General features: G+C 63.5%; 50 protein-coding genes. 20 read left to right on the top strand and 30 right to left on the bottom strand.

Annotated elements, in window-relative coordinates; all coding sequences use genetic code 11:
* Positions 1-43 precede the first annotated feature (43 nt).
* A complete protein-coding gene (locus C5N93_RS01115) occupies positions 44-724 on the bottom strand; it encodes a LuxR C-terminal-related transcriptional regulator (protein WP_242557976.1) in 681 nt (226 codons plus the stop codon).
* A 313-nt stretch (positions 725-1,037) separates the two neighbouring features.
* On the opposite strand from C5N93_RS01115, the gene C5N93_RS01110 reads away from it, so the two are divergent.
* Positions 1,038-2,891 (top strand): amidohydrolase, encoded by a 1,854-nt coding sequence (locus C5N93_RS01110; RefSeq protein ID WP_242557975.1) that lies wholly within the window; start codon positions 1,038-1,040, stop codon positions 2,889-2,891.
* Between the two features lie 34 nt (positions 2,892-2,925).
* The gene (locus tag C5N93_RS01105) at positions 2,926-3,213 is read left to right on the top strand and encodes a XapX domain-containing protein (RefSeq protein ID WP_242557974.1); all 288 of its coding nucleotides are present in this window, start codon (positions 2,926-2,928) and stop codon (positions 3,211-3,213) included.
* Positions 3,214-3,274: 61 nt separating this feature from the next.
* On the opposite strand, the gene C5N93_RS01100 is transcribed toward C5N93_RS01105, so the two are convergent.
* The 11 genes from C5N93_RS01100 to C5N93_RS01050 all read right to left on the bottom strand — a co-directional run bounded on the left by C5N93_RS01100 (position 3,275) and on the right by C5N93_RS01050 (position 15,160).
* Positions 3,275-4,348: a hypothetical protein gene (locus C5N93_RS01100; protein WP_242557973.1), complete on the bottom strand. Its 1,074-nt coding sequence runs from the start codon at positions 4,346-4,348 to the stop codon at positions 3,275-3,277.
* 210 nt (positions 4,349-4,558) lie between these two features.
* Entirely contained in the window at positions 4,559-4,933 is a 375-nt protein-coding gene (locus C5N93_RS01095) for a carboxymuconolactone decarboxylase family protein (RefSeq protein WP_242557972.1), read from the bottom strand.
* Positions 4,934-4,950: 17 nt separating this feature from the next.
* Positions 4,951-5,973 (bottom strand): glycine betaine/L-proline ABC transporter substrate-binding protein ProX, encoded by a 1,023-nt coding sequence (gene proX, locus C5N93_RS01090; RefSeq protein WP_242557971.1) that lies wholly within the window; start codon positions 5,971-5,973, stop codon positions 4,951-4,953.
* A gap of 203 nt (positions 5,974-6,176) precedes the next feature.
* Positions 6,177-7,133 carry a proline/glycine betaine ABC transporter permease gene (locus C5N93_RS01085; protein ID WP_242557970.1) on the bottom strand — a complete coding sequence of 319 codons (957 nt, stop codon included), beginning with the start codon at positions 7,131-7,133 and terminating at the stop codon, positions 6,177-6,179.
* Positions 7,126-8,193, bottom strand: a complete 1,068-nt coding sequence (locus C5N93_RS01080; RefSeq protein WP_242557969.1) for a betaine/proline/choline family ABC transporter ATP-binding protein — start codon at positions 8,191-8,193, stop codon at positions 7,126-7,128. Before C5N93_RS01080 ends, C5N93_RS01085 begins: the two co-directional genes overlap by 8 nt.
* The gene (locus C5N93_RS01075; RefSeq protein ID WP_150723353.1) at positions 8,186-8,572 is read right to left on the bottom strand and encodes an NIPSNAP family protein; all 387 of its coding nucleotides are present in this window, start codon (positions 8,570-8,572) and stop codon (positions 8,186-8,188) included. The genes C5N93_RS01080 and C5N93_RS01075 overlap by 8 nt, the downstream gene beginning before the upstream one ends.
* Positions 8,569-9,429, bottom strand: a complete 861-nt coding sequence (locus tag C5N93_RS01070; RefSeq protein ID WP_242557968.1) for an alpha/beta fold hydrolase — start codon at positions 9,427-9,429, stop codon at positions 8,569-8,571. Before C5N93_RS01070 ends, C5N93_RS01075 begins: the two co-directional genes overlap by 4 nt.
* Positions 9,430-9,447: 18 nt before the next feature.
* A complete protein-coding gene (locus C5N93_RS01065; RefSeq protein ID WP_069341370.1) occupies positions 9,448-10,575 on the bottom strand; it encodes an LLM class flavin-dependent oxidoreductase in 1,128 nt (375 codons plus the stop codon).
* A 59-nt stretch (positions 10,576-10,634) separates the two neighbouring features.
* Positions 10,635-12,146 carry an aldehyde dehydrogenase gene (locus tag C5N93_RS01060; RefSeq protein ID WP_069341371.1) on the bottom strand — a complete coding sequence of 504 codons (1,512 nt, stop codon included), beginning with the start codon at positions 12,144-12,146 and terminating at the stop codon, positions 10,635-10,637.
* A gap of 15 nt (positions 12,147-12,161) precedes the next feature.
* Positions 12,162-13,196: a flavin reductase gene (locus tag C5N93_RS01055; RefSeq protein ID WP_277990163.1), complete on the bottom strand. Its 1,035-nt coding sequence runs from the start codon at positions 13,194-13,196 to the stop codon at positions 12,162-12,164.
* A 119-nt stretch (positions 13,197-13,315) separates the two neighbouring features.
* Complete coding sequence (locus C5N93_RS01050) at positions 13,316-15,160, bottom strand: helix-turn-helix domain-containing protein (RefSeq protein ID WP_242557967.1); 1,845 nt, start codon at positions 15,158-15,160, stop codon at positions 13,316-13,318.
* Between the two features lie 274 nt (positions 15,161-15,434).
* Between C5N93_RS01050 and C5N93_RS01045 the strand changes: the two genes are divergently transcribed.
* From C5N93_RS01045 to C5N93_RS01010, 8 genes are all read left to right on the top strand, one after another.
* Positions 15,435-16,034, top strand: coding sequence for an amino acid synthesis family protein (locus tag C5N93_RS01045; RefSeq protein WP_242557966.1), 600 nt, complete (start codon positions 15,435-15,437; stop codon positions 16,032-16,034).
* Positions 16,035-16,046: 12 nt separating this feature from the next.
* On the top strand, positions 16,047-16,991 hold the full coding sequence (locus C5N93_RS01040) for a glyoxylate/hydroxypyruvate reductase A (RefSeq protein ID WP_242557965.1): 945 nt from the start codon (positions 16,047-16,049) through the stop codon (positions 16,989-16,991).
* Positions 16,992-16,993: 2 nt separating this feature from the next.
* The gene (gene doeB / locus C5N93_RS01035) at positions 16,994-18,082 is read left to right on the top strand and encodes a N(2)-acetyl-L-2,4-diaminobutanoate deacetylase DoeB (protein WP_242557964.1); all 1,089 of its coding nucleotides are present in this window, start codon (positions 16,994-16,996) and stop codon (positions 18,080-18,082) included.
* Positions 18,083-18,183: 101 nt separating this feature from the next.
* Positions 18,184-18,663, top strand: coding sequence for an Lrp/AsnC family transcriptional regulator (locus C5N93_RS01030; protein WP_150723360.1), 480 nt, complete (start codon positions 18,184-18,186; stop codon positions 18,661-18,663).
* Positions 18,664-18,806: 143 nt separating this feature from the next.
* The gene (locus tag C5N93_RS01025) at positions 18,807-20,282 is read left to right on the top strand and encodes an NAD-dependent succinate-semialdehyde dehydrogenase (RefSeq protein ID WP_242557963.1); all 1,476 of its coding nucleotides are present in this window, start codon (positions 18,807-18,809) and stop codon (positions 20,280-20,282) included.
* Between the two features lie 71 nt (positions 20,283-20,353).
* A complete protein-coding gene (locus C5N93_RS01020; RefSeq protein WP_242557962.1) occupies positions 20,354-21,739 on the top strand; it encodes an aspartate aminotransferase family protein in 1,386 nt (461 codons plus the stop codon).
* A 178-nt stretch (positions 21,740-21,917) separates the two neighbouring features.
* Entirely contained in the window at positions 21,918-23,297 is a 1,380-nt protein-coding gene (locus C5N93_RS01015) for an aspartate aminotransferase family protein (RefSeq protein WP_242557961.1), read from the top strand.
* Between the two features lie 49 nt (positions 23,298-23,346).
* Positions 23,347-24,819 carry an NAD-dependent succinate-semialdehyde dehydrogenase gene (locus C5N93_RS01010; protein ID WP_242557960.1) on the top strand — a complete coding sequence of 491 codons (1,473 nt, stop codon included), beginning with the start codon at positions 23,347-23,349 and terminating at the stop codon, positions 24,817-24,819.
* 39 nt (positions 24,820-24,858) lie between these two features.
* Here the strand turns inward: C5N93_RS01010 and C5N93_RS01005 are convergent, their stop codons facing one another.
* On the bottom strand, positions 24,859-25,842 hold the full coding sequence (locus tag C5N93_RS01005; RefSeq protein WP_242557959.1) for a LysR family transcriptional regulator: 984 nt from the start codon (positions 25,840-25,842) through the stop codon (positions 24,859-24,861).
* A gap of 127 nt (positions 25,843-25,969) precedes the next feature.
* Between C5N93_RS01005 and C5N93_RS01000 the strand changes: the two genes are divergently transcribed.
* Positions 25,970-27,391 carry an aldehyde dehydrogenase family protein gene (locus C5N93_RS01000; RefSeq protein WP_242557958.1) on the top strand — a complete coding sequence of 474 codons (1,422 nt, stop codon included), beginning with the start codon at positions 25,970-25,972 and terminating at the stop codon, positions 27,389-27,391.
* A 157-nt stretch (positions 27,392-27,548) separates the two neighbouring features.
* Here C5N93_RS01000 and C5N93_RS00995 read toward each other — a convergent pair whose 3' ends face one another.
* The 3 genes from C5N93_RS00995 to C5N93_RS00985 form a co-directional block, all read right to left on the bottom strand.
* Positions 27,549-27,995, bottom strand: a complete 447-nt coding sequence (locus C5N93_RS00995; RefSeq protein WP_242557957.1) for a hypothetical protein — start codon at positions 27,993-27,995, stop codon at positions 27,549-27,551.
* Positions 27,996-28,262: 267 nt separating this feature from the next.
* Positions 28,263-29,432, bottom strand: a complete 1,170-nt coding sequence (locus C5N93_RS00990) for an AAA family ATPase (protein WP_242557956.1) — start codon at positions 29,430-29,432, stop codon at positions 28,263-28,265.
* 118 nt (positions 29,433-29,550) lie between these two features.
* Entirely contained in the window at positions 29,551-30,162 is a 612-nt protein-coding gene (locus tag C5N93_RS00985) for a hypothetical protein (RefSeq protein ID WP_242557955.1), read from the bottom strand.
* A gap of 211 nt (positions 30,163-30,373) precedes the next feature.
* On the opposite strand from C5N93_RS00985, the gene C5N93_RS00980 reads away from it, so the two are divergent.
* Positions 30,374-31,132 (top strand): IclR family transcriptional regulator, encoded by a 759-nt coding sequence (locus tag C5N93_RS00980; protein ID WP_069341450.1) that lies wholly within the window; start codon positions 30,374-30,376, stop codon positions 31,130-31,132.
* A gap of 36 nt (positions 31,133-31,168) precedes the next feature.
* On the opposite strand, the gene C5N93_RS00975 is transcribed toward C5N93_RS00980, so the two are convergent.
* The 5 genes from C5N93_RS00975 to C5N93_RS00955 all read right to left on the bottom strand — a co-directional run bounded on the left by C5N93_RS00975 (position 31,169) and on the right by C5N93_RS00955 (position 40,051).
* Entirely contained in the window at positions 31,169-32,005 is an 837-nt protein-coding gene (locus C5N93_RS00975) for a citryl-CoA lyase (RefSeq protein ID WP_242557954.1), read from the bottom strand.
* Between the two features lie 89 nt (positions 32,006-32,094).
* Positions 32,095-33,294, bottom strand: a complete 1,200-nt coding sequence (locus C5N93_RS00970) for a CoA transferase (protein WP_242557953.1) — start codon at positions 33,292-33,294, stop codon at positions 32,095-32,097.
* Between the two features lie 86 nt (positions 33,295-33,380).
* Positions 33,381-34,814 (bottom strand): MFS transporter, encoded by a 1,434-nt coding sequence (locus C5N93_RS00965; protein ID WP_242557952.1) that lies wholly within the window; start codon positions 34,812-34,814, stop codon positions 33,381-33,383.
* 126 nt (positions 34,815-34,940) lie between these two features.
* Complete coding sequence (gene putA, locus C5N93_RS00960; RefSeq protein WP_242557951.1) at positions 34,941-38,891, bottom strand: trifunctional transcriptional regulator/proline dehydrogenase/L-glutamate gamma-semialdehyde dehydrogenase; 3,951 nt, start codon at positions 38,889-38,891, stop codon at positions 34,941-34,943.
* 152 nt (positions 38,892-39,043) lie between these two features.
* Positions 39,044-40,051, bottom strand: coding sequence for a 2-oxoglutarate and iron-dependent oxygenase domain-containing protein (locus tag C5N93_RS00955; RefSeq protein WP_242557950.1), 1,008 nt, complete (start codon positions 40,049-40,051; stop codon positions 39,044-39,046).
* A gap of 264 nt (positions 40,052-40,315) precedes the next feature.
* On the opposite strand from C5N93_RS00955, the gene C5N93_RS00950 reads away from it, so the two are divergent.
* From C5N93_RS00950 to C5N93_RS00925, 6 genes are all read left to right on the top strand, one after another.
* Positions 40,316-41,167: a transporter substrate-binding domain-containing protein gene (locus C5N93_RS00950; protein ID WP_069341388.1), complete on the top strand. Its 852-nt coding sequence runs from the start codon at positions 40,316-40,318 to the stop codon at positions 41,165-41,167.
* A 9-nt stretch (positions 41,168-41,176) separates the two neighbouring features.
* Positions 41,177-41,845: an amino acid ABC transporter permease gene (locus C5N93_RS00945; protein WP_069341389.1), complete on the top strand. Its 669-nt coding sequence runs from the start codon at positions 41,177-41,179 to the stop codon at positions 41,843-41,845.
* Positions 41,842-42,618, top strand: coding sequence for an amino acid ABC transporter ATP-binding protein (locus tag C5N93_RS00940; RefSeq protein ID WP_277990162.1), 777 nt, complete (start codon positions 41,842-41,844; stop codon positions 42,616-42,618). The genes C5N93_RS00945 and C5N93_RS00940 overlap by 4 nt, the downstream gene beginning before the upstream one ends.
* Positions 42,619-42,705: 87 nt before the next feature.
* A complete protein-coding gene (locus tag C5N93_RS00935; RefSeq protein ID WP_242557949.1) occupies positions 42,706-43,794 on the top strand; it encodes a porin in 1,089 nt (362 codons plus the stop codon).
* Between the two features lie 95 nt (positions 43,795-43,889).
* A complete protein-coding gene (locus C5N93_RS00930) occupies positions 43,890-45,161 on the top strand; it encodes an FAD-dependent oxidoreductase (protein WP_242557948.1) in 1,272 nt (423 codons plus the stop codon).
* Positions 45,162-45,197: 36 nt separating this feature from the next.
* Complete coding sequence (locus tag C5N93_RS00925) at positions 45,198-46,028, top strand: aspartate dehydrogenase domain-containing protein (protein WP_242557947.1); 831 nt, start codon at positions 45,198-45,200, stop codon at positions 46,026-46,028.
* Between the two features lie 11 nt (positions 46,029-46,039).
* Here C5N93_RS00925 and C5N93_RS00920 read toward each other — a convergent pair whose 3' ends face one another.
* Positions 46,040-46,480, bottom strand: a complete 441-nt coding sequence (locus C5N93_RS00920; protein ID WP_242557946.1) for a nuclear transport factor 2 family protein — start codon at positions 46,478-46,480, stop codon at positions 46,040-46,042.
* Positions 46,481-46,492: 12 nt separating this feature from the next.
* Positions 46,493-46,957, bottom strand: coding sequence for a nuclear transport factor 2 family protein (locus tag C5N93_RS00915; RefSeq protein ID WP_242557945.1), 465 nt, complete (start codon positions 46,955-46,957; stop codon positions 46,493-46,495).
* A 458-nt stretch (positions 46,958-47,415) separates the two neighbouring features.
* Between C5N93_RS00915 and C5N93_RS00910 the strand changes: the two genes are divergently transcribed.
* Positions 47,416-48,126 (top strand): cysteine hydrolase, encoded by a 711-nt coding sequence (locus C5N93_RS00910; protein WP_242557944.1) that lies wholly within the window; start codon positions 47,416-47,418, stop codon positions 48,124-48,126.
* Here the strand turns inward: C5N93_RS00910 and C5N93_RS00905 are convergent.
* The 6 genes from C5N93_RS00905 to C5N93_RS00880 form a co-directional block, all read right to left on the bottom strand.
* Complete coding sequence (locus C5N93_RS00905; protein ID WP_242557943.1) at positions 48,073-50,832, bottom strand: LuxR C-terminal-related transcriptional regulator; 2,760 nt, start codon at positions 50,830-50,832, stop codon at positions 48,073-48,075. The genes C5N93_RS00910 and C5N93_RS00905 overlap by 54 nt on opposite strands.
* Complete coding sequence (locus C5N93_RS00900; protein WP_242557942.1) at positions 50,832-52,217, bottom strand: cytosine permease; 1,386 nt, start codon at positions 52,215-52,217, stop codon at positions 50,832-50,834. The genes C5N93_RS00905 and C5N93_RS00900 overlap by 1 nt, the downstream gene beginning before the upstream one ends.
* A 77-nt stretch (positions 52,218-52,294) precedes the next feature.
* Positions 52,295-53,260 (bottom strand): transporter, encoded by a 966-nt coding sequence (locus tag C5N93_RS00895; protein WP_242557941.1) that lies wholly within the window; start codon positions 53,258-53,260, stop codon positions 52,295-52,297.
* A 349-nt stretch (positions 53,261-53,609) separates the two neighbouring features.
* Positions 53,610-54,554 carry a transcriptional regulator GcvA gene (gene gcvA, locus C5N93_RS00890; protein ID WP_242557940.1) on the bottom strand — a complete coding sequence of 315 codons (945 nt, stop codon included), beginning with the start codon at positions 54,552-54,554 and terminating at the stop codon, positions 53,610-53,612.
* A 127-nt stretch (positions 54,555-54,681) separates the two neighbouring features.
* Positions 54,682-55,428: an SDR family oxidoreductase gene (locus C5N93_RS00885; protein WP_242557939.1), complete on the bottom strand. Its 747-nt coding sequence runs from the start codon at positions 55,426-55,428 to the stop codon at positions 54,682-54,684.
* 253 nt (positions 55,429-55,681) lie between these two features.
* Positions 55,682-56,092 carry a hypothetical protein gene (locus C5N93_RS00880; RefSeq protein ID WP_242557938.1) on the bottom strand — a complete coding sequence of 137 codons (411 nt, stop codon included), beginning with the start codon at positions 56,090-56,092 and terminating at the stop codon, positions 55,682-55,684.
* 643 nt (positions 56,093-56,735) lie between these two features.
* Between C5N93_RS00880 and C5N93_RS00875 the strand changes: the two genes are divergently transcribed.
* Positions 56,736-57,440, top strand: coding sequence for a DUF4102 domain-containing protein (locus tag C5N93_RS00875; protein WP_242557937.1), 705 nt, complete (start codon positions 56,736-56,738; stop codon positions 57,438-57,440).
* Between the two features lie 44 nt (positions 57,441-57,484).
* Here C5N93_RS00875 and C5N93_RS00870 read toward each other — a convergent pair.
* A partial coding sequence (locus C5N93_RS00870) for a transposase (protein WP_242557936.1) occupies positions 57,485-57,671 on the bottom strand: 187 nt, incomplete at its 5' end.

The following is a 57,671-nucleotide window of genomic DNA, read 5'->3' as shown; positions in this document are numbered from 1 at the left end:
ATCGAAAGATCGATGGCGTTTTGGTCGAGGTATCGACGAAGGGCTACAGGCTGTCGCGCCGATGCCGGCCGATTGCGCCGTGATAAAGCGCCGGCGAGGTCATGCCGAGTTTGTGGGCCATGATGACGAGGTCCGCGAACGATCGCGCTTCCATCTTGCGCATCGCGTTACCGCGATGGATCTTCACGGTGACTTCGCTGATGCCGAGTTCGTCGGCGATATGCTTGTTCATGCGTCCCGCCGCAACCAGCGCCATGACCTCCCGCTCACGCTGGGACAGCCGCTGCGCCCGCTCGATCATGTCGGTGCTGACGCGCTCGCGCCCCAGCCGCTGACGGTCTTTCGCAAGCGCGTTACCGACGGCGTCGAGCAACACCACGTTGGGAAATGGCTTGGTGAGGAAGTCGATTGCGCCCGCCTTCATCCCCCGCACACCGGCGCTCACGTCGGCGCGACCGGTAATGAGCACGACGGGAATCGGGTCGCGCACGGCCGCGAGCGTGTCTTGCAGCGCCAGGCCGCCGCCAGGGGTGCCCAGATCGGCGTCCACCACGAGGCAACCCGGCCCAGCGCTACGCTCGCCCGCAAGGAACGACGCCGCACATGGGAACCCTCGGGCGCGCAATCCGGCGTCGATCAGCGACGTACAGAGCGTCTGGTTCTCTGCCGGGTCGTGGTCGACGACGTAGACGGTAGCAATGTCGCTGTCCGCAAGCGCGTTCATGCCTGTGCGATATAGGGAGTCGGTGAGCCAGAGTATACGTCAGTCATGTGACGTTCAATCTTCGAAAAAGCACGACCGTGCCTGCAAATTCAGCACAGGCCCCGTGTCATGCGTCGCGCGAGCCATGCCCGGCAAGGGTTTCCGGCGCTAATACGAAAAGACGATAGTGAGTGTGCGGCGAACGACATACGCTCTTCGTTTGTTGTCGGCGACGCCGAAACCGCCTCATCGAAGCCCCCGAAGCCCCCGAAGCGACCGAAGTGACCGCTGTGCCCACCATGCCTACCGTGCCCGCCACCCTCCGGAGCCACCCATGACACACCCTGACCTGATTCTGATCAACGGCAAGTTCACCACGCTCGACCGCGCCAACCCGCAGGCCGACGCCGTCGCGCTCACTGGCGGCACGTTCACCGCCGTCGGCACCCGCGAGGACGTGATGCGTCTGGCCGGCAAGGACACGCGGGTCATCGACCTGAAAGGCCGTCGCGCCATTCCGGGGCTGATCGACAGCCACATGCACATCATTCGCGGCGGCCTGAACTACAACATGGAGCTGCGCTGGGACGGCGTGCGCTCGCTGGCGGACGCGATGCGCATGCTGGGGGCACAGGTCGATCGCACACCGGCCCCGCAGTGGGTCCGCGTCGTCGGGGGCTTCACCGAGCATCAGTTCGCCGAGAAGCGTCTGCCGACCATCGACGAACTGAACGCCATTGCGCCCGATACGCCGGTGTTCATCCTGCACCTCTACGACCGCGCGATCCTCAACGGCGCCGCGTTGCGCACCGTCGGCTACACCAAAGACACGCCGAACCCGCCGGGCGGCGAGATCGTGCGCGATGCCGCGGGCAATCCGACCGGCCTGCTGCTCGCCAAGCCGAACGCGACCATTCTCTATGCCACGCTTGCCAAGGGGCCTAAGCTGCCGCCGGAGTACCAGAAGAACTCGACGCGTCATTTCATGCGCGAAGTGAACCGGCTCGGCGTGACCGGGGTCATCGACGCGGGCGGTGGTTTCCAGAACTACCCCGAGGACTACAGCATCATCGAGGAACTGCACCGCGAGGGGCAACTGACGGTGCGTCTCGCCTACAACCTCTTCACGCAAAAGCCGAAAGCCGAACTCGCGGATTTCAGCCAGTGGGTCGGGCAAGTCAGCCCCGCTCAGGGCGACGATCTCTATCGTCATAACGGCGCAGGCGAAATGCTCGTCTATTCGGCGGCGGACTTCGAAGATTTCCGCGTCGAGCGTCCCGAAATGCCGCCGTCGATGGAAAACGATCTGGAACCCGTCGTGCGACTGCTGGCGGAGAATCGCTGGCCGTGGCGTCTGCACGCGACTTATGACGAAACCATTTCCCGCGCGCTCGACGTCTACGAAAAGGTCGCGAAGGACGTGCCGTTCGACGGCCTGCACTGGTTCTTCGATCACGCCGAGACCATCAGCGACCGCAACATCGACCGTATCGCAGCGCTGGGCGGCGGCATTGCCGTGCAGCATCGCATGGCGTATCAGGGCGAGTACTTCGTGGAGCGCTACGGCGCGAAGGCGGCCGAGGCCACGCCGCCGGTGCGACGCATGCTGGAGCGCGGCGTGAAGGTCGGCGCAGGCACGGACGCCACGCGCGTCGCCTCGTACAACCCGTGGGTCTCGCTGTACTGGCTGGTGACGGGCAAGACGGTCGGCGGACTGCGCATGGCGGCGCCGGGCAGCCTGCTCGACCGCGACGAAGCCCTGCGTCTGTGGACGGAAGCGAATACGTGGTTCTCGTCCGAAGTCGGCAAGAAGGGACAGATCAAGGTCGGCCAGCTCGCGGATCTGGCGGTCCTCTCGGCGGATTACTTCAGCGTGCCGGAAGACGAGATTCAGGACATCACGTCGGTGCTCACCCTGCTTGGCGGCAAAGTCGTGTACGGCGACGGCGATTTCGGCAGTCACGCGCCGGCGTTGCCGCCTGCGATGCCGGACTGGTCCCCCACGCGTCACAGCGTGGGATACCACCCGCGCGGCGCGCAGGTGCTCAACGTCAGCGTGAATTGTGCCTGCGCGACGGCGTGCGGCGTTCATGGCCACGGACATGCGAAAGCCTGGGCATCGAACGTGCCGGCCGCTGACGAGAGCGGCTTCTGGGGTGCACTCGGCTGCTCGTGCTGGGCGTTCTGATCACGCGTGCAAATCAGAGACTCGGAGACTTGCGATGAAACTCTATCTCGTATCGCTGGCCGTGGGCGTGCTCGTCGGCATCATTTACGGCGGTCTCGGCGTGCGCTCGCCCGCGCCCCCGGCCGTCGCCCTGATCGGCCTGCTCGGCATGCTGATCGGCGAGCAGGTCGTGCCGCCAGTGAAGCGTCTGCTCGCAGGCGAGCCGGTCAATCTCGTGTGGTTCCATCGCGAGTGCGTACCGAAGATCACCGGCCTGCCGGGGCCTGTGGCGAAGGCGGAGACAGACGATCCGTTGAAGCGGTCGGATACGCCGCAAGGCTGACGACCAGGACGCTAAAAAACGAGCGGGGCTTGCATCACGTCTGCAAGCCCCGCCACGCGCCCTAGCGAAGCTGAATAATGCCGTGTTTGTAGTAGAGATCCAGCGCTGCCGCGCGATCCGCGACCGCAAAGACTTCGACCGTTTCCAGTCCCCTATCGCTCACGACCGACTTGATTGCTGCCACTCCCAACCCGCTTTTGTCTTCGAGAATGTACTGCATCCCCGTAAAGCGCCGATCTTCAGGCAAGCGGTGAATATTTTTAGCGAGAGTCGCCAGCAGCGTCTGAAGATCCTCGCCGCCGAAGAATACGGTGCCCCCCTCCGTCAGGAACCTGCCCCACCCATCCGGTTCCCCCTGCGAATCGATGGCCTCACCCCATGCCTTGACGAACGTCTCCACAAGGTCGCCGTCGGTAAGCACTGGTGTCACGGACAGACTGCGTGCTCCCCGCACCCCCTGGTTCGCTATCGTTGCCATACCGGCCCCGGCCGACTGCGCGATATCGTGCTCGCGCAGCAAAGCCGTTACGCTGCCCCTGTCCGTCTCGGGAAACTGTGAAATACCGATCTTGGTCCAGGCTTTTCGCATCACGCCGACGCCACCGTCCTGCATCAGAATCGACCGGAAAGCGGCCAGTTTGTCGTGGTCGGGGAGATCAACGATTCTTTGCGCGAATTGGTCCAGCACCACATCTCTGATCTGTGGCCGAATCGGTATCATCCGCGCGTCAATGAAGGCTTCGTAGAACAGCCGGCCTGATTCGTCGCCGTCGGCGATCGCACTTTGCCACTGCGGCACGGCTTTGTCGAAAACGTTGGCAGGCTTGACGCCAGCATTGGCCGCACAGACGACCCCGGCACGCACTTGGTGCCCATCAGACGGCGGGGTTTGGGCAATACGGTCGCGCGTAAGCGCCTCGCCGACAGTCAATGTCCCGGCTTGAGGTTGCCGAATTTCGATCGTCATTTGACTGAAACCCGTGGCTATTCCGGCACCCTGCGCCCCGTGCATCTGCGCAGCGCGATGGAGATCCTGCGCCATCTCCGGTGGTGGCCGATCATCGGAGAGATTGTCGGCTGGCGACGGCAATCCCGCTATCGGTGCGGTCGATGCGTTGGCATTCGTGGAAATCATGAGCGTTCTCCATCAGTTGGGGGGAGAACTCACTTTGGCACCGATGAAGCACACCACTTTGCGATACCGTCACTCGCCTTCGGTTCTTGTGATGTTCGCAAACGAAAGCGAGCGTTCGCCCACCGGAATACGTGTGCAAACGCTCGCCTTGACATGCATTGCGAGATGACGGACGCCTCACGCCCCCGCCCCTCGCAAGGGGTACCGCGCTCAGGGCTGCGCGTCGAACACCTCTCTCGCCACCCGGAAGCTGTCGATCGCTGCGGGCACCCCGGCATAGATCGCCGCTTGCAGGAACACCTCGGCGATCTCCTCCTTCGTCACGCCGTTGGTCAGCGCGCCCCGCACGTGCAGCTTCAACTCGTGGGGGCGGTTCATCACGGTGAGCATGCCCAGATTGAGCAGGCTTCGTGTGCGACGGTCCAGCCCCGGACGATTCCATATCTCGCCCCAGCAATACTCGGTCACGAGTTCCTGCATGGGCCGGTTGAAGGCATCCGCAGACGCAATCGACTTGTCCACATATTCGCTGCCCAACACTTCACGGCGTGTCTTCAGCCCTTTCTCGAACAATTCCGGATTCATTGCGCGCTCTCCGTCAGTCACTTCGCCTTGGCCGCCGTCGCTACCCATTGATCCATCTGCGCCTTGTTGGCGGCGATCCATTCGTCCGACAGCTTCGTGATCAGCGCGGGCGAGCCGCCCTCCTTGCTGATCGTCGCTTCCCACTGCGACCACGTCTTGCCGGGGAAGCGGATCTGTTCGATCAACGCCTTGATCGCCGGATTTGCCGCAATGAACTGCTTGTTCGCCACCGATCCCCAGTTCCACGACGCCATCGCCATACGGCAAGGATTGGCGCCGCCCGCACACCCCTCGACGTTGTTCACGAGCGCCGAGCCCTTGTTCGGGACGTTCGGCGGCAACGCGTCGGCGGGCGTCGGTAGCCACACCACGTCCACACCGGGTACCAGCGCGTTGGTCACCCACGACGGGCTCCACGCGTAGAAGAACGCCGGCTTGCCCTGCTTGACCTTCGTCACCGCTTCGACCATGAGCGCTTCATACTTGCCGCGCACCGCCTTGACCGTCTGCTTCAGACCGAACTTGTCGATCTGATAGTCCACTACGTCGCCGCAGCTCCAGCCCGGGTCGCAACTGATCAGTTCGGCCTTGCCGTCCTTGCCGAAGAGACCCGCGATCTTCGGGTCCTTCATCTGTTCGAGGCTGGTGATGTGATACTGCTGCGCGGTCTTCTTGTCGATCAGATAGCCGTTGATGCCATCGCCCGAGATCAGCCCCGTACCGACGATCATCGCCTGCGACGCGACGGCGCGAAAACCCGGTTCGCGCTGCGGGAAGTTCACATCGGTGGCGATGTCGATATCGCCTTGCGCTACGGCCTGGAAGAACAGCGTGGTGTTCATCGTGCTGAGCTTGACGTCGTAGCCCAGCCCCTTGAATGCCTTCGACACGATCTGGGCGACGACGTAGTTACCGCCGAAGCTGTCGCTCTGCGCATAGTGAATCGTCTTTCCCGTGCCCGGAAGCGTCTGCGCGTGCAACGCGCCTGCCGCCACCAGCGAAAGCGTGAACGAGGCAACCGCCTTTGCCAATCCTTTCATTGCTGCTCTCCAAGACTTGTTCGATCTTTCCGATCGTCGAGTTATCGGCCCGCCGGGGATACCGGAGTTTTGCCTGCGGGCACGGGTGCCGGTCTGCGACGTCGCCGTCGTGACCGGTGCTGCGGTGTTACGAAACGCGGTACTGCGAAAACCTGCGGTACATCGATATCAGGCGGCGACGGTGCCCCATCGCCGCATCGACATCAGGGCGCATCCGCCGCACGTGCCGTCGGCGGCACATTGCTGCCGACATCGCCCCCTACCTGACGCTCCCCACGAAACAACCGGGAGATGACGGCACGGAACGTCTGCTGATCGCGCGGCTTGGTGCGGGCGAGCTTCTGCGTGAACCGGTCGAGCATCATCGCGAGCAGCACGATGGCGATGCCACCGACGGCCGCGCGCCCCACATCGAGACGGCCCAGCCCCTGCAACACCACCAGCCCGAGACCTTCGGCGCCGATCATCGCGACCACGACCGACATCACCATCGCCGTGAGCACCGTCTGGTTCAGGCCGCCGAGGATGGTCGGCACGGCCAGCGGCAATTGCACTTCCCACAGCAACTGACGCCTGTCCGCGCCGAACGCAAGACCCGCTTCGACGATCTCGTGCTCGACCATGCGAATGCCCAGATGCGTGAAGCGGATGAGCGGCGGCATCGCGGCAGTGACCACCGCCACTTCGCCCGGCACGTTGCCCACGCCGAAAAGCATGACCACCGGCACCAGATACACGAACGTCGGCGTCGTCTGCATGATGTCGAGCACCGGACGCACCACGAGCCACACCCGCTCGCTACGCGCACTCCAGATGCCGATCGGTATGCCGATGAGCGCACAGAAGAGAATGGCGGTCATGATCAGCGAGAGCGTCGTCATCGCTTCGCTCCACACCCCGAGCATCGCAATCGCCACGAACACCACGGCGCTGAAGACCGCGACGCTCAGACTCGCCAGCCGCCAGCACAACAGAAACGCGATCACGACCATCACCGGGAACGGTGCGGCGTGAAAAACGCTGTCGTTGAAGGTCAGCAAACGCTCGACCGGCCATTTGATGACGAGGAACAGCGGACGCATGTGCAGCGCCATCCACTGCACGCCCTCCTGAATCCACTGATCGAAGGGAAAAATCGCAAGTTGGTCTGCATTAAGCATGATGTTCTCCTACGCCGGCCACAGCACCCGCCGTGCCGGTAGTTCCGATACGCGCCAGCAACTGCCCCACGTCCAGCACGCCGATCAGCTTGCCGTCGTCATCCGTCACGCCCATGGTTTCCTCCGCAGTGAAGCGCGCCGCCACGTCCACCAGTCGCATGCCCGCAGGCACGCACGGCAGACGGTGGTCGCATTGCGCAAGCACTGCGGGCACGGGCGCCATCACCGAGCGGGCGTCGAACAAACGGGCACGGTCGACGTCGCGGGTGAACGCTGCCACGTAGTCGCTGCCGGGTTCGAGCACGATTTGCTGCGGCGTGCCTTCGCGCACGAGGCGTCCATCCGCCATGATCGCGATACGCGTGCCTAGCTTCAGCGCTTCCTGGAAGTCGTGCGTGATGAACAGAATGGTCTTGTTGAGCGTGTGTTGCAGACGCAGCAGCTCGTCCTGCATTTCCGTACGGATCAGCGGATCGAGCGCGCTGAAGGCTTCGTCCATGATGAGAACGTCGGCCTCCGTGGCCAGCGCGCGCGCCAGTCCCACGCGCTGACGCATGCCGCCGCTCAGTTCGTGGGGCATGTGATACGCCCAGCGCGCGAGCCCGACCACACTCAGCACCTCCTCGGCGCGCCGCCGACGCTCCGCCGCCGGCATGCCGCGCAGCTTCAGCCCGAACTCCACGTTTTCGATCACGCGGCGGTTCGGCAGCAGCGCGAAGTGCTGAAACACCATCGAGATGCGGTTGCGGCGCACGTCGCGAAGCCGCCGCTCGTCGAGCGCGCAGATGTCGTCGCCGTCGAGCAGAATGCGGCCGTCCGACGGTTCGTTCAGCCGGTTGATGCAACGCGCGAGCGTCGATTTCCCGGAGCCGGAGAGCCCCATGATCATGTAGATGGCGCCCGACGGCACCGTCAGCGAGACGTCGTCGAGGCCCACCACCTGGCCCAGCGTCTCGAGCACGTCGGACTTGCGCTTGCCATCGCGCAACATGGCCAGCGCTCGCGCCGGCTTGTCCGCGAACACCTTGTACAGGTTTTCGATTCTCAGTCGGTCAGTCACGGCGAATCTCCTTGAAATCGCGGGAATCCAGTGAGGCATTTCCCTGCGTCGCCTGTGCGGTGAACGCCGCGAGCGGGGAAAAATCGGTCGGAACCAGAATGCGGTTCTCGGCCGTTTCGATCAATTCGGACAGACGCGGAATGAACGCCTGCCAACGCTTGTCCTGTGCGAGTTGCGCACGACGACGGGTGCGCTCGTCCAGACTCGGATATGCCCACAGGTGAGTCACCTGACTGAGCACGCCGATCTCCGTCGTGAAATACCCCACGAGATGCCCGAGAATCGGCTGCTGGATCGCCAGTCCCTCGGTCCGCACGAGATTCAGATACTGGCTCATGCAGCCGTTGCGAATGCGGTAGATGCGCTCCTCGACGATCATGCTGCGCTCCCCTTGCCGCCCTGCACGCGCGGTGAATCGCCAGGCTCCCCGGCCATGAACTCGCGCAGCAGTCCGGCGACCTGCGTCGCCGCTTCCACCAGAATCGAATGCCGCATGCCCGGCAGGATCTCCAGCCGCGAGCCGACGATGCACTCATGCATAAAGTGCGCCATGCGCGGGTTCGACCCCTGATCGTCTTCGCCGGTGACAATCAGCGTCGGCATGCGAATCTGATCGATGAAGCCGCCGAAGTCCGTCTCCGCCAGCACGCGGTAGGCCGACGCATAACAATCCGGGTCGTTCTGGGCGTTGCGCTCACGCAGGTAGGTGATGCGCTCCGGATGCTTCGCCTGAAAGTCTTCCGTCAGCCAACGTGAGAGCGAGGCGTCGTAATGCGCGCCACGCTCGCCGCCCTGCAACGCCGCCAGCCGCGCCAGCACGCGCTCGCGCTCCTCTTTGGTGCGGCCCGACACCGTCGCGAGCAGCGCGAGGCGCCGCAGCCGTGCCGGATGCGACAGCGCGAGTCGCTGCGCGATCAGCCCGCCCAGCGAAAACCCCGCCAGATCGAACGTGGTGAAGCCCACGTGATCCGCCAGCGCCAGGGCGTCGGCGACGAAATCGTCGATCTCGTAGCGCCCCCTGACCCGCGACGAGCGGCCATGACCGCGCAGATCGAAGGTGAGGATGCGAAAGTCGTCGGCCAGCAAGGCGGCCACGTCATCCCATGCCTCCTGATACGACCCCACGCCGTGAATGCAGACGAGCGGCCGGGTGCCGTGCCCGAGCAGGCGATAGGCCAGTGTGACATCGCCCACTTGCAGCGTCTGCTCGCGCGGGGCGTCGGGCGGTTCAGTCATAGCGTGCGCACCCATGGGTCAGCGGCCCGCCGAGGCCAGCGCCGCCGGGCGCTCTGCCGTCTGCGCCACGGCAGCCGACTGGGCTTCGCGAGCCCGGCGCGCCTCACGCGCAGCGAAATGCGGCATCACTTCGTCGATGAACAGACGCAGCGTCTTCACTTGCAGCTCGAACGGCAGGTTGAACGACAGGCCGAGACAGAATTGGTCGACGCCCTGCGCTTCGTACACTTCCAGCTTACGCACGATCTCGTCGGGCGTGCCGAACATCAGGTTCTCGCGAATCGCAGCCGGGTCGTAGTTGGCGCGTCCGACGACCGCCTCGTAGGGCACGGCTTCCGGGAACCCGTTGGTCACGGTGCCGATGTTCTGCATCAGATTCTCGAACGTACGGCCGAAGTCCACGCTGTGGCGCACGGCGACTTCCCAATCCTGCGGGCGGTCGTACACGCACGTGCGGCGCAGCATCATGAAACGCGGGCGCGGACGCTCCGGATGGTCCGCCACGGCCTTGCGGAATTTCTCGCCCAGCACCGCCACTTCGGACACGGGGGCGGCGAGCGGCGTCGACAGAATGTTCGCGCCCACACCGACAGCCCAGTCGAAGCTGCCCGGGTCACGCGTTGCCACCCAGATCGGCGGATGCGGCTGTTGCAGCGGCTTGGGCACCGACGTGGCGAGCGGGAATTTCCAGTAATGCCCGTCATGGGCATAGTCGCCCTCCCACAGTTTCTTCACTGCGGGCACCAGTTCCTTCATGTATGCCACGCCTTCCTGCTGGGGGATGCCGCCGGCCATGCGGTCGAACTCGTACTGGTATGCACCGCGTGCGATGCCGAATTCGAGACGTCCGCCCGTGAGGTGGTCGCACATCGCGGCTTCCCCCGCGAGACGGATCGGCGACCAGTACGGCGCGACGATGGTCGCCGTGCCCAGACGAATCTGCTCGGTGTGCTGCGACAGCCACGTGAGCGTGATGAACGGGTTGGGCGAGATGGTGCATTCGATGGTGTGGTGCTCGGCGGTCCACAGCGTCTCGAAGCCGCCTTCGTCTGCAATGCGCGCGAGGTGCAGCATGTTGCGCACGGCATCGGTCATCGTGTCCTGCGGCGAGAAGCGCTCCATGCTGAGCGATACGGAGAATTTCATGGGTAGATCTCCCGTGATTTATTCGTGTGAGTTGGGGGTAGCGGTTGACGTCGAATCCATCAGCGCAGGCGAATCACGAACGGGTCCTGCATTGCCCCCGAGTAATCGATCACGACGTTCTTCAGACGCGAGAACTCCCGCATCACTTCGAAGCCGCCGCGTCGGCCGTAGCCGCTATGTTTGGTGCCGCCGTTGGCCGACATGTACGCCGCCGAGCGGTAGGTGTTGATCCAGACCGTGCCGGCTTCCACGTCGCGGGCGAAGCGCATGGCGCGGTCGATGTCCCGCGTCCAGATACCGGCGGCCAGACCGTACTCGGTCGCGTTCGCCAGCTGGATCAGTTCGGCTTCGTCGGAGAACGGCATCACGCCGACCACCGGCCCGAAAATCTCCTCCTGCATGAAGCGCATTTCGTTGCGCGCCTGCGTCATCACGGTCGGCTCGTAATACCAGCCGCCCGCCAGATCGTCGCGCGCCGGGCGCTGTCCACCGGCGGCCACGCGCGCCCCTTCCTGAAGGCCCGACGCCACATAGCCCTCGACCTTGTCCAGTTGGGAGGCCAGCGCCAGCGGACCGATGTCGGTGTCTTCATGCGTGGGATGCCCGACGCGCACACGACGCGTACGCTCGACCAGCGCCTCGACGAAGCGGTCGTACACCGACGCCTCCACGAAGCAGCGCGAACCTGCCACGCATGTCTGCCCGGCGGCAGCGAACACGCCGGAGACCACGCCGTTCACGGCGCGCTCGATGTCCACGTCGCCGAACACCACGTGCGGCGACTTGCCGCCCAGTTCCATCTGACACGGCACGAGGTTCTGCGCGGCGTTACCTGCGATCTTGCGACCCGTAACGGTGCTGCCCGTGAACACATATTTGGCGATGCCGGGGTGGCGCGTCAGCGCGTCGCCGGTCGTGATGCCGTCGCCCGTCACCACGTTGACGACGCCCGGCGGAATCCCGGCTTCGATCACCAGTTCAGCGAGCGCGAGCGTGGAGGCCGTGGCGTGCTCGGACGGCTTCACCACGATGGTGTTGCCGATCGCCAGGCAAGGCGCGAGCGTGCCGGTGAGCATCATCAGCGGCGAATTCCACGGGATGATCATGCCGACCACGCCGATGGGCTCGCGGGTGTTGAAGTTCAGCGTATCGAGCTTGTTGACGGGGATGGTGTCGCCTTGCAGCTTGTCGGCCATGCCGGCGAAATACGCATACGAGTCGGGAATCGCGCGCATCTGCGCCCGCATTTCCTTGAGCAGCTTGCCGTTGTCACGGCACTCGATGGCGGCGAGCGCGTCGGCGTTGGCGAGCACGAGTTCGCCGAGCTTGCGCACGAGCTTGCCCCGCTCGGTCTGCGTCATGCGTCGCCACGCGGGGTTGACCAGCGCCGCCTGCGCCGAGCGCACGGCACGGTCGACATCGGTCGCGTCAGCCTGCGCGAATTCGTACCATGCACGGCCGGTCGTCGGGTCGTAGCTCGGCACGTACTCGTTGCTGTGCGGCGCGGTGAACTGCCCGTCAATAAACAACTGCTGGCGAGATCCCTCCAGCGTTTGCATCGTCGTTTGCATCGATTGACTCCAGAATCAGACTTGCGAGAGTTGTGTCCACGGCTGCGCGTCGCTCACCATCGCGATACGGCCGCCGTCGTGGGAATCCATGTAGATGCCGAAGTGGCCGCCTGCGGTTTCGCGCACGTAGCGGCGCACCATCGAACGGATCTCGCGCGAGGCGATGTCGTCGAAGGGCAACTGGTCGAACGGGAAGAAGCGGAAGTTCGGCGGCAAATCGTCCGGCGAGAACGGCTCGGCCAGACGTGCGCGATACATCAGATAGCCGGGGTCGCTCTCCGCCGTGTCGAACACCGAGTAGAGGAACGTGTCGTGCGGCACCAGCGCCAGCTCACCGCCACCGGCGAGCGGCAGACGCCCCTTCGCCAGACGACGCGGCGCGCTGGGCAGCACCCAGCCGCCCTTGCCGTCCTGTGCGAGCAGCAGGCTGCCGTTCGCATCGATCAGGTAGCCAACGATCATGTCGTGCGACGACAGCCAGCCCGGAGGCAGCGGGTCTTTCACGTGGGCATAGCGGCCCCGGCAGAAGCCCAGCGGCGCGGCCGGACTCGTGCCGAACGCCTGAATCTGACCGATCAGCACGACGTGATCGCCCGCGTCGACGCGGTTGTGCACGGTGCAGTCGAACCACGTCAGGCAGTCGGTCAGGACCGGCGCGCCGGTGTGGACGATGTCATGCCCCACGGTCGTGAATTTTTCCGCCGACTTCGACGCGAACAGATTCGACACGTCGGTCTGCCCGTCGTGCAGCAAATTGACGGCGAAGTGCTCCGTGCTCTGGAACGCCGGATAGCTCGCGGCACTCTTGCCGATGCACACCAGCAGCAGCGGCGGATCCAGCGAGACGGACGTGAAGGAGTTGGCGGTCATGCCGCGCGGGCGGCCTTCGTCGTCGAGCGTCGTGACGACGGTCACGCCCGTCACGAACGTGCCGAGCGCGCGGCGCAGGGCTACCGGGTCGATGCTCGAGAGCGCGGGAGCGCCGGGATCGGTCGCCGGGTGCTGCGGGTGCTTCGGATCCTGCGGGCTCTGTTGGGCGACAGCTTGCATGTCGTTCACCTCGAAACGTCATTACGTTGAGGTCAACGATATGCGAGGACTTTTTTGTCAGCTTCCGTCGATTCGCAGGAGAAGCGCGATCATTTACTCTCGATTGCGCGGCAGGGTTTTCATGGATGCCCGCCCCGCGCGCCGCCATTCGTCAGCGTATGCAGATGAATGGCAAGCTCCGCCGCGAAGCGACGCTCCGGCGTCTCCACGTCGATACCGAACAACTCCTGGATGCGCGCCAGCCGGTAGCGCAGCGTGGTGACGTGCAGCCCCATCGCATCGGCGCACGGCTGGCTGCGGCAACCGGAGCGCAGGTATTCCGCGAGCGTCTCGAGATAAGGCGACCCCGATTGCCGGTCGTGCTCAACGAGCTTGCCGATCGTGCCGTCGACGAAGCCGTGAACGTCTGACGAATCGGCCGCGCCCATGAGCATCGGCAACGGCCCGAGGCCCGGCATGTCGAGCGGCCCGCTACGACCGAACTTGCGCGCCACGCGAATCATGCGCCAGCAGCGCTCCCACTCCCGCGCCAGCGGCTCCAGTCCTTCGCACACGTCGCTCATCACGACGATCGGCTCGCGTCCGAGCGAGCGGGCGAGCGCGTCGCTCATGCGCCGGGCCAGACGGGCAAGGGCCGCGTCGTCGGTCGAGCCGTCCTGCGGCACCAGACAGACCAGGCCGCCGCCGACCGTCACGATATGCATCGGCACGTTCAACTGCCGCGCCAGCAATTCGACGGTGCTGTGGCTCTCCAGCGAGAGATGTCCTGCGGCACGCCCTGTTTCGGCAGCATCGCCCCTCGCCCGTTGATCGGGATAGTCGACGACCATCATGCGCAGCGGCGCATCGAGCGCGACGCCCAGACGCCGGGCGCGGCCAAGCACGTCGTCCTCGTCGCGCCAGCGGCGCTCGACGATCTCGAAAAACAGTTCGGTCAGCGTGCGCGTCTCGAAGCGAAAACGCACCACGCTGCGCATCAGTTGCACGCTCAACGCAAAGCGAGCGCTCTCCAGCAGCAGTTGCTGAAGGTCGCTCAGCGCATCTGCGCCGAACGTGAGCAGCGCGCCGACGAGGTCGTCATCGACCGTGAGCGGTTCGATGGCCGCGCTCACCGTGGCTTGTCCCGACTGGCGTCCCGGCGGCAGGAGCGGCACGTCCAGACGTGTCTGGCGGTAGCGTTGCAGCGCGTCGCGCACCGTGCCGCCGAGTTCGCGTCCCTGCGCGCCGGACAGCCATCGGGTCCATGCGGCGGCGTCCATCTGCGCAGGCACGGGCGACGACGAGGCGTGCCACTGATTCGCGAGGAAATCGATGACGAGCACCGGGCGGCCGATCAGCTCGCCCAGCGACGTCGTCAACTGATCGAGCGAGCCGCCGGCGAGCACGTCGGCCAGCAGTGCGCGTTGTGCTTCGAGCGTGCGTTGCAGCCGCTCGTGCGCCATGACCTGCGCACGCTGACGATGCGCGCGCTCGACGGCAATCGCGCCGAGATGCACGACCGTCGACATGAACGTCAGGTCGTCTTCGCCAACGTCACGCACCTTGCGCGACGCGACCGTCAGTACCATCGGCCGGCCTTCCGTGTCGCGCGACGCCATCGGCAACACCAGCACCGTGCGATAGCCGCGCTCATGCGCCTCACGTCGATAGCCGGGGAATTGCGTGCTCTCGAGGGCGTCGCGGATATAGACGGGTTCGTTGGTCTGCAACGCAATGAGCGACGGACTGGTGGCCAGCTCCCAGCGGTCTTCGACGTGCTGCGGCAGCATGCTCGTCTCGAAGCGCGTGATCACGAGTCCATAGCCGTGCGCGAGATCGATGCTCATGACCGATCCGAGGTCCCAGCCGCCATGCTGCACTGCGCCACGCACAAGGTCGCGGAACAGGGCTTCGATGTCTTCGTCGTTGCTGATCTGACTGGCGACATGGCGCAGGGCCATGAGCCGTTGATGATGTTCCGGCATTGCTTGTCTCCTTGCCTGCCCAAAAAATCTACACCAAAGCGTCGGAAGAAAAAAAAGATCTTCCGACGTTCCGACGGAAGACCTGCCCAATCTGTCGCAATAGCATGGGTCTCATCGGCAAGCCGTCGACGTTTTCCCCGACCGTTGTCACGTTTTCCCTAGGTGCCGCGTCATGTCGCGGCACCCGTCCGTGAGGCCACCAAGCCGCCGCGTCGCTTCTTCGACATCGCCGAACGGCGACGGCATCGCTATTGCAGTGCAACAGGAGACACCCGTGAAACAAGAGCTTCGCAAGATCGCAACGTACGTCGAGACCACCTATCGCGAAGGCGGCAAGGCGGCGGACAAACCGGTGACGACGGTCGTCGTTGCCGCCGTGATCCGCAATCCGTGGGCCGGTCAGGGCTTCGTGGAAAACCTTCGCCCCGAGATCCTTCGCCTCGCGCCCGAACTCGGCGCGCTGATGACGCAACGTCTGGTCGAGGTCATGCCCGGCGAGCGCGTGGAGGCCTACGGCAAGGCCGCGGTCGTGGGGACAAACGGCGAAATCGAACACGCGTCGGCGATCATCCACACGCTGCGCTTCGGCAACCTGTTCCGCACGGCCGTGAACGGCACGGCGTTCCTGCCGTTCACCAACACGCGCGTCGGCCCCGGCACGCTCGTCTCGGTGCCGATGATCCACAAGTCGGAGACGGGCAAGCGCTCGCACTTCATCACGGCGACGTTCCAGATGACCGATGCCCCCGCGCCGGACGAGATCCTGCTGGCCATCGGCGCATCGGACGGCGGGCGCATCCACCCGCGTATCGCCGATCGCTTCCAGGACATGGAAGAGATGGCGAGCGACGCCGCCTCCACTGCCACCGCCTGATCGAGCGTGACGATGCCGTCCGTCATTGCCTTCCTGAGCCGGATGCCTGCGGACTACCAGCGTCCGTACCTCGACGCGCTGCGTGCCGCGCTACCCGACGACATCGTCGCGCCGCTCGCGGCGTTGTCCCCGTCGCAACGCGCGCAGGCGCCGATCGCCATCGTCGCGAATCCGGACCCGGCGGACGTCGCGGCGCTGCCCGGCCTGCTGTGGATCCAGAGCCTGTGGGCCGGGGTCGAGTCGCTGGTCGCGGCGCTCCCGGCCCACAGCCCGCCGATCATGCGTCTGGTCGATCCGGAAATGTCGCGCACCATGGCCGAGGCGGTGCTCGCCTGGACCTATTACCTGCAACGCGACATGCCTCGTTACGCGCGTCAGCAGACGCAGCGCGTGTGGGTGCAGCAGACGTATCGCAAACCGTCGCAGACGACCGTCGGCCTGCTCGGCCTCGGCGAACTCGGGCAAGCGGCAGCGGCGCGTCTGCGCGACGCGGGCTTCGTCGTGCGGGGGTGGAGCCGGTCGCCGAAGACACTCGACGGCATCGAGACGCTCTCCGGCGACGACGGGCTGGACGCGATGCTCGCGACGGCCGACATCGTCGTCAGCCTGATTCCGCTGACCGCGCAGACGCGCGGCATGCTTGACGCTACGCGCCTCGGCCGCATGAAGCCGGGCGCTGCGCTCATCAACTTCTCGCGCGGTCCGGTCGTGGTCACGCAGGCGTTGCTCGATGCCCTCGACCGGGGTCATCTCTCGCACGCCGTACTCGACGTGTTCGATGTCGAGCCGCTGCCCATCGATTCCTCCCTGTGGGATCACCCGCGTGTGACGTTATTGCCGCATATCTCGGCACCGACCGATCATGAAACGGCAGCACAGGTAATCGCGGGCAACATCCGCGATTTCCGGGCCACGGGACGCATTCCGGGCAACGTCGATATGACGCGGGGATACTGAGCATGCGTCGCGATCACGCCGCCCTTCCTCTCCCCGGCGCCCACGATGACCCCACGCTCCCGCCACGCGTGTACCCGACGGTCGACTTTCAGCGCGACGGCATTCAGCACGGCTTTCTGAAAGTCCCGCACTCGAACGATGTCAGCGCATGGGGCGCCGTGATGGTGCCGATCACCGTCATTCGTCGTGGCGACGGCCCCGTCGCGTTGCTCACCGGGGGCAATCATGGCGACGAATACGAAGGCCCCATCGTGCTGTCGCGACTGGCGAACACACTGAAGACGCGCGATGTGAGCGGGACCGTCATCATCATCCCCTTCATGAACGCCCCGGCCGTGCAGGCGGGCAAGCGCACGTCGCCCCTCGACGGCGGCAACCTCAACCGCGCCTTCCCGGGACGCCCCGACGGCACGGTGACCGAGCGCATCGCCGATTACTTCTCTCGCTGTCTGCTGCCGAAGGCGGATGTCGTGCTCGACATCCACTCCGGGGGCCGTACGCTCGACTTCGTACCGTTTGCCGCCATCCACGAACTGGACAACGCCGAACAGCAGGCCCGATGCGACGCCGCCATGCGCGCGTTCGGTGCGCCGTATGCGCTGCGCATGCGCGACCCCGATTCGCACGGCCTTTACGACAATGCGGCGGAAGCCCAGGGCAAGGTGTTCGTGACGACCGAACTTGGCGGTGGCGGAACGGCGAGCGCACGCAACGTCGCCATTGCGCATCGCGGTGTGTACGGCGTGCTGGTGCAGGCGGGTATCGTGCCGCCGGACGTTGCGTGGCGCGACGGTGCGGAGCCGTCGGACGCACACGCGTCGGTGCAACTCACGATGCCCGACGACGATTGCTACGTGGCGAGCGAGCATGACGGCCTGCTCGAAATGCTGCATGACCTCGGCACGATGGTGAAGCGCTGCGACGTCGTCGCGCGCATCCACGACATCACCCGCACGGGGACGCCGCCGGTCGAGTATCGGGCGAAGCGCGATGGTATGCTGATCGGCCGACACTTTCCGGGGCGCATCGGCATTGGCGACACGCTGTGTGTGCTGGCGGACGTTCCATCGGGCGTTCAATCGGACGCTTGATCGCACGCTCAGCCGGCGCATTGCGCAAACGCTGTCGTTACGGGGCCGTATCTGCGGCCCCTTGGCGTCTCTTTTGCGCCCCCTACTGAAGCGCTCCGCCTATGGTGAAACTCGACCGTTTCGACATCGCAATCCTCCGCGTGCTCGCGCGTGAGGGCCGCATCACGAAGTCCCGTCTGGCCGAACTCATCCATTTGTCCGTCTCTCCCACGTGGGAGCGCGTGCAACGTCTGGAGGCGGCGGGCGTCATTCGCGGCTATCGCGCCGACGTCGACTGGAGCGGCGTGGTGCAGGTCAGCCGCATCATCGTGGAAATCACACTCTCACGGCACACCGCCCACGACATGAACCGTTTCGAGGCGCGGCTGCGCGACGCCCCGGAAGTCGTGCAGTGCCACGCCACCGGCGGCGGGGTGGACTACATCGTGCATGTGCTCACGCGAGACATCGATCACTACCAGCGTTTCATCGACGATCTGCTCATGGCCGACTATGGCATCGAGCGCTACTTCACTTACATCGTCACCAAGGTCGTAAAGGACTCGACGGACACGATGCCCGCCTGGGTCGACGCGGACTGAGCGTCGTCCGGCAAACGCTTTCGGCAGCACGCCGGTAAATCAGAAGAAAAGCGAAGTCCGCACCGTCCGAACAGAAAAAACACCGGCGCGATGCCCCCGACAATCTCTGCATGACGAACGAACGCCATGTCAGGAGATTGCCGATGTTGCTCGACCACCCGGTGCTGTTCAAATCGCTGTGTTACATCGATGGACGCTGGACGCATAGCGACGATGCCGCATCCATCGCCGTCGTCGATCCCGCCGACCAGTCGACGCTGGGGCACGTACCGCTGCTCACGCGCGATCAGATCCGCAGCGCCATCGATGCCGCCGAGCGGGCTTTCGCCGAATGGCGCTGGACATCCGCCAACACGCGCGCCGCTGCGCTACTGCGCTGGCATGCACTGATCCGGCAGCACGCCGAAGACCTCGCCGTCCTGCTCTCGCACGAGCAAGGCAAACCGCTGCACGAAGCGCGCGGCGAGATCGGCTACGGCGCCTCGTTCATCGAGTGGTATGCCCATGAGGCCCGTCGCCTCGACGGACGCAGCATCACCTCGCATATCGATGGCGCGCAACTGGGCACGGTGCGCGAGCCGGTCGGCGTCGCCGCGCTCATCACGCCGTGGAACTTCCCCTTCGCGATGATCACGCGCAAGGCAGCCGCCGCGCTCGCCGCCGGGTGTACGGTCGTCGTGAAGCCCGCGCACGAGACCCCGTTCAGCGCACTGGCGCTCGCGCAACTGGCCGACGAAGCGGGCCTGCCGCCGGGGGTATTCAACGTGGTGCTGGGCGAGCCGGACATGGCCATGCGCACCCTCGTGGGCGACGCGCGCGTGCGGGCCGTCAGCTTCACGGGATCGACGCGCGTGGGCCAACTGGTCGCACAGGCCGCGGCGGCCAGCGGCGTGAAGAAGCTCGCGCTGGAACTCGGCGGCAACGCCCCATTCATCGTGCTCGACGACGTGGATCTCGACGAGGCCGTGCGCATCGCCGTCGCAGCGAAGTTCCAGACGTCCGGACAGGATTGCTGCGCAGCGAACCGGATCTTCGTTGCCCGCGCCCGCTATGGCGCATTCGTCGATCGCTACACGCAGGCGGTTGCGCGGTTGCGTGTCGGCCCGGCGTTCTCCGGCGAGGCCGACGTCGGTCCGCTCATGCATCAGGCCGTGTTCGATGCGACAGCCGCCCGCGTGGAAGACGCGCGCCGTCAGGGCGCGCAGATCACCGTCGGCGGCGAGCCGCATCCGCTGGGCGGCTGGTTCTACCGTCCGACCGTCGTCGCCGACGCCGCCCCCGGCATGCGCATCTACGACGAAGAGAATTTCGGCCCGATCTCGGCCGTGTGCGCCTTCGACTCGCTCGATGAAGTCGTCGCCCGCGCCAACGACACCGAGTACGGCCTGGCCGCTTATGTCTGCGGACGACGCGTCGACGAGATCTTCACGCTGATCCGTCGGCTCGACTTCGCGATGGTCAGCGTCAACGGCGTGAAGTTCACCGGCGCGCCGGTGCCGTTCGGCGGCATGAAGGCCTCCGGCCTCGGCCGCGAAGGCAGCACCGACGGGTTCGAGCCCTTCACCGAAACCAAGTACTTCTGCCTCGGCAACCTCGGCATTCCCGTTCACCACGGCTGATGGGATTGCCGACCCGCCGCTTTCCTTTTTTTCCCTTTCGCCTCACCTCACCGATATCCAGGAGACGCCTCATGACCGCCTCGACCGAGCAACGGTTCGCGCAGGACCGCGCGCACTTCATGCATCCGTCCACGCACGCCGCCGATCACGCGAGCGGCACGCTGCCCGGCAAGATCATCCGCACCGCGCAAGGCCTGCACATCGAAGACCACGAGGGGCGTCGCTATCTCGACGCCTTCGCCGGCTTGTACTGCGTGAACATCGGCTATGGCCGCACGGAAGTGGCGGACGCCATTCACAAGCAGGCCTCGTCGCTCGCCTATTACCACACGTATGTCGGCCATTCGACCGACGCCATCATCGAGCTATCGAAGCGCATCATCGACTGGTCGCCCGCCGGCATGAAGAAGGTCTACTACGGCTTGTCCGGTTCGGACGCCAACGAAACGCAGATCAAGATCGTCTGGTACTACAACAACGTGCTCGGCCGTCCGCAAAAGAAGAAGATCATCTCGCGCGATCGCGGGTATCACGGCTCCGGCATCGTCACCGGCAGCCTGACGGGCCTGCCGAGTTTCCATCAGCACTTCGACCTGCCGGTCGAGCGCGTGCATCACACCGTCTGCCCGCATTGGTACCGCAAGGCGCCGGCAGGCATGAGCGAGTCGGCGTTCGTCGCCCATTGCGTCGAGGAACTGGAGAAGCTCATCGCGCGCGAAGGCGCGGACACGATCGCCGCCTTCATCGGCGAGCCGGTCATGGGCACGGGCGGGATCATCGCGCCGCCGGCCGGCTACTGGGATGCGATTCAGGCCGTGCTGCGCCGCTACGACATTCTGCTGATCGCCGACGAAGTGGTCTGCGGCTTCGGACGTCTGGGCTCGCCCATGGGGTCGCAGCACTACGGCATGACGCCCGACCTCATCACCATCGCCAAGGGGCTGACGAGCGCGTACGCGCCGCTCTCGGGGGTGATCGTCGGCGAGCGCGTGTGGGACGTGATCGAACGCGGCTCGCGCGAAAACGGCCCGATGGGGCACGGCTGGACGTATTCCGGGCACCCGATCTGCGCGGCCGCCGCGCTCGCCAACCTCGACATTCTCGAGCGCGAGAACCTCACGCAGAACGCGGCTGACGTCGGCAAGTACTTCGGCGAGAAGCTGCATGCGGCATTCGATGCGCATCCGCTCGTGGGCGAAGTGCGTAACGTCGGCATGCTGGCGGCGGTGGAATTCATGGCCGATGGTGCGGCGCGTCAGCCGTTCGACGCCGCCATGAAGGTCGGCCCGCGCGTGTCGGCCGCAGCCCTCGCACGCGGCATGATTGCGCGCGCCATGCCGCACGGCGACATTCTCGGCTTCGCGCCGCCGCTGATCGCCACGCGCGCCGACGTCGACGAGATGGTCAGCATCGCGCGGGCCGCGGTGGACGACGTCGCCACTCAGGTACTGCGCTAACGCTGTTGTGGCATGACGGCGCGCATCCCCACGGGAAGCAGCACGTTGCGCCCGCCGTCTCCATCGGTTCGTAGGATGACCGCGAATTTCGGCGCGTCTTTAATGGGATGACATGGTGGTCCGCACCACAGACGTTGCGGACCGCCCCTCCCTTCCCCTACCGCCCGAGGTGCCGCGCATGTCCAACGAATCGCTGATCGAGGCCGATCGCCAGTTCCTGATCCATCCCGTAGCCGACTACCGCGCACACGAAGCGCAGGGGGCGACGATCCTCACCAGCGGTAATGGCGCATGGCTGCACGACGCCGACGGCAACGCCCTGCTCGACGGCTTCGCCGGGCTGTGGTGCGTGAATACCGGGTACGGACAGGCGTCTATCGTGAAAGCGGCGACCGAGCAGTTGAATCGTCTCCCGTACGCCACCGGCTACTTCGGTTTCGCGTCGGCACCGGCCATCACGCTGGCGCAAAAGCTCGTGGCGCTGGCACCTCCGTCGTTGCAGCACGTGTACTTCACGCTCGGCGGATCGGACGCCGTCGACGCCGCCGTGCGCTTCATCACCCACTACTACAACGCCATCGGCAAGCCGTCCAAGAAGCACTTCATCGCGCTGGAGCGCGGCTATCACGGATCGTCGTCGACCGGGGCCGGGCTGACGGCACTGCCTGCCTTCCACCGCAACTTCGATCTGCCGCTGCCGACGCAGCATCACATCCCGTCGCCCTACCCGTACCGCAGCGCGACGCCGGACGATCCGCAGGCGATCATCGCCGCCTCGGTCGCCGCGCTCGAAGCGAAGGTCGGCGAACTGGGCGCCGAACACGTCGCGGCCTTCTTCTGCGAGCCGGTGCAGGGCTCGGGCGGTGTGATCGTGCCGCCCAAGGGCTGGCTGCGCGCCATGCGCGACGCGTGCAAGCGGCTCGACATCCTGTTCGTGGCAGATGAAGTCATCACCGGCTTCGGGCGTACCGGCCCGATGTTCGCGTGCGAAGCGGAAGACGTCTCGCCCGATCTGATGACGCTCGCCAAAGGGCTGACCGCCGGCTACGCGCCGATGGGCGCCGTGCTGATGTCGGACGCCATCTATCAAGCCATTGCCGACGCTGCGAAAGGCTCGCCCGTCGGACATGGTCAGACTTACTCGGCACACCCGGTGAGCGCGGCCATCGGGCTTGCCTGCCTGAAGCTTTACGACGAAGGCGGTTTGCTGGCGAACGGTCAGGCGCAGGCCGCCACCTTCGCGGGCGGACTCGACGCCCTGCTCGATCACCCGCTCGTGGGCGATTCGCGTCATCGCGGGTTGCTCGGTGCGCTCGAACTCGTCGCGGACAAGACGACGCGCCGGCGCTTCGATCCGTCGCTCAAGCTGCATGAACGCATCGGCGCAGCGGCGTATCGCAACGGCGTGATCTTCCGCGCTTTCGGCGACAACATCCTCGGCTTTGCGCCCGCGTTGTGCTACACCGCGGAAGACTTCGCCGAGCTGTTCTCGCGCGTGCGCACCACACTGGACGACGTGCTCGAAGCAGCCGACGTTCGCGCCGCACTGCGCGCCTGACCCCTCCCGAATCACGGATACGCCCCCGAATACCCGGAGACACGCTCGTATGTCGCTTTCCCTGTCACGCCCCGATTTGATGCGCCGTCAGAACCTGATCAACGGCGAATGGACCGATGCCCGCGACACCGGTCATTACCCGGTGCTTAACCCGGCCAGCGACGCCCTGCTCGTCGACGTTGCCGACAGCACTGCCGTCGACGCTCGCGCCGCCACCGACGCCGCCTACCGCGCGCTGCCCGCCTGGCGCGCCAGGCTGCCGCGCGAGCGCGCCGAAGTGCTCAAGCGCTGGCACGCGCTGATTCTGGCGAACGCCGACGATCTCGCCCGCCTGATCTCGCTCGAACAGGGCAAGCCGCTGTCGGAGGGACGCGGTGAAGTCGTGTACGGTGCGTCGTACGTCGATTGGTTTGCCGGCGAAGCGACGCGGGTCTACGGCGACATCATCCCGCAGCAACAGCCGGGCAAACGCATGACGGCGGTCAAGGAACCGGTCGGGGTCGTTGCCGCAATCACGCCGTGGAACTTCCCGCTCGCCATGATCGCGCGCAAGATCGCCCCGGCGCTGGCCGTGGGCTGCACAGTCGTCGCCAAGCCCGCCGAAGACACGCCGCTGACCGCGCTCGCACTGGCGGCACTGGCCGTCGAGGCAGGCGTGCCGCCGGGAGTGCTCAACATGATTACCGCGTCTCGCACGCGCGGCATCGAGGCCGTCGCCGACTGGCTTGCGGACGAGCGCGTGCGCAAGGTGACGTTCACCGGATCGACGGCCGTGGGCATTCATCTGGCGCGCGAATCGGCCGGCACGCTCAAGAAGCTCTCGCTCGAACTCGGCGGCAATGCGCCGTTCATCGTCTTCGACGACGCCGATCTGGACGCCGCCGTCGTAGGCCTGATGGCATCGAAATTCCGCAACGGCGGGCAGACCTGCGTGTGCCCGAACCGCGTGTATGTGCAGGCCGGTGTCTACGAGCAGTTCGCCGCGTTGCTGGCCAAACGCGTGGAAGCGCTGCACGTCGCCCCGGCAAGCGATGCCAATGCGCAGATCGGTCCCATGATCAATCGTCGCGCGGTGGAGAAGATCGAGCGCCATGTCGACGATGCCCTGTCGCACGGCGCACGCGCGCTGACCGGCGGCAAGACGTTGCCGTCGCTCGGGCCGCACTACTTCGCCCCGACCGTGCTGGCCGACGTCACCGACGGCATGCTCGTCAGTCAGGAGGAAACCTTCGGGCCGGTGGTGCCGCTATTCCGTTTCGAAAGCGAAGACGAAGTGATTGCGCGTGCCAACGACACGCCGTTCGGGCTGGCCGCCTACTTCTACACGCAGAACATGCGTCGCGCCGAACGCGTGGCGCGACGCCTCGAAGCCGGTGTCATCGGCATGAACGAAGGCGCGGTATCGAGTGAGGCTGCGCCGTTCGGCGGGGTGAAAGCGTCCGGATACGGCCGCGAAGGATCGAAGTACGGACTCGACGACTACCTGTCGATCAAGTACGTCTGTCAGGGCGGACTGGACTGATTGTCGTCGGCTTGCGGCGACGCAGGTGACGCAGGTGACTCAGCGCGCTACGCCACGTTTGGCCGTAGCGCGCTTTTTCCTTGTCGGCGTCGTTGTCGGCGCTTTTGACTGCGGGTTGCGTGCGACGCGTTGCGCGTCGGCATGTTCGCGAATCACCTCGATCAGCGCACGCAACGCTGCCGGGATATGACGTCGGCCCGGGTAGTAGAGCGCCAGGCCGTCGAGCGGCGGTGTCCACGCTTCGAGCACGCGCACCAGCGTGCCCGCCGCCAGATCCGCCTGCACCGTCCACTCGGTCAGGTACGTGAGGCCCACGCCTGCACGCGCCGCCATCAGCATCAGTCCCGTCTCGTCGAGCGTCATCGGGCCGGTGCCGTCGACGCGCACGACTTCGCCGTGCCGCTCGAACTCCCATTGGTAGATCGCACCGCTCGGCATCCGGCTGCGGATGCATTGATGATGCCGCAGGTCGGCCGGTGTCCGGGGCGGCTTGTGGCGCGCGAAGTAAGCCGGACTGCCCACGACGGCAAAGCGCTGGCGATCGCCGAACGGTACGGCGATCATGTCCTGCGGCACGATCTCCATGAGGCGGATGCCCGCATCGAAGCCGTCGATCACGATATCGATGAGCTTGCCTTCCGTCACGATATCGAGCTTCACGTCCGGATAGCGTGCGCAGAAGTCGATCAGCACCGGCATGACCTGATGCGCCGCGCCGGCCGAGGTATTGATGCGCAACGTGCCGGACGGCGTGTCGCGAAATGTCCCGGCCTCGTCGAGCGCCGTCTGAATGGTCGTGAGCGCCGGTGCGATGCTGCTCACGAACTGCGCGCCCGCCTCCGAGAGCGAGACGCTGCGCGTAGTGCGGTTGAAGAGCCTCACGCCGATGCGCGCTTCGAGCGCTGCCACGGCGTGGCTCAGCGCCGACGTCGACACGCCCAGATCGTTCGCGGCAGCGCGAAAACTCCGATGTCGCGCCACCGACATCACGGCTTCCAGCTCGGCAAGACCTGATGTTCTCATTGTCCTGAATCCTTCAACAAGGCATCCACGATTGTACGGCTAGTCAGGCCAATGCCGCTGCTCTATCGTGAGTCGTCGGCGTTCCCCCTGCGATCCCCGCAGATGCCCTTCGCTTCCGGACAAAATCATGCAAATCATCGAGCAAATCTACATCGACGGCGCGTTCGTCAAACCCCATGGCGACGAATACTTCGACCTCTTCAACCCGGCCACGGAGCAAGTCATCGGCCGCGTGCGTCTGGCGGATGCCGACGATGCCCTCCGCGCCATTGCGGCGGCCAAGCGCGCCTTCCCGGCGTTCTCCCGCACGAGCAAGGACGAGCGCATCGCGATGTTGCGGCGCATGCACGCGGCCGTTCTGGCGCGCGAAGACGAACTGCTCGAAGCGGTCATCGAGGAGTACGGCGCGCCGGTCTCGCGCGCACGCTGGATGGCCCGCCATGCGAGCGACGTCATCGAGCAAGCGGCCAAAACGCTCGAAACCTACGCGTTCGTGCGTCGCGCGGGCACGGCGGAAGTCGTCATGCAACCGCTGGGCGTGGCGGGTCTCATCACGCCGTGGAACAGCGATGCGGGCTTCATCTGCGGCAAGCTGGCCGCCGCGCTCGCCGCCGGGTGCACAGCCGTCATCAAGCCGAGCGAGATGAGCGCGATCCAGACGCGCATCGTGACCGAAGCGCTCCACGAGGCTCAGCTTCCCCCGGGCGTCTTCAACATCGTGACGGGGCGCGGCGACACGGTCGGTGCGGAGATCAGTTCGCATCCGGATATCGCGAAGGTGTCGTTCACGGGATCGACGGTGGTGGGTCGCACGATTCTGCGCACGGCGTCGGAGACCTTCAAGCGCGTGACGCTGGAGCTTGGCGGCAAGTCGCCCATGATCGTGCTCGACGATGCGAATTTCGACGAAGCCATTCCGCTCGCCCTGAACGCCGGGTTCATGAACAGCGGTCAGGCATGTATCGCCGGCACACGTATTCTGGTGCCGCAATCGCGTCTGCGCGAGTTCGAGGAAGGGATCGTGGCGGCGGTCGCGGGCTTTCAGTCGGGAGATCCGCGCAATCCGCAAACGAGTATCGGGCCGATGGTCAGTCGCAAGCAGTGGGATCGCGTGCAGCGTTACATCCGCATCGGGATCGACGAGGGTGCGCGCTTGCTGGCGGGGGGTGAGGGGCGCCCGGACGGCGTGGCGGCGGGATGGTTCGTGCGTCCGACGCTGTTCACTGAGGTGCGCAACGACATGACGATTGCCCGCGAGGAGATTTTCGGCCCGGTGCTCTCGATCATCGCCTATCGCGACGAGCAGGAGGCCATCGCCATCGCCAACGACACGCCTTACGGCTTGCAGGCTTATGTGTGCTCGTCGGATCTGGCGCGCGCCACTGCGGTAGCGTCGCAGATCGAAGCGGGACGCGTGCTCGTCAACACCCTGGCTCACGAACCTGCGGCGCCGTTCGGCGGCTTCAAGCAGTCGGGCATCGGACGCGAGTACGGCGCCTACGGCATCGAAGCCTTCATGGAACCGAAGGCCGTCCTCGGCGTGCTGTGACGCGGTGGCTTCGATGACGCCGGGCATCTCGTCGACGTGAACGAGACGCCACGACAGCGAGGCATCGACACCGCACTGCGTGCACGACAGGCACGACAGGCACGACGTTTTACTACCGACGCGCCGAATCCGGCGCGTCAGGTGTCAGGTCACAGGCTCAGTTGCCGATCTCATACTGTTGAATCAACGCGGTGACACGCGCCTTGTCGGCGTCGGGAATCCGGTCTATCCCGACGTACTTCCAGAACTCCTCTACGGCGGCTCGGCCTTCGATACCATCCGACAGCAGGCAGGCCAGCGCGTCGGCGCGATGGCGTGGCGGGAGGATGTCGAGGCTCAGCACCAGCGCGTCCATGACGCGTTGCTTGCGGCTGCCCTTGAAGAAGCGCTCCCCGATGTCGGCGACGAAATGCGACCAGGCTTGCGACTGACTTCCCGCATTTGCCGCCGCGCCCCACTTGCCGATCAGCACCGCGTTTCGCTTCAACGGCTCACGGAAAAACGCGAAGTCGGCGGCTGGTCCGTGCGCGCCGGTGGACGACAGTCGTCCGACCGACTGGATCGGTAGCGGACGATGCAGGGTGACGTCAGCGTGAAGCGGCACTGCCGTTGCGGCGGCGGTCCCGTGAAATCCTGCGCCATGCCTGAGCCGTACCGTCCTGAGATCTGCACGAAAGCGAGTGCGCGCAGGGCATGGACGCGGATGCAGCGTCTGCGTTGTCGTCGGCAAGGTGCCTATCGTCGTTGCGCTAAAAAGATGCATTCCCGACCTCCATCGATAAAGGGAGTTCGCATCGTGACAGCGCGCGGCAGAGGCTCTTTGCGATAGCGCCAGCCAGTTACCAGTTCCGGTGAAGTGCCAGACGCGCTGTCACTTGCCGTTATCCGGCCAGCGCCACGCCGGGCGGTCGAACCGATGCTGATCGAGAATCGTGGTTGCCGAAAACGATTTGTCGAGCTTGATGGCATTGCATTCGGGGTCTTCCTCCAGTGCCGCGGCCAGACGCGCCGAGTGCGATACGACCCATAGCTGACTGCGCTGCGACGCACGGCGGATCAGTCGACCGAGCGCAGGCATCAAATCCGGGTGCAAACTGGCTTCGGGTTCGTTGAGCACCATCAACTCAGGAGGACGCGGCGTCATCAGCGCCGCGATCAGGAGCAGATATCGCAGGGTGCCATCGGACAACTCTGCGGCGCTCAACTCGCGCAGCAAGCCGTGCTGCTGGAAACGCAACAGAAAGCCGCTCCGACCATCGAGCTCGATGCTCACGCTCGCGCCGGGGAACGCGTCGGAGACTGCGTCGTCGAGCGCTTCACGATCGCCGATTTCACGAATCGTCTGCCACGCGGCGGCCAGATCGCGCCCGTCGTGATGAAGTGCGAGCGTTCGCGTGCCGATTTGCGGGCTTCGCGCGGGCGCATCCGCATCGGTGCGGAAGTGATCGTAAAACCGCCAGTTGCGAATTCGCTCACGCACCGTGAAGACTTCTGGACACGTGTCGTCGTTGGCAATGTGCGAGAACAGGCTTTCGTAACGCGGAAGACTGGCTGTCACGCTCACCCATTCACGCCCCGATTTTCGTTTGACGAGATAGCCGTCGCGGTCAACGAGCGTGCTGGCGGGCCGTAGAAAATCTCCGACCCAGATACTTTCCCGCTTGTACTCCGGGTCGGACCAAAACGCAGTGTTCTCGGTATTGGAGATGCCCATGCAAACGGCATAACCGAAGGTCTCGCTGCTGAACCCGAGACGTAGCCGCGGTCGCTTGCGGCGCGGCCCACCTTGTATCGGCACCTCGCCGCGTCGCATCCGGGGAGTGATCTCTTCCGGTCCGGCCCACATGACCGACGTCAGACCGCCCTCACGCGCCAGCGGGGCCACGATACCCTCGGTCGCGGCACTCGCCAGCAACCGCAACGCCCGATAAAGGTTCGACTTGCCGCTGCCGTTCGCGCCGCTGATGACGTTCAGGCGCGTGAGCGGCATCACGAGGGACTGGATGGAGCGGTAGTTTTCGATGGCGAGTGCGGTGAGCATGGCGAACAGGACGGGGGTCGTCGGGAATCGACAACATTATCCTAATTTGCCAATGCTCACCCATGGGTCGCCCAGAGGCTTTACGCCGCTGAGCGATTCCCCTCGCCGACCTGAACGACTAGTCGTCGCTCTCAGAGTCCGGTCCGGCCGACGTGTTCCACCTCGGCGGCTGCGACTCACCGCCCGAGGTCGAGTCTGAATCTTCGTCTCTTGCCGACTTATCGAGATACTTACTGCGCAACATTATCGAGCGAGTCTGTTGCACCATCGATTCTTCTACTTGCCCGTCGTCCTCGCCTGCCTGGGGACAGGGTTCGCCACGTCCCGAAAGCGATACCGTCGAGGGGGCCGCGGTGGACGCTTCAAGCCCATTGGGATCGCGATGCGAACCGCCCAACAGCGTGCCATCGCTGCCCGGCTCCCCCGCAACCACGCCCATAGCGCTTTGCTGGTGCGAGAGCGGTGCGACCGTCTGAAGGGACGCCGGAAATTTGATCGAGAGTTGCAGAACGCCGGTTGGCAACATTTCCATCGAGATGCGGCAGCCGCGCGTCCCCCCAAGACCCACCGATAGTCGAGCTGGCGCGTTAGTGCTCATGACAGGCGCCTGGCGTGCAGACGAAAAGGTCGATGCGATTTCGGGCAGAACGCCGGCCGTTGAGCCCGCCGGTACGGTCGTCGCATGGTCTACGCCCATCGTGAGCGGCGTGGTCGAGTTGAGATGAATCATGATGGATCTCCATCGAGTGAAGGGAGATTCCAGAATGGAACGCATTCGACGGTTCATTTTGCGATGCTGTCCGCCAGCTTTCGCTTTCTGCGCGCGACGCGGGCGATCGGGATTCGCCTGATGGCAACGTATGGGATTTCGCGCCAGCGCTTCGACATGGCATACACTCGACGTTTTGATCGATTGCCGCAATCTTGCGCCTGCCTACCCGATGTCCGACGTTACCCCTGAACCGAAAGATAGCTCCGGCGTTGCCGTCATCGACCGCGCCTGCGCCATCCTGTTCGCGTTCAAACCCGACGACGATGCCCTCACGCTCGCCGAGCTGGCCGCCCGCACCGGACTGTACAAAAGCACGTTGCTGCGACTGGCCGGTGCGCTGATCCAGCACCGCATGCTCGTGCGGCTCGACGACGGCCGCTATCAGCTCGGCCCGGCCACGTTCATGCTCGGCGCGCTGTATCAGCGCAGCCTGAACCTCGGCGACATCGTGCTGCCGTTGATGCGGGAATTGGCAGACGTGAGCGGCGAGAGCGTGTCGTTTTACGTGCGTGACGACGCCGTGCGCGTGTGTCTGCACCGCGTCGATTCGACGCATGCGGTGCGGTTCCACGTTCGGGAGGGCGACGTATTGCCGCTGGAACACGGCTCGGGTGGCCTCGCGTTGCTCGCGTTCGGCGGGCAACAGGGTGACGCTTACGACCGTATTCGTGCAGACGGGTACAGCGTATCGATGGGTGATCGCGAGCGCGATACGGCGGGGGTGTCGATGCCTGTGTTCGGCGTGCGTCAGGCGCTGCGCGGCGTGATGACGCTGGCAGGCCCCAGCTCGCGCATCGACCGCGCGTTCATCGAGCGTCATCTGCCCGATCTGTTCTCGTGCGCTGCGCGCGCCACCGACGGACTCGGTGGCGACTCGCGAAGCGTGCGCGCCGCGTGGCGCGCGTTTCAAACGTCTCAGGCGTCTTGAGCGTCTTGTGCGTCTTACGTCCCTGACGTCTCCGACTCAGGGAAACGAGCGCTCCGGCTCGCCGGTATAGCGGTAAGGCAGTTGACGCGGCAGCGGGCCTTTGTTGCGCTCCCCGCGTCCGCGCTGCTCCCACGCGTGCGCCAGAATGCCCACGGCACGCGACAGACAGAACACCCCTCGCGCCAACTCGGGCGCAAATCCCAACTCGGCGTAGATCACGGCCGTGATGCCGTCGATGTTCATCGGCACCGGCTTTTGCTTGCGCGCCTTGAGATGCGCTTCGATGCCCCGTGCAATGGCGGCGTAATGGCCTTCGATCACACCTTGTTCCGCTGCCTGATCGACCATCGCCAGCAGCCGGGTCGCACGCGGGTCCACCGGATGGAAGCGATGCCCGAAGCCCGGCAGATACTTCCCGTGCGCTTCATTGAACGCCGCAATACCTTCGGCGACCGCAGCCGCCATATCCGGCACCCCGGACGGCGATGCGGCGAGGCGCTGCGCGATGTCCTGATACAGCTCCACTGCCTGTTGCCCGGCGCCGCCGTGCACGTCGTCCAGCGCGTTGATGGCCGACGCCATCGCGCCGTTCAGCGGTAAGCCGCAGCTCGTGGCGATCCGCGAGATCGCAATGGACGGCGCGTGCGGTCCATGATCGACGGAGGCGACCAGCGCCGCTTCGAGCAGACGCGCCTGCGCGTCCGTCGGCAAGTCACCGCGCAGCATCAGCCAGATCATCTGCGGGAAGCTGACGTTGCCGATCAGGTCCTGAATCGGATAGCCGCGCACGTTGATCGATCCCGGATGGATATCGATGATCGACGTGCTCCAGTAGTCGGCGCACAGCGCCGCAGCATCGAGAGTGGGGTTCATGGTCGGTTCACGCGGTGAGCGTGCTGTAGTAAGTCGTCATGAGTGAGTCCGCATGACTGAGTCTTCATGACTAAGGAAACGTGCATCGGTCAGATCACGCCATCGGCGCGCAGTCGTTCGATGGCAACATCGTCGTATCCGAGGCCCGCGAGCAGCGCCTGCGTATCGGCGCCGAGCGACGGCGCAGGCGCGCCCGGCGCGGCGTCGCCGTCCGACAGACGGAAGCCCGCGCGCGTGACGCGTTGCGGCTGCGCCTCGCCCGGCACGCTCAGCTCGCGCACGAACTCACGCGAGGCGAGATGCGGATGCGCGAGCACGTCGGGCACCGACATCACCCGCCCGGCAGGCACGCCGCTCGCCACGAGCTTCGTCTCCCAGTTCGCGGCGCTGTCCTGCGCGAGCGCGGCTTCGATCTCCGCCTTGAGGGCGTGACGATTCTGCTTGCGCGTGTCGCGTTGCGCGAAGCGGGGATCGTCGGCGATATCGGGGCGTCCGATCAGCGCGCACAAGCTGACGAACTGACGCGTTTCGTTCGCGGCGATGTTGAGCAGTCCGTCTCCCGTACGGAAGGTGCCGGACGGCGCCGCGGTGAAATTTTCGTTGCCCATCGGCACCGGCGCGACACCCGCGTTGAGATAGTTCGACACGACCCAGCCCATCGTCGCGAGCGTGGCTTCGAGCATGGAGACGTCGAGCATGCGTCCCTGACCGGTCGTGCGCGCATCGAGCAATGCGGCGCAGATGGCGAATGCCGCCGTCAGCCCGCCAACGGTATCCGAGACCGGATAGCCCACGCGCAGCGGTGCGCTTTGCGCATCTCCCGTCACGCTCATCACGCCGGAAATGCCCTGAATGATCTGATCGTAGGCAGGGCGCGACGACAGTTCGCCATCCGCACCAAAACCCGAAATCGCGCAGTAGACCAGACGCGGATTCACTTCGCGCAGGGCGTCGAAGTCGAGACCGAGACGCGTCATGACACCGGGGCGGAAGTTCTCGACGAGCACGTCGCTCGACGCCACGAGATCCTTCAGGATGGCTTTACCGCGCGGGTCCTTCAGGTTCAGCGTGAGCGAACGTTTACCGGCGTTGACGGCCACGAACGAAGCGCCCATCTGACGCGCCGCCGCGTCCTTGTCGGCGCCCAGCCGACGTGCGAGATCGCCCCCGTCAGGGTTTTCGACCTTGGTCACGTCGGCGCCCATCAACGCCAGTTGGTAGGCGCAGAACGGTCCGGCGAGAACGTTGGAGAGATCGAGGACTTTCACCCCGGCGAGCGGCAATGCCATCGTTGGCTCCTGATGTTGCGTGTGCGGTTGCATGAATTGAGGCGGTGATGCGCCCTGATCCGGGATCCGGTGTCAGGGCGAGCGCCTCAGTGAGAGATTTCGTCGAGCGTGCGCTGATTGGTGCGCGGGCCGAACAGGCCGATCGATGCCATCACCATGACCATCGCGAACGTGATCAGTGCGAACACGCCGGTCACGTCGAAATGGCGCAGTGCAAAGGCGATCATGAAGCCCGAGAACATCGCCGACAGACGCGACATCGAGTACACGAAGCCCACGGCACGGGCACGAATGCGCGTGGGGAACAGTTCGGTCTGATAGGCGTGATACCCGACGGACAGGAGCGTGCCGCACAGGGTGATCGCAACGCCGAGAATCATCAGCATGGCGGGCGACGACTGCACTGCGAACAACGAACCGAACACCGCAATACCGAGCGCGGACAGCACGACAAGCGTCTTACGCTCGATGCGATCGGCGATAGCCATGCCGATGAGCGGACCGAACGGGTTCGAGATGGCGATCACGAACGAGTACATCAGGCTGTGCGTGATCGTGATGCCTTTGGACACGAGCAGCGTCGGCACCCAGGAGGCAAAACCGTAGAAGCCGATGGCCTGAAACAGGTTGAACACCAGTAGCGTGATGGCGCGACGGCGATACGGCTTCTGCCAGATTTCGCGGAACCTCGCCTTCGTGGCGGCGGGTTCGACGCTGAGCACCGGCGGCGGCAGTGCGCGGCCCGACTCACGTTGCACGCGCGCTTCGAGATCCTTGACGATCGCTTCGGCCTCGGCAGTGCGGCCTTGCTGCGCAAGCCAGCGCGGGCTTTCCGGCACGCGGCGGCGAATCGCCCAGACGACCAGCGCACCGAGCGCGCCGATGATGACCACGGTACGCCAGCCGTCCATACCGAAGACCTGCTGCGGCACGAGCCACCAGGAAAGCAGCGCCACGGCCGGCACCGCAAGGTACTGGATCAGGTGCATGAAGGCGAAGGCGCGCCCGCGCAGGTGCTTCGGCGCAAGCTCGCTGACGTAAGTGTCGATGGTGACCAGTTCGACGCCCACGCCGATGCCGGCGATCAGACGCCACAGGTTGATCATCGGCGCCGTGGTCTGGAACGCCATGACGAGCGTGGCGATGGAATACCAGAGGAGTGACACGGTGAAGATCGTGCGACGTCCGTAGCGATCGGCGAGTCCCGTCAGGAAGAACGTGCCGATGAACAGCCCCGCGAACGAGGCCGCGACGAAAGCACCCAGTCCCGACACGCCGAAGAACGACGCCGTCGTCGTGGAATAGAGACCGCTCTTGACGAGGCCGGGGCCGACGTACGCGGTGAAGAACAGGTCGTAGAACTCGAACCAGCCACCGATGGCGATGAGCAGGATGAGCGTCCAAATGGAGCGCGTCGCCGGCAACCGGTCGATACGCGCGTTGATCTGCCGACTTGCGTCGGACGGCCCTGCATGGGCGGCAGACGACGCTGACACCGCGCCGACAGGCAAACTCGACATCTCAATCCTCCTTTGGATTGTGTTGCTGGTCATTCTGCCAGACAGAATGACGTTCTGTTTTATGAGAAGTCGAAGGGTATGCCTCCGTATGGGGGGCGGATATCGGGGTTTACGCGGAGAAAAACCTTAAATCGTCGTTCGCTGCGCTTCGCCGCCTGCGGCGGTGAGATTCACGCTGATCGAGCGCTCGACGAGCAGCCGTTCGAGCACATAGTCTTCCGCGCCGCTCTCGAGCGCGTGGGAACGAATCCCCTGCACTGGAATGATCGGCCCTTTGCGTTTGGCCAGATCGGACACGAACGACAGCAGCTCATCGCCGTCGCCTTCGAACAGCACCGCCTGAATGTCGTCTGCCTCCGATGCCTCCGAAGCGGGCGATGCACGCAACGTGGCATGCACGGCAAGCGACTCCGGCAAGCTCGCCACCAGATGCTCGCCGGAGGCTCCCTCGAAGATCGCATGGTTGCCGGTCGCGAGCACAGCGGCGAACTGCGCCCGCGCGCCGGAAGCGGTTGCCGCCACACACAGCACGTTGCCGCGCGGGCTCAGCGTATAGACGTTACGTTCGCCGGTCGGCCCGCGCAGGGTGGCGGTCGCGCCCGCCAGCGCATAGGGCAGATACTCGTCGGTACGCGCTGCCGTGCGCGGATCGCTCTGCCCGATGGCCCATTCGCGCAACGCGCTCAGCGCCGCCGCAGGCGTATCGAGCGACGCCGCTTCGTACACCACCAGCGTCTCGGCCAGCGACTTCGGCAAGCCCATCGGATAGCGCGAGAGCAGCCGCTGCAAATACAGCGGGCCGCCCGCCTTGGGCCCCGTGCCGGACAGTCCCTCGCCGCCGAACGGCTGTACACCGGCCACGGCGCCCACGATGTTGCGGTTCACATAGAGGTTGCCCACGCGGGCGTGTTTGACGACGTGCGCAATCGTCTCGTCGATTCTCGTCTGAATGCCCAGCGCCAGTCCGTAACCCGACGCGTGAATCTGATCGAGCAGCGCGTTCAGTGCGCTGCGCTCGAAGCGCATGAAATGCAGCACCGGTCCGAAGACTTCGCGCTTGAGTTCAGCAAGGTTGTCGATCTCGATCAGCGCCGGTGCCACATAGCTGCCTTGCGCGCAGCTTGTCGGCAGCGGCACCTGCTCGACCTTGCGTCCCTTGTCGCGCAGTGCCGCGATGTGGGTCTCGATCGCATGCTTCGACTCGTGATCGATGACCGGGCCGACATCCGTCGAGAGACGATCGGGATTGCCCACGGCGAGTTCGCGCATGGCGCCCTTGAGCATGTCGAGTACCTGATCGGCGATGTCGTCCTGCACACACAGCACACGCAACGAGGCGCATCGCTGCCCGGCCGAATCGAAGGCCGACTGCATGGCGTCGGCGACGACCTGCGTCACCTGAGCCGACGAGTCGACGATCATCGCGTTCTGACCGCCCGCTTCGGCAATCAGCGGAATCGGTTTGCCATCGACATCGAGCCGCTTCGACAGGCGGAGGTTGATCGTCCGGGCGACTTCCGTCGACCCGGTAAACATGACGGCACGCGTTCGGAGCTCAGCGACGAGCGCGGCGCCGATCGTCGGGCCATCGCCCGGCAGCAGTTGCACTGCCCCCGCAGGCACGCCCGCCGCCCGAAGGATACGCACGGCCTGTGCCGCAATGATCGACGTTTGCTCCGCCGGCTTGGCAATGACGGTATTGCCCGCAGACAGCGCCGCCGATACCTGTCCGAGGAAAGTGGCGAGCGGAGAATTCCACGGACTGATGCAGACCACCGGCCCCAGCGGGCGGTGCGTGTCGTTGGAAAACTCGCGCAGGATTTCGGCTGCGTAGTAGCGCAGGTAGTCGACGGCTTCACACACCTCGGCGATGGCATTCGGCACGGACTTGCCGGCCTCGCGCACGATCAGTCCCAGCAGGTTGGGGGTCTGCGCTTCGAGCAGCGCGGCCGCGCGCGTGAGGCATGCCGCACGCGCATCGACAGGCGTCGCCTGCCAGATGGGGGCCGTCGCCAGAGCGTACTTCAGCGCCATCGACACGTGCTCGGGGGTCGCGTCGACCACCTTGCCTACGACATCCCGACGATCCGCCGGATTGCGCACCTCACGCTCGGTCTGACCGGCGGCAACCCCTTCGTCGCTCTGCAACATCGGGGCGGCGCGCCAGCGATCGTTCGTGCTGGCGAGCAAGGCGGCGGACAACGACGCCAGACGATGCTCGTTGGAAAGATCGATGCCGGTCGAATTCACACGCTCCGGCCCGTAGATATCGCGCGGTAGCGGGATCTTTTCGTTGGGCGCGCCCAGCGGGGCAATGTCCAACGCTGCATTGACCGCATTGACGATGACGTCGTCGGCCGCTTCGTTGATGCCCGCGACCCGGTCGGCGAGCGACGCCTGCGAGCCATGCTCCATTTCGAGCAACCGTCGGACAAGATGCGCCAGCAACGACTCGTGCGTCCCCACGGGCGCGTAGATCCGGCAGGGCCGATTCAACTTGCCCTCCCCGATCACGTCTTCGTAAAGCGCTTCACCGGCGCCGTGAACGCACTGGAATTCGTAGGGTTCGGGTGTCGCCGCCTCACCGGCGAGATGGTAAAGCGTGGAGACGAGATAGGCGTTGTGCGTGGCGAACTGCGGATAGACGGCATCGGGCGCACCGAGCAACTTCTTGGCGCAGGCAAGATACGACATGTCGGAATAGATCTTGCGCGTGAAGACTGGATAGCCTTCGAGGCCGTCGACCTGCGCCCGCTTGATTTCCGTATCCCAATAGGCCCCCTTGACCAGCCGCACCATGATCCGCCGCCCGCTGCGGCGAGCCAGATCGACGAGGTAATCGACCACGAAGGGGCTTCGCTTCTGATAGGCCTGCAAGGCGAAACCGATGCCGTCCCACCCCTGCAAATCCGGATCGAAACACAGCGCTTCGAGCAAATCGAGAGAAATTTCGAGACGGTCGGACTCTTCGGCGTCGATGCTCAGCCCGATGTCATAGTGGCGCGCCAGCACTGCAAGCGCACGCACGCGCGGCAGCAACTCACGCTCGACGCGCTCGAACTGCGCGCGGCAGTATCGCGAATGCAACGCCGAGAGCTTGATCGAAATGCCCGGGCCGTCATAGACGCCCCGCCCGCCCGCCGCTTTGCCGATGGCGTGAATCGCCTGTTCATACGCAGCGTAATGGCGCAGGGCATCGGCTTCGGTCATGGCCGACTCGCCGAGCATGTCGTAGGTGTAACGGAAGCCGAGCGCTTCGTACTTCCCGCTGTTGGCGAGCGCTTCGGAAATGTTCTCGCCGGTCACGAACCGTTCGCCCATGAGACGCATGGCCATGTCCACGCCCTTGCGAATCAACGGATCACCGCCCTTGCCGATCAACCGGGTGAGCGCCGACGACAGGCCGACTTCGCTGTTCGTGGGGACGAGCTTGCCGGTAATCATCAGGCCCCAGGTCGCCGCGTTCACGAAGATCGAGCGCCCCTGCCCCAGATGCGACCACCAGTCGCCCTTACTGATCTTGTCGCGAATCAGGGCGTCGCGAGTCGTGCGGTCCGGCACGCGCAACAGCGCCTCCGACAGACACATCAGCGCCACGCCTTCCTGACTCGATAACCCGAACGCCTTGAGCAAGCCGTCGATGTCGCTGCCCGGGTGTTTGATACGCATCGCCTGAATCAGTTGGCCCGCCAGCGCATCGACGTCTGCGCCCATGGCTTCGGGCAGCCTGGCCTGTCCGATCAGAAAGGGAACGCACTCCGGCTCGGGACGCCGGTAGGCCGAGGTAATCGCGGCACGCAGCACCGACTGGGGCTGAACGTTCTGCGCGAATTCGAGAAAGGGATGCGGCACCGCGTCGTCGGCCGCTGCCCCGGACGCGTCGACGGCATCCGTGGACTCCGCACGTTCGAGCAACGACAGCTCGCCCGTCGGGGGAAGGCTTTCCACGTTTTCGAGGTAAGCCAGAATCGCTTGTTTGATGAGCCAGTGAGTGGTTCGGTCGAGTCGCGTTGCCGCATGTTTGATGCGCGAACGAAGCAGATCGTCGACTTTGACGCCAAGCGTGGTGCTAGCCATGATTCCAGAGGGTGATGGGCATGATCGATTTGTTGCTCAGCACTCACGAGCATCGACGTCCCGGGCACCAACGGAGCAACCTCGCGGCATTGTACGCCGCCGAGGGCTGCCGGCGCGGGCAAAATGCGCCCGCGCCCCGGCTGGGATACCGCTCAGTTCTTGTATTGCGTGAAATTCTTCTTGTTCTTGCCGTGGATGTATTCGGACGCCGTCACGGCCGGATACTTGTCATGTCCTTCCGGAAATCCGAGGTCGGCCGGGTCCACGACGGCGTCGGGGTCCGGATCGAAGAAAACGACCAGCGAGTGTCGTTCGTTACCCGAACGGTTGATCACGCGGTGCAGGTTGGAACTCAGCTTCTCGTTCGTCCAGCGATTGAGCAGATCGCCGATGTTGCACACGAGCGTTCCTTCGATCGGCGCCGCCTCGATCCACTCGCCGTCCTTCGTCAGCACTTGCAGCCCGCCGTTGAGATCCTGCAACAGGAGCGTCAGTACGCCGAAGTCGGTGTGCGGCGCCGAGCCGAAACGCTCTTCGGCTTCATCCGACGCCGTGGAAACCGGGTAGTAGACGAGTTGACCGCGCGCCATCGGACTCGTGTAGCGCTTGGCGAAAAAGTCGTCCGGCATGCCCAGACCAACCGCAATCGCCGCCAGCAGACGATGACCGACCTTCATCGTGGCGTCGTAGTACGGCAGCAGATCCTGACGCAGCTTGGGAAAGTCGGCGTCCGGCCAGACGTTGTCCGCAATCAGCGAGTCGGTCTCCTTCTGCTGTTCAAGACGCGCCGACCACTGCTCCGGCCCCCAGAAGAAGATTTCCTTCAGGTCGTGCGTCTTGGAGCCCTCCAGACGTGCCACGCCGGTAGCCATCCAGCCACGCTGGCTCTTGTTCACCGGGCAATGCGCCTTGGTCTGCGACGGCAGCGAGAAGTACTCGCGCATCGCCGCCGTCGCCCGGTTCGTCACGTCGGGCGAGATGCCATGCCCCTTCACGTAGAAGAAGCCGATGCGCTGGGAGGCCTCCATGACCTGGGTTGCAACCGTTGCAACCGCGCTCTCGTCGCCGCTCACCAGCGCAGAGATGTCGATGACCGGGATATAGGATTGGTCGACTGCTTTTGCCGAATAGTACGCATCGGCCTTGTTATCGTTGCTCATCATCGCCTCAGGTATCACACCAGGTGGGAAAGGAAAGGTGCAACCTTTCGCCTTGAGAATTCGGGCCGAAAGCGTCGCAGATGCCCGAAATGCTGCCCAAACAAAATCATAAGTGCAACCCAATGAGACACAGGGTTAACCTTTATTAGAAAAAGTTGCACTTTTATTTTGTCGGTCCAAGAATCCACTTCGTCGAATGGATCACGAAGTGCAACCTTCGTTAAGCCAGCGAAGATCAACCCAACCAACAGACAGGGGTAAGTGATGAACAGACGCGAAATTCTGCGCCACTCGGTGGTTGCCGGTATCGGGGCCGCAGCCGCTGCTACGGTTGCAACGCCGGCGGCAGCGCAGGCGACTGCCGGGCAATCGACGTTCGATCGCGTGAAGCAATCCAAGGTGCTGCGCATTGCCGCGTTTGCGGGTGAGGAGCCGTACTTCCACAAGGACATCGTCTCGAACGTCTGGTCTGGCGCCTGCATCGACATGGCGAAGGACATCGCCTCGAACTTCGGCGCAAGTGTCGTCGAGGTCGAATCGACGTACGGCAACTCCGTGCTCGATCTGCAATCCGGCAAGGTCGATATCGCCTTCGCCCTGAACCCCACGCCGCAGCGCGCCTTGTCGATCGACTTCACCACGCCGATCTTCGTCCACTCGTTCACCGTCATCGGCCGCAAGGGCGTGGCGAAGGTGGCGAAGTGGGAAGACATCAACAAGCCGAACATCCGCATCGCCGTGGATCTGGGCACGACCCACGAAACGATCGCCCGCCGCTACCTTCCGAAGTCGTCGATCCTCGGTTTCAAGAATCGCGATCTGGCCTTCCTGGCGCTGACCAGCGGGCGAGCCGACTACGTGGTCGTGCTGACCATGCTGGCGATCAATGCCCTCAAGAAGAATCCGCAACTGGGCGATCTGTCGATTCCGAAGCCCGAACTGACCATGCCGGTGAACATGGGCGTTCGCACCGAGCCGGACAAGCGCTGGCGCGACTTCCTCAGCACGTGGGCCGACTACAGCCGCACGCTCGGCACGACCCGCGAATGGCTGCTCGCTGCACTCGCAAATGCCGGTATCAATCCGGGCAACATCCCACCCGAAGTGCATTTCTGAGTCGACGTCATGGGTTACAGCTGGGACTTCTCCATCATCTGGCAGTACCGCTCGCTCTTCGTGAGCGGCCTCTGGCTCACGCTGCTCTATACCGTGACGACCGTGGCCGCCGGACTGGCGATCGGGCTGATTGCAGGATGCGCGCGCTCGTTTGCGCCCAAGGCACTGGCCGCGCCGTTTCGCCTTTACATCGAGATCTTTCGCTGCACGCCGCTGCTGGTGCAACTGATCTGGATGTATTACGCCCTGCCGGTGCTGACCGGCACGACGTTGTCGCCGCAGATGGCGTCTTTCCTGACGCTGAGTCTTTACACCGGCGCCTTCTATGCCGAGATCTTCCGTGGCGGTATCGCCGCCGTCGATCGCGGGCAATGGGAAGCCGGCAAGGCGACCGGGATGCTGCCGACGATGGTGTTCCGGCGAATCGTGTTGCCCCAGGCGGTGCGCCTGATGATTCCGTCGTTCATCAACCAGACGGTCATGCAGTTGAAGAACACGTCGCTCGTCTCAACGATCACCGTGGCGGATCTGGTGTATCAGGGCAGCGTCATCACGGCGGCCACGTATCGTCCGCTTGAGGTTTATACGGCGATTGCCGTGCTGTATCTGGTCGTTCTGTTTCCGATTACCAGCTTTGCCGAGTACGTGGAGCGTCGTGTGGGAGGTGCAAAAGCATGAAGATGGCTGCCGAGCAAATGATTGCCGTCAAGGGCATCGGGAAGACGTTTGGCGAACACGTCGTTCTGGAAGGCATCGATCTGGATGTCAAGAAGGGGCAGGTCGTCTCGCTGATCGGCCCCAGCGGATCGGGCAAGTCGACGTTGTTGCGCTGCCTGAATCTACTTGAAATTCCGGATGCCGGCACACTCAACGTCGGGCCGCACGCGTTCGACTTCGGCCAGAAGATCGGTCGCGCCGGACATGTCGGTCAACGCGCGTCGGCCATGCTGCGACGCGATCTCGGCATGGTGTTCCAGCACTTCAACCTGTATCCGCACAAGACCGTGCTGGAGAACGTTACCGAAGGCCCCATCCACATCAAGAAGATGAAGCGTGCGGAGGCCAAGGATCTCGCCATGAGCCTGCTCTCTCGCGTGGGCCTCGCCGGCAAGGCCGATCAGTACCCCCATCGCCTGTCGGGCGGGCAACGTCAGCGGGTGGCCATCGCCCGCGCGCTCGCCATGGAGCCCAAAGCCATGCTGTTCGACGAAGCCACGTCGGCACTCGACCCCGAACTCGTCGGGGAAGTGTTGCAGGTGATGGCCGGACTGGCGAAAGACGGCATGACCATGATTCTCGTCACCCACGAGATGGCGTTCGCCCGCGAAATTTCCGATCGCGTCTGCTTCATGGACGCCGGCAAGATCGCCGGCTCGGGCGCACCGGAAGATATCTTCGGCCGACGTGACAATCCTCGCATCATGTCGTTCCTGGAGCGCTTCGCCTCGTAGCCTCATAGCCTCCTAACCCCGACCCCCGTTTTTCCGAAACACAGGGTCAACATCAACGTTAAGCACGCAAATTAATTAGGATTACAAATGAAAAAGCATGTGATCGCATCAACCTTGGCGTTGATGTCGGGGGCGGTGTTTGCGCAAAGTTCTCAAGGGTCGGTCTCGATCTACGGCGAGATCGATGCGGGGGTGTCGTACATCAACAATGCCGGCGGTGCGTCGACGACGCGCGCCCGCAGCGGCGCATGGGACGGTTCGCGCTGGGGCTTTCTCGGCAACGAGGATCTCGGCGGCGGCTATCAGGCGATCTTCCGGCTGGAAAACGGTTTCGACGCCATGACGGGCAATCTCGGCCAGAACGGCCGTGAGTTCGGGCGTCAGGCGTATGTGGGGGTCGGCACGCCCTACGGTGTGATCACCGTCGGTCGTCAGTACGATCCGATCGTGGACAATCTGGGCACGATTCTGGCGAACGGGCGCGGCTCGTCGCCGATGTTCGATCTGGACAATACCGGCAACGATTACGCGACCAACAACTCGGTCAAGTTCAAGAGTCTGAACTACAAGGGCTTGTCGTTCTCGACGATGTACGCGTTCGGAGGCGTGGCCGGGCAGATGGGCACGAACAGCGCCTGGGGTGCGGGCGTGAACTACAGCAACGGCCCGCTGTCTGCCGGTGCGGCGTATACGTCGGTACACAATCCGTATGCCGTCTGGTACAACAGCACGGGCGCGAGCAGCATTGCCACCTACGGCGCTTATCTGCCGTCGGCCAACGCCCTGAACATTGCCGCCGTCGGCGCGGCCTACGCGTTCGGTCAACTCACGGTGCGCGGCGGCATGACCCATTCGGTACTGACACAAGCCGCTGCGGGTAACAACGTCCAGTTCAACACCTACGTGCTGCAGGGCGACTACATGCTGCGCCCCGACATTCGCCTGTCGGCGGCCGTCGACCTGACGAACGCCGGTATCGGTGGCACCGGCAAGCGACCGAAGTATCGCCAGTACAACCTCGTTGCCGATTACATCCTGTCCAAGCGCACCGATGTTTATGTGTGGCTGATTTACGGGACGGCGGCGGGCAGCGACGTTGCCCAGATCGGGCAGTTGCCGGCGTCGTCCACCAACCGGCAACTCAACACGCACATCGGTATTCGTCATCGCTTCTGATCGTACAGACGGCTGACAACGCATCGACGGTCGGCGGGCGGCGCGAGGGACCTCCTCGCGCACGCTCGCACGGCCGTTTGAGAGAGACTTGGTAAATGTCCGACAACACCCTTCCGATCGCCGTGCTCGGCGGCGGCATCATCGGTCTTTGCACCGCGGCGAACCTGCTCCGGGACGGTCATCGCGTGCTCGTGATCGACCGCGGCGACGCGCAGGCCGCAGCGTCTTACGGCAACGCCGGCTGCCTGAACGGTTCGTCGATCGTGCCGAATTCGTCGCCCGACGTCATGCGTCGCGTGCCTCGCTGGCTGTTCGATAGCGAAGGCCCTTTGGTGTTACGCGCCGGATACCTGCCGTTCATGCTGCCGTGGCTGCTGCGCTTTGCGGCGTCCGGTCGGCGCGAGGCCATCGAGCAACAGGCGGCGGCGTTGCGCGCATTGCTCGGCAGCAGTCTCGACGAGACGCTCGCGCTGGCGCGTGAGACGGGGTTGTCACCGCTCATCCGCCCGGTCGGACACACGGTGGCTTATACGACCTCCGAGGGCTTTCGCGCCGACGGCGTTGCCATGTCGCTGCGCGAGCGCAACGGGGTACATGTCGAGGTGCTCGACCGGCACGCGCTGAGGGCACGCGATCCGCATCTGTCCGACCAGTTCGTTGCCGGACGATACATTGCCGAGACGGGACATGTCGGCGATCCTGGCGCGTTTCTGGCGGGACTCCGACATCACGTCACATCACACGGCGGGCGCATCGTCGACACGGAAATCAGGACGCTCACGACCGACGGCTCGGTCGTGACATCGGTCGTGACGGCGTCGGGCGCCATGCCGGTCAAGGGCGTTGTCATCGCGCTAGGCGCCTGGTCGAAGACCCTCGCGCGGCGACTTGGAGACAAGGTGTTGCTCGACACCGAGCGCGGATACCACATCGAGGTGCCTGAAGCGCCTGTGGCACCGAGCACGCCCACGCTGTGGTCGGAAGCGAAGATGTTCGTCACACCGATGGACGGGCGCGTGCGGTGTGCGGGAACGGTGGAGTTTGCCGGGCTGGCGCGAGGACCGGATTGGCGTCGTTGCGATTTGCTCGCTCGACAACTCGGACGCATGTACCCGGGCATCGGCGCGCATCTGCAACATCGGCCCGTCGCGCCGGAGCGGCGCTGGCTCGGCTTCCGGCCGAGCACGCCTGACTCGCTGCCGGTCCTGGGACGCGCGAGTCGCATGGCGAACGCCTACTATGCTTTCGGGCACGGCCATGTCGGATTGACGGCGGGGGCCGCCAGCGGACGAATCGTCGCGGATCTGGTCGCAGGTCGCACGACGTCCATCGACCTCGAACCGTTTTCCATCGCACGCTTCGCATAGCGTCGTGCCTCACCTCTTCACAGGAAAACCAGTCATATGACGACGAATCTCAGGAAGCCGCTCCGCATCGGTATTGCGGGGTTGGGCGGTGTCGGGCAGGAGATTGCAAAGCGATTGCTCCGTCGCGACATTCCCGACGCCGAACTCGCTGGTGTGTATGCCCGCGACAAAGCACGGGCGACGCAAACGCTCGCGGCGCTTGGCGGCGAAGGCGTTGCGGTGACGGGACTGGGCGAACTGGTCGAGCGCTGCGACATCGTCTGCGAATGCGCGACGGCGGATGCCTTCCCCGAGATCGCCAAGGCCACCCTGCTCGCTGGCAAGACGATCGTTGCGGTGAGCGTTGCCGCGCTGCCGAACAATCTGGAATTGCTGGATCTGGCGAAAACGCATGGCGGCCGCATTCGCGTGGCCAGTGGTGGATTGCCGGGACTGGATGCCGTGCGTGCGATGAAGGAAGGGTGCATTCATTCGATCAAGCTGACGACGACGTTCCGTCCGGAATCGCTGGCGAAGGAACCGTACGTACGAGAGAAAGGCTTCGACTTCACGCAACCGCCGGCGTCACCGGTTCTGGTGTTTCAGGGCAATGCCCGGGAAGCGGGGGCAGCGTTCCCCCGCCACTTCAACGTTGGCATCACTTTGAGTCTGGCCGGCGTAGGATTCGACGCCACCGAGATCGAAGTCTGGGTCGATCCCAACGTGCGAGGTGCCGTCCAGCACATCGAAGTGCGCGCAGACGACGCCGACCTGACGCTCGAGAGCCGCAACATCCCGTCGGACAATCCACGCACCTCACGCATCGTCGCGCCAAGCATCATGGCGACGCTGCGCTCGTATGTGGATCATCTTTATGTGGGGTCTTGAGCGGGGGATGTTCAGGCCAGCATCGTCAGCTCGAACGCCAGACACTGCAATTTCCCCGCTTCGCCGCGACGCCAGACGGAAAAGTCAGCCTGTTGAAAACCGGCCTGCATCGTCGCATCCGGCACCCATCCCTCGGCGAGTTGAGTGCCGTCTACCGCGGGCGCGGATGTCCCTTCGAGATGACGCGTCGCCCACACGAGCACAACGTCGCCGAGACGTCGCGTTCGCAATGCCTTTGTCTGCATGACACGCATCTGTGCTTCCAGTTCAAGCTTGATGTGGCCAGCCTTGTCGAGCAAGGTCCCATCAGGCAATGTGACCAAAAAACCATCGTCATGAAATGGTTCGATCCGCGCGCGATCCCCTGCGATAACGGCGTCGGCCCAGGCATCGAACGCTTGCCGGATATCGTGCAAATCTTCCGGGTGATTCCATTGCGACAAGTGATTCATCGTCTCTCTCCTTTATCTTGGGTTTTTCGATGTTTCATGCTGCGCGCCGACCGGACCGATCATGTGGTGATGAAAGCATACCCACGTATCTGCAACATTGCGCCAGGCCGACGCATAGGCCAGTCGATTTTTCCCCAGTAGCCCATGCATCGACTCCAGACTCGGCATGTGGGCCCCCAGATCACCCGCAAAGGTTTCGGCGACATCGGCAACGGCCAGCGACAGCACAGTGTCGCCGACGCGTTGAGCACGCACGGCAATGAAACGGATGTCGGCCGTTTGCATCTTCTTGTCCGCCTCGATGAAACCCGCCTTGTCCAGACGCAGGCCCGGATAAGGGCGAGCGGTGAACTCGAAATCTTCGGCGAGATGTTCGTCAAGCCAGGTGAAGGTGTGCGTGCGCAGGGCATCGACCCACGCCTGGTACAGGGACGCAATGATCGCTGATGCGTTATCGAGGTCGTCGTCGACCACCATGACGGTTCTCCGGTTTATCGTTCTGGCTGTTGGAATAGGTTCGTCAGGCATATTCCCAAGTTCGGCGATGCGTCATATTTCTCGACGGGGGGCATCGGAGTCACTATCGGGTAGGTAAGGTGACGCACCGGACGCCCACCTTCTCGCCCCCCCCCCAATCGAAAAGGTCCTCCCCCCTCTCGCAGCCCCATCGTCGGACGTCTCCCGCCATACCATGTCGGAAGGCTATCGATAGACGAGAGCCGCGCCTCAGGAGTCCCCTTATGCCGCAGACGACAGCGATCTCCCCATCCCGCGAAACGCCCCTGGACGATGGTGGCAACGCCGTGACCTCGGTCACCTCAGATCGCTCGCTCGGTGCGCGACGCGACCGATACAGGATTGGCGCTCACGGCATCGACGCGACACGCCCGACACTTCCGCCCCGGGCGGTGCGAGTGCAGACCGATACGCTCGCCGTGCAGTTCGATGCGCGCAAGACAGCGCTCGTCGTCATCGATATGCAGAACGATTTTTGTACGCCGGGCGGATGGTTGCACTCCGTCGGCGCGCCGGTCGAACCGATGCGCAAACCCATCGCCCCCATCAACCGCGTCAGCGCCGCCATGCGCGATGCCGCAATGCCTGTGATCTGGTTGAACTGGGGGAATCGTCCCGACTTGCTGAATGTTCCGGCTGCCGTTCGCTTACCCTTCGACCTCATGGGAGAAGGCATCGGGCTGTCTTGCGCACAGAAGATGAACCCCTTTGCGCAGGAAGCGCTCGGGAGTCGCGTGCTCGAGAAAGGCAGTTGGGGGGCCCGCATCGTGGACGAACTTGAGCAAGCCGCGGACGACATCCACATCGATAAATTCCGGATCAGCGGCTTCCCCGACACTGGGCTGGACTCGATACTGCGCCGCCTGGGCATCGATACGCTGATCTTTGCTGGAGTGAACGTCGATCAATGCGTATTGGCGACACTAATGGATGCGACGTTTCTGGGTTACGACGCGATGTTGCTTGAAGACTGTGTCGCGACCTCATCGCCCGACTTCTGCACTGAGGCTGCGCTGTACAACGTACGCACCGTCTTCGGCTTCGTGTCGTGCAGTGAGCGCCTCGTCCGGGCACTGTCATCGGCGCCGGGCATCGACGACACTGTCCTGGCCACCGTCGATGCCACGTGATACTCCACAACATTGACGCTGCTGGACGCGCCGCCAGATCTCGCTGACGGCGTCCTCCCGGCTTCCCACCTGCAACTTTCCGTAGATGGCTTTCAGGTGGAACTTGACGGTCTCCGGCGACAGTGACAGATCGCGAGCAATTTGCTTCGTTGCACGATCGCCGGCGAGGTGCAGGAGAACATCGCACTCGCGCCGCGACAACACACCGAGCGAGGCCATGTGATGTCCCAGTTCCCGTTCCCAGACGCGAAGCACCGTCTCGGCGGCAGACGCCTTCGCCTGCCCCGCCGACCGAAGCGCCCAGAGTTCACCGATCAGCGCCGGCGCATGCTCCAGAAAGACCTGAGCGGGCGGCATCGGATCGCATCGATCGAGGGCGTCGCACAACAAGGCGCTGGCCTGAGCGTGTCGCCCCAAACAGTAGAGCGCCTGTGCCTGCATGGCCTCGCCTGTCACTTGAGCCACGACACGCTGCTCGGCAGTGGCCGCCTGCGCCAGTGCCCGCGCCATCGCTGAGGCCGTCTCATAATCGCCCGAGGCCATATGGAGATAGCATCGGGCACGCGCCAGCGAAAACGTGATGCACCACGGCACGTCCGGCGACAACCAGAGTCTGTCGGGCGAGTATTCGACCTTAGCCGACAGCGAGCACAGCATAATCGTCATCCGGTCGAACAACGCCTGCGCAGACGCCATATCGCCCAGTCGGCTGTAAATCTCCACTCGGGTAGCATCGATGAGCAGCAGGCATGTTTCGCGGCCCTGCTCGGCGGCTTCCACTCGGGCACTGTCAAGGACATGCAGCGCGCCGTCCGGATTGCCCGACGCCATCTCGCAAAATGCGCGGCAGATGACGCCGCCTTCGGCGACTTCAAGAAACGGCGACTGACCGGTCGTAGGCATCTGTCCGAAACAAGCTAGCGCTTCTTCGACGTTGCCCCGCACATAATGCAAGCGCCCGAGCAAAGCATAGGCCATTTGTCCGAAGGCGCTCTGTTTCGAGCGCAACACTTCGAACTCCTTTCGCAGCATGTCGGCCAAATGCAGTTCGGCGATGGCGAACTGCCCGCCGTGAAATGCATTCTGCGCTTCGTACAATGGTTGCCAGACGGTGTTGGCCTCGAAACGAAATCGGGCATTCAGTTTCGCGAGCGCCGCCGTGCGCGCCCGTGAAACATCAACGCTGAGACATCGCTGCACATGTAACAACGCCACGATCTGTACGATTCCCAACAATCGCGGGTCCATATGCACGCGACGTTGAGCCTCGTCTTTTAATGTGTCGAGCATCTCCCAAGGCGAAAACACGAGGCTCCGCTCGCCCAGTCCCAACGCCAATACGGCGCGAGCATAACGCAGATCGATCCACGCCGGGTGCGTGTCGTCGGCCAGCCCCTGCTCGCGCAAATCGGCTTCGATGCCATCGAGCAACGCCGCATTTTCCAAGCCGTTGTTCTCCACGACGTCGAGACATATCGCCATGAGGCGCAATCGAACGTTGGCATCGATTACCTGCGCCGGGAATATCTCCAGCAAACTGGCGACGAACCACATCCCGTGAGACACCCCGACGCGGAATCCACCGGCACGATCCACAATGCGGCAAGCCAGCGACGGTCGATCGGCTCGCAACGCATGTGCGATGGCGTCGAACAAGAGTCCTTTCGATTCGAAATATGCGCTGGCACGGATATGCATGCGGGACACAGCGGTCGCGTCGCGGCACTGTATCGTGTGACGAATGAAATCGCGCAGTTGCGGATGAACACGCGCCTGGAGCGCATATTCGTCCACATTGACAAGCGGATGCAGGTCGCGCAGACACGCAATCGTGCCCGCGCTGTCGTTGCGCCCCACAAGCGCATCGGCACTCGATGGGTCGATGTCGGACAACACGATGGTAGCTTCCAGAAAGTCCCGTAGTCGAGCAGGTACGAGTCGCCAGACTTCATTGGCCATGTAGTCGAACGCCTGCCGCGCGGGGACTAGCCGGGATGCGTCGTTCAGCCAGTGCGTGGTGTCGACGTGTGGCAGACTCAACCGGACGAGTTGCAGCATGACGGCCCACCCATCGCACGTTTCGACAACTTGACGACACAGCGTCGGGTTGAGTTCGTCGCCGAAAAGGGAACGTGTTTCATCGTGATTGAACTTCAACTCTCTTGCATCTACCAAACGCACCGTGCCTTGCAAGGCCAGACGCATGATATCGAGCGTCCCGGTCTCCCGGCAGCCGACGAATACGCTGACGTGCGGCGCGAGACTCACGATGATCTGTTCCAGCAACGCGCACGTCTCGGGCGATACTGCGCGCTCGAATTCGTCTATGATGACCGATACGGGGCTACGCTCCGCGTCGTCTGCGCCGATGGCTGTCAGCACCATTCCCCCCGACGTCGCACTCCCCGGCACTTGCCAAACGCGACACGCCTGGGTGAGTGAGTTCATGAAGGCGTTTGCAGATCGATCCTGCTCGTCGCAATTGAACCAGACGACGATCTCGCCGGTGCTCGCCAGATGCTCGCCGAGTTGCGCGAGCAATGTCGTCTTGCCAAATCCTGCCGGCGCGACGACAGCGCAGGCTTTCGCCTGCGTGGGGACTCCATGGGTGACGCGTTCGAGCAATCGTGTTCGCCTGACGGCGGTGTCGGTGCGTACGAGCGCCTTGAACTTTGGCGATAACGAGGCGGTTGCGACCGTTTGCATCAGAGGTTCTCGCATGGAACTTGAGAAGCGCTCCGACGCATCCCGACATATCGTCGAATCACGAGATAGGTGACGTACAGCGCACATGACGCGAACAGCGCGTCAAGCGGCGCAATGCCCGTCATCGTCCACCCGCTCACATGACCTGCCCACGCAACGCCGCTGCCCACGCCCCAAGCCACGAATGCCGCCCCTCGCCACGCGGGCGGTGACGCAGGCGCGCGATAGACGCGCCATCCGCACGTCAGGTAATGATGGGTGAGGTAGACACCGGCAATCGGAGGAATCGAGATACTCATGACGATCAGATACGGAATGACTCGCTCGCTGATGCCCGCCAGCCCCGCAACGGTTCCGATGGCTGCGGCAATCAGCGATAGCTTCCAGCGCGACCTGCCCGGAACCGTAGTGACCAGGATTAAAGACGACGCATACAAATTGAAAGCATTCGTCGTTACCGCAATCAGCACTACGGAGAGCATGGCGGGAAGGCCCAGCCCGAGGGCCAGCATCACGACCACAAGATCGGTCTGCCCCGCGGCCACGCTCGGAATACCGGCGAGCGTCAGCACTAAAGGAAAGAATAGACCATAACCGAGAACGCAGGCGATCGCCGCCTGTGTGGACGTGCGCGCGAATCGGGTGATGTCGGGCGCCAGCATCGCACCGCCGACCAGACCGCCTACCACCATCGATATACCGGTCATCACGGAGAAGTCGTGGCTTGCCTGCATTCTGAGCACCTCGTGCCACGACATGCGGTGCATGGCTACGACGGCGGTCCAGACAAGCACAGCGATCTTGAATGGCGACGCGAGCAGGCTGAGGATATCCAGCGCCCGAAAGCCGATAGCGCTGACCAGGGTCATCAACAGGCAACCGGCGAATGCCACCCAGGCGGTGGACACGGATGGCATGACAGGTAGCAGCATCGGGAGCATCGCTTGTCCGAACATCATGGCAATGACGCCAAACCATCCGAGAATCGCCACCACAATCACCACGTTCACGACTTTCCCGCCGGTCTGACCGAATGCTTGCTGAATTAACTCATAGCTTGTGCGTCGGCTGCGCGCGCCGGCGATTGCAGCGGGCAAGGCGACGGCGGCCAGAATCGCCCCTCCGAGGAGACTGGCCCGAATGCCGCCGACGACGCCAAGCGCATGACTCAGATTGGCGCCCATCGTGAAAGCGGGTAACGCAATCATCACACCGAGCAACATCAGGGTGATGCGAAGGCCACCAATGCGGTGTCCCTCGCTCTGTGGCGGGGGCGAAGGTGAGATTTGAGCGACTGACGCCTGATCGTTGGCAGTGTCGTCAATAAGGCTGGAAGGTGACGGCGTAGATGACGCTAGTGTGCCGTGCCGCTGATTTTCGTTCATGGCGGATCTCCGCATTTGAGGCAGTGCGAGCGGCGCCTGGGTGTCTCACTGGGATTCCCCACGCGCTGCCGGACGTATCAGTTGAAGGCTTTGGAAAAGACCAGATACCCCACGGTTTGCGTCATCGAGTTGCGGGCATACAGCGGCAACTGCAATTTGAATTTGACGCTGCTTTTCCATTCGGGAATCGTGTAGGCGATCACGGGGCCGATCGCAGCGGAACCGAACTTGTTGCCCCCGGGAATCGGCAATCCGTCGCGCTGGTCGCCGGACATTTGGGTGGCGTAATAACCGGCGACGCCGATTTGCCATTTGCCGATGCGTTCACTGACGGCGAGATCGACGTCGAATACCGGCCCGTTCAGATAGCCGGTGGCACGGTTTTTCGTCGCAATGTCCCAGTAGAAATTTGCGCTGAACTCGGTGCCGTCGCCCAGCCAGTTCGGGCCGGTGAGGTATGTCAGGGCAAAGTTGGGAATCAGATAGGTGACGTTTCTGCCCGTCGATACGATGGCATTCTTGTCGTAGCGTCCGGTGCCGAAGAGCATGGAATAGGCCACACGGACGGTAAGTCCGGTGGGCGGCGCACCGTGAGCGACATCGGCGCTACCGAGATAGCGACTCCAGATCAGCAGATCGGAATAGAGGTCGCCCGTACCGTCGTATTTTTGAGATACGCCGTTCAGGTGGATGTTTCCCGTGGACAGACTGCCTTGCACGGTGGTCCCAAGGGTTCCACCTAGCCACTTGACCGGATACACGTAGAGCAGGCCTGCCGCAACGACACCGCTTTTGTTCTGAATGGCCGTGTCATCGGCACGCTTTCCGTTATCACCGTAGAAGTGGTCCCCATGGGCATATCCGGCAACGGCGGCGCCGTAAAACCCGGAGGCGCCCGGCAAATAGGCCGCACCGATATCGGAACCACCGACGGGGCCACCAAAGGCCGGGCCTTCTGCGGCATTCGTGGACGACCATGCCAAGCACAACAGTGCCGTAAGTGTCCCTCCGCACACTCTGATGAGTGATGTCACGATTTTCATAATTTTGGTCCAAACGTTGAGTGAGGTGAGCGCTCACCAAAATCGTATGGCGCCATAAAACCGATGCTTTCGTAGGCGGGGGGGTTACGGCAGGCTTATTGGGGGGGATCGGGCTGCGGTGGATCGTGACTGACAAATGCGCCGAGGCGCGATGTTATGGACAACCTGTTGGCGGAAACAGGTATTTTGGAGCGGTTTTCAGAGCACGACGTGCGTTTCAGCGCGGTAAATATTTTCCGCAAGGACGCATGCCCCCTCCCGGAATTCCGAGAGTTAAGACACGTCCCCAGGGGACATTTCGAGAAAAACTACGTGTTCAAATCAAATTGACGCTGCCCCGGCGAAGATATCAATTCCCGCCTCTATCGCCGCCAACGGTAGAACGCGCGCTCAACTCATCGATTAGCCAGTCTTTGAATGCCGCAATAGGCGGAGCGTTTTCACCGCCCTTTTTATAGACGAGGTAATAAGCAAGCTCACAGCTTTGCACAACGTCAAACGGGCGTACAAGCCGACCTTCCTGGAGATCGTGTTCGACGAGCGACGTACGCCCGAGCGCCACGCCGCTGCCAGACATCGCGGTTTGGTAGGCCGCGGCCGAGTCGTTGATCTGGATCCCACTCTCACAATCCACGACTCCATGGTAGCCCGCTCGCTGCAGCCACGATCGCCATGTCGGAAAGGCGCCCGAGGACTGCATGGAAACGTCGTGAATCAAGGTGTGATACTGCAGATCTGATGGCGTTGAGAGCGGGTGCTCGCCTTCCAACAAGGCTGGACTACATACCGGGAAGAATTCGTCTCTGAGGAGAAATGTGGAGGCGAGATCGGGCCACGTGCCTGAACCGAACCGGATCCCGACGGCAATCCGATCGGCAGTGAAATCAGCGAGACGATTGCTCGTATCGATACGCAACACATAATAGGGATGACGCCGTTGGAATCTCCCTATGCGGCGTAGAAGCCATTTGTCTGCAAACGCTGCCGGCACCGTCACTGTGACGACAATCCGCGATTTGCTGGCTTTGAGTTGCTCCACGGCCTCCGACAGCAAATCAAAACCGGATTGCAGTGAGGGCAATACGGCTCTGGCGCTGTCCGTCAGCATCAAACGCGTGGCGCCCGACGTCGCCCGGTGGAAGAGTTCGACATCAAGCGTGTCTTCCAAGCCCCGAATCAAATGTCCGACGGCAGCAGGCGTGACATTCAGCTCCTCGGCGGCCGCGGCATAGCTAAGGTGCCGCGAGACCGCCTCGAATGCTCGAAGTGCGTTTAGATTGTTAGGCGCGCGCATAAGCTAGGCTCACAATTGCGGTGTAGGCATCTTCCCAAGGCACGCACGCCCAGTCAATCACGTAGATGGCGCCCCCTTGGTCGATCGAGAGAACTCGCGCCAACGTAGGTCCATCCACGTGTCATGCTCAGATTTGCGACAACCCGCCATCCACGACAAGCTCCGAACCCGTAGAGAACGACGCATCATCACTCGCCAGGAATAGCGCAGCCTTTGCAATCTCGGAGGCGTCGCCGAAACGCTTGAGCGGCACCAGCGCCTGAATCGCGGCCGCCGTTTCGGACAGTTGCCCTTCGGTCAGACCGAGCTTCGTATGAAAGGGCGTCGCAATAGGACCGGGGCTGACGGCATTGACACGGATGCCGCGTGGAGCCAGCTCTGCACCCAACGAGCGAACGAGCGAACGAATGGCCGCCTTCGTTGCGGAAAGAATCGACAGACCCGGGGTTCCGACCGAATTCAGGAAAGACGTCGTCGCAACAATACTTCCGCCGTTCGACATGAACGGAACAGCCTTCTGGATGGTAAGAAACAGTCCGGTGAAATTCAGCGAGAACTGCTCTTGAATCATCTCCGGCGTGATCGCTTCAAGCGGAGCAGCGGTGCCCGCGCCGGCGTTTGCAAACACGATATCGATATGACCGAACGTTGCGGCAACATCCCCGATCGCACGGTCAATGTCGGATGCCACGCGCAGATCGGCGGTCAGTACAAGGGCATCGCTGCCGAGTGCTTCAGTCGCAGCGGCGACGCGAGATGCATTGGTGCCAATGACGGCAACCTTCGCACCTTCTGCCATAAACAGCTTTGCCGTTTCCAACCCGATACCGGAAGTACCGCCCGTGATAAGTGCCACCTTGTTCAACAACTTCATGATGAATCTCCTGAGAGGGAATTGACCGAGAACCATTTGTGCCCTCGATGGACTGTATTTTGGAAATCGGCACGCCTTCCGACAAATGAGAAGAACTTGCTCCCTTCAGTAGAAAATCTAGTGCGAGACGCGAAGTGTATTGCGCCAGCAAAACCTGCACGGGTTAAGCGGCAAGAGCGAATGACTTGGCGGGGGGCAAATAGTACTGACCTCCTCCCGAAAACCGAGCACCTTGGCCTGGAGATTTCCGGCGTCAAGGTGACCTGCAGTCGACGTTCCACGCCTTCAACAGAGCGGCGATCGATGATCGCTCGCACTCGCGAAAAGCGTCTTTGATTTCCTTCCACAATCCTCCGATGATCCGCGCCCCCTCGCCCGCTTTCGCTTCGGAACCAACGGGTGCAAAAGAAATGATTTTTTCAAGCGCCGTTAGGCGTAGTTCCTCTGGCAATTCCTTTATCCGCGGTCCCAATATCTGGCTGTAGATTTTCTCTATTCCGAGAATCGATCTGCTGGGGAAGAATGGCTGTGGATGTTGTTCGTGCAAATGCCTTTCAAGGCTCATCAAAAACGCTTCATATGACTCGCCATCGGCCAACGCATTACGCCATTCACTAAATATCGAATGGCACTCTTCGACGGACAAGGCGTAGTTGGTGGGCAAGGTGTAAGGCTCAGCGTACGGTCGACATCCGCGAAACGACAGTTCCGGTCCGCGAGAGAGGCGGCGGGCAAGCGCTTTGTCGCCTACCGCATCTGGTTGGTGGGATGTGCCACTGAGAAGCGAATTTTCGCAAACACAGGGCGCGAGGTTCGTTGCTCGGACGAACGTATCAACCGGTTCGGTCTTTACTGGAGGAAGACTCGTATGCGGGGACGACTTCACAGCAGCCGAAACGGATGTCGACTGCGTGGCGAGAGCCGTGGGACTGGCAATGGGAGGAGTGATTGGCATGATGAGGTTCCGTCAGTCATTGGAATCTCACCATCCTGTTGCTCATCGAGCGGCGCAGCTTCTGTATCGTGACACAGAATATCGGGATCGCTTGCGTCGGCGCGGCGCCTGAGCAGGCAACATCCATGAATGGTAAACGTGCAAAGGGCTTCCCTACCGGGAAGCCCTTTGTTTGTTCTTGGCGGAGAGAGGGTCCGCCAACCCAAATTCCACGAGATACCTAGAAGATCCAAAGACCCCATATTTGACAAGGGATCCAGCGATGGATGAGGCCATCGACTTCCAGAATATTCCAGACAAATCCAACGACAATTTGATAGTCATTTTGATAGTCAATGAATAGAATCCCAGTATGGCAAACGCAATCAACAAACTTAGCGCGCTCCAGGTCAATCGACTATCGAAGCCCGGACTGTATGGCGACGGGGCAGGTCTTTACTTGCAGATCACTAAGGGAGGGGTCAAATCTTGGCTGTTCCGGTATATGAGGAACGGTCGAGCTCGTGGTATGGGTCTTGGCCCCGTCCACACAGTCAGCTTGTCGGATGCTCGCATCAAGGCGCTCGACGTTCGCAGGAAGCTTCTCGCGGGAATCGATCCACTCGACGCGAAGCAACAAGATCAGGCTTTGGCAAAGGTCAGTGCAGTCAAGGTGACCACGTTCGACGAATGCTCTGCGGCCTACATTGACGCCCATTCGAGCGGCTGGAAGAACGCGAAGCACGCTGATCAGTGGCGCAATACGCTCGCGACCTACGCCTCCCCTCATTTTGGGTCCCTGCCGATTACTGAACTCGACACCGACCTGGTCATGAAGGCACTCGAGCCGATTTGGACCTCAAAGACCGAAACGGCATCACGCGTTCGTGGTCGGATCGAATCTGTACTCGACTGGGCTACAGCACGTGGACACCGTGTCGGCGAGAATCCAGCAAGATGGAAAGGCCACTTGGACCATCTGCTTCCGAAGCGCTCCAAAGTGCAAGCAGTGGTTCACCACGCAGCGCTACCTTATGCGGACGCCCCCAAATTCATGACGCAGCTTCGGACCATCTGACCTGCCCCCTTCAATAGAGCCAATGGGCTTCTAGCAAAGTCCCGTTAAACCAGCTCCTGGAAAGCGGCAGGAGCATCCGCGATTGCTCGATGTTTCGCCGCAAACTCTGACGGCGCAAGGTAGTTCAGTGCGCTGTGCGGCCTTTGCTCGTTGTAGTCCTGACGCCATGCCGCGATGACAGCCCGAGCGTGCGCGAGCGTCGTGAACCAGTGCTCGTTAAGGCATTCGTCG

The sequence above is a fragment of the Pandoraea sp. LA3 genome (assembly GCF_022696215.1).
Lineage (GTDB): Bacteria > Pseudomonadota > Gammaproteobacteria > Burkholderiales > Burkholderiaceae > Pandoraea > Pandoraea capi.
Note: the sequence above shows the minus strand (reverse complement) of the source record. Positions and strands in the feature narration are given on the sequence as shown.

Coding starts and splice junctions, on each gene's coding strand:
- C5N93_RS01115 (WP_242557976.1), bottom strand. CDS start 724: ATGAACGCGCTTGCGGACAGCGACATTGCTACCGTCTACGTCGTCGAC.
- C5N93_RS01110 (WP_242557975.1), top strand. CDS start 1,038: ATGACACACCCTGACCTGATTCTGATCAACGGCAAGTTCACCACGCTC.
- C5N93_RS01105 (WP_242557974.1), top strand. CDS start 2,926: ATGAAACTCTATCTCGTATCGCTGGCCGTGGGCGTGCTCGTCGGCATC.
- C5N93_RS01100 (WP_242557973.1), bottom strand. CDS start 4,348: ATGATTTCCACGAATGCCAACGCATCGACCGCACCGATAGCGGGATTG.
- C5N93_RS01095 (WP_242557972.1), bottom strand. CDS start 4,933: ATGAATCCGGAATTGTTCGAGAAAGGGCTGAAGACACGCCGTGAAGTG.
- proX (WP_242557971.1), bottom strand. CDS start 5,973: ATGAAAGGATTGGCAAAGGCGGTTGCCTCGTTCACGCTTTCGCTGGTG.
- C5N93_RS01085 (WP_242557970.1), bottom strand. CDS start 7,133: ATGCTTAATGCAGACCAACTTGCGATTTTTCCCTTCGATCAGTGGATT.
- C5N93_RS01075 (WP_150723353.1), bottom strand. CDS start 8,572: ATGATCGTCGAGGAGCGCATCTACCGCATTCGCAACGGCTGCATGAGC.
- C5N93_RS01070 (WP_242557968.1), bottom strand. CDS start 9,429: ATGACTGAACCGCCCGACGCCCCGCGCGAGCAGACGCTGCAAGTGGGC.
- C5N93_RS01065 (WP_069341370.1), bottom strand. CDS start 10,575: ATGAAATTCTCCGTATCGCTCAGCATGGAGCGCTTCTCGCCGCAGGAC.
- C5N93_RS01060 (WP_069341371.1), bottom strand. CDS start 12,146: ATGCAAACGACGATGCAAACGCTGGAGGGATCTCGCCAGCAGTTGTTT.
- C5N93_RS01055 (WP_277990163.1), bottom strand. CDS start 13,196: ATGCAAGCTGTCGCCCAACAGAGCCCGCAGGATCCGAAGCACCCGCAG.
- C5N93_RS01050 (WP_242557967.1), bottom strand. CDS start 15,160: ATGCCGGAACATCATCAACGGCTCATGGCCCTGCGCCATGTCGCCAGT.
- C5N93_RS01040 (WP_242557965.1), top strand. CDS start 16,047: ATGCCGTCCGTCATTGCCTTCCTGAGCCGGATGCCTGCGGACTACCAG.
- doeB (WP_242557964.1), top strand. CDS start 16,994: ATGCGTCGCGATCACGCCGCCCTTCCTCTCCCCGGCGCCCACGATGAC.
- C5N93_RS01030 (WP_150723360.1), top strand. CDS start 18,184: ATGGTGAAACTCGACCGTTTCGACATCGCAATCCTCCGCGTGCTCGCG.
- C5N93_RS01025 (WP_242557963.1), top strand. CDS start 18,807: ATGTTGCTCGACCACCCGGTGCTGTTCAAATCGCTGTGTTACATCGAT.
- C5N93_RS01020 (WP_242557962.1), top strand. CDS start 20,354: ATGACCGCCTCGACCGAGCAACGGTTCGCGCAGGACCGCGCGCACTTC.
- C5N93_RS01015 (WP_242557961.1), top strand. CDS start 21,918: ATGTCCAACGAATCGCTGATCGAGGCCGATCGCCAGTTCCTGATCCAT.
- C5N93_RS01010 (WP_242557960.1), top strand. CDS start 23,347: ATGTCGCTTTCCCTGTCACGCCCCGATTTGATGCGCCGTCAGAACCTG.
- C5N93_RS01005 (WP_242557959.1), bottom strand. CDS start 25,842: ATGAGAACATCAGGTCTTGCCGAGCTGGAAGCCGTGATGTCGGTGGCG.
- C5N93_RS01000 (WP_242557958.1), top strand. CDS start 25,970: ATGCAAATCATCGAGCAAATCTACATCGACGGCGCGTTCGTCAAACCC.
- C5N93_RS00990 (WP_242557956.1), bottom strand. CDS start 29,432: ATGCTCACCGCACTCGCCATCGAAAACTACCGCTCCATCCAGTCCCTC.
- C5N93_RS00985 (WP_242557955.1), bottom strand. CDS start 30,162: ATGATTCATCTCAACTCGACCACGCCGCTCACGATGGGCGTAGACCAT.
- C5N93_RS00980 (WP_069341450.1), top strand. CDS start 30,374: ATGTCCGACGTTACCCCTGAACCGAAAGATAGCTCCGGCGTTGCCGTC.
- C5N93_RS00975 (WP_242557954.1), bottom strand. CDS start 32,005: ATGAACCCCACTCTCGATGCTGCGGCGCTGTGCGCCGACTACTGGAGC.
- C5N93_RS00970 (WP_242557953.1), bottom strand. CDS start 33,294: ATGGCATTGCCGCTCGCCGGGGTGAAAGTCCTCGATCTCTCCAACGTT.
- C5N93_RS00965 (WP_242557952.1), bottom strand. CDS start 34,814: ATGTCGAGTTTGCCTGTCGGCGCGGTGTCAGCGTCGTCTGCCGCCCAT.
- putA (WP_242557951.1), bottom strand. CDS start 38,891: ATGGCTAGCACCACGCTTGGCGTCAAAGTCGACGATCTGCTTCGTTCG.
- C5N93_RS00955 (WP_242557950.1), bottom strand. CDS start 40,051: ATGAGCAACGATAACAAGGCCGATGCGTACTATTCGGCAAAAGCAGTC.
- C5N93_RS00950 (WP_069341388.1), top strand. CDS start 40,316: ATGAACAGACGCGAAATTCTGCGCCACTCGGTGGTTGCCGGTATCGGG.
- C5N93_RS00945 (WP_069341389.1), top strand. CDS start 41,177: ATGGGTTACAGCTGGGACTTCTCCATCATCTGGCAGTACCGCTCGCTC.
- C5N93_RS00940 (WP_277990162.1), top strand. CDS start 41,842: ATGAAGATGGCTGCCGAGCAAATGATTGCCGTCAAGGGCATCGGGAAG.
- C5N93_RS00935 (WP_242557949.1), top strand. CDS start 42,706: ATGAAAAAGCATGTGATCGCATCAACCTTGGCGTTGATGTCGGGGGCG.
- C5N93_RS00930 (WP_242557948.1), top strand. CDS start 43,890: ATGTCCGACAACACCCTTCCGATCGCCGTGCTCGGCGGCGGCATCATC.
- C5N93_RS00925 (WP_242557947.1), top strand. CDS start 45,198: ATGACGACGAATCTCAGGAAGCCGCTCCGCATCGGTATTGCGGGGTTG.
- C5N93_RS00920 (WP_242557946.1), bottom strand. CDS start 46,480: ATGAATCACTTGTCGCAATGGAATCACCCGGAAGATTTGCACGATATC.
- C5N93_RS00915 (WP_242557945.1), bottom strand. CDS start 46,957: ATGGTGGTCGACGACGACCTCGATAACGCATCAGCGATCATTGCGTCC.
- C5N93_RS00905 (WP_242557943.1), bottom strand. CDS start 50,832: ATGCAAACGGTCGCAACCGCCTCGTTATCGCCAAAGTTCAAGGCGCTC.
- C5N93_RS00900 (WP_242557942.1), bottom strand. CDS start 52,217: ATGAACGAAAATCAGCGGCACGGCACACTAGCGTCATCTACGCCGTCA.
- C5N93_RS00895 (WP_242557941.1), bottom strand. CDS start 53,260: ATGAAAATCGTGACATCACTCATCAGAGTGTGCGGAGGGACACTTACG.
- gcvA (WP_242557940.1), bottom strand. CDS start 54,554: ATGCGCGCGCCTAACAATCTAAACGCACTTCGAGCATTCGAGGCGGTC.
- C5N93_RS00885 (WP_242557939.1), bottom strand. CDS start 55,428: ATGAAGTTGTTGAACAAGGTGGCACTTATCACGGGCGGTACTTCCGGT.
- C5N93_RS00875 (WP_242557937.1), top strand. CDS start 56,736: ATGGCAAACGCAATCAACAAACTTAGCGCGCTCCAGGTCAATCGACTA.